This is a genomic window from Pseudomonas sp. CVAP#3, from assembly GCF_018986375.1.
GTDB lineage: Bacteria > Pseudomonadota > Gammaproteobacteria > Pseudomonadales > Pseudomonadaceae > Aquipseudomonas > Aquipseudomonas helvetica.
The window spans coordinates 1-46,410 of record NZ_JAHMSC010000029.1; the positions used below are offsets into that span (position 1 = coordinate 1).

A 46,410-nucleotide genomic window follows, 5' to 3' on the forward strand; every position below is an offset into this window, starting at 1 on the left:
CCAGCGGGAGCAAGCTCCCTCGCCACAGATACTTCTCAGGCCTCCAGACTTCCTTAAGTGAACAGCATTGCGCCACGCGTGGGCTTTCTGTTATCTGCCCTTCCCTCGCACGCCATTGTCTCAGCCTTGAGGATATTTGGCGTGCACCGCCGAACTCGACTTTACTTTTATTGATGCACCCAAGAGTTTCTTCACGACACTCACATTCGGGAGCCCAGTCATGAACACCCGTCTATTCGCACTGGTCGTCGTGCTGCCCGCGGTGGCTGGATGCAGCTCCGAGACATCGGTCTATCGAGAGCAACCGCTGGTCGCAAAGGTAGAAATGGGCATGAGCAAGGATCAAGTCCAGCAAATCGGCGGCAAGCCTTTATCAATCAGTGATCGCACCGTCGAGCCCGGCACCTGTTTTGACTACATGCTCACGCAAGCCGGCCAAAAGCACACGTTCAATGTCAGTTTTGATGGTCGAGGCAAAGTCGACCATAAGAGCTTTATGACGTGCGCGGAATGGAGTCATGTACAACAAAAAGCCAGAGAGCCGTCCGGCAGCATGGGAGGCGGTGGCGGGTACTAAAGTTGATGCAATGCAGCAACACCGGCACCAACAAAAGTAGCGCATGGTATTCGGCCGGACGCTTGATCGGCTCCGGCCTTTTACATTCTGGTCCTACCTGATCCTGTGCAATCCCTGCCGTTCATGGGTGGCCTTGAGGTCGTGCCGTATATCGCCGATGAGCTTGGTGATCGCTAGATTGCCACTCAGGCTGGATACAGGAATTCCTGTCACCAGCAACTCCACTCGGCCGGTGACCGGTTCGAAAATCTGAGCGTGCAGCGATCCGCCCGGATCAACTCGACACTGGCAGGAAAGGGGCAGGAAAGCTGATTCGATGAGGTGACGTAACTCAAGCGTAGATAACATGATGACGCCTTTCAGAACAGGAGCCAGCCGAGGTGCTCTTGTTTGATGTTGTGGCAGGGGCCAGAAGCATTAATGCCTGAACACAGACCTCAAACCACCTGGCGCAGTGACGGTGTTTCCAGTCTACGCCTTGAGTAGCCGACTGTTAGACCGTTTCGGAGTGGTGGGTAACCTTAACGTCTACGCTTATCGCTGGTGGACGGCATTCATCTTCGACGGCGCCCCTTAATCCACACTCCGCCCGTCGCAGCACTATCGAGGTGTATCAATGGAAGTCGAGAGCACTCAGCGCGCGAATGTCTTTCGGGTTCTATGGGGACGCCTGAAAGAACATCCTCTGGCGAAGCTGGGGCCTGGACTCATTACCGGCGTGGCCGATGACGACCCCAGCGGCATCGCCACCTACTCACAGGCGGGCGCTCAATTCGGCCTGAACATGCTCTGGACGATGCCATTGGCCTTTCCGTTGATGGCCGCCGTTCAATCGATGTGCGCAAACCTCGGCCGAGTGACCGGAAAGGGACTCGCCGCCAACATCAAAACGGCGTTTTCGCCAACCGTACTACAAAGCGTGGTACTGCTACTGCTCATCGCCAATACGCTGAACATTGCCGCCGACGTGGCCGCCATGGGGGAAGTTGCGGAGCTGGTCAGCGGCGTCAATCGACACCTGATGACCGCGGTCTTCGTGTTCGGGACGCTGGCGCTACAGATGTTCGTCCCTTACCACCGCTACGTCTTTTTCCTGAAGTGGCTGACGCTTTCGCTGTTGGCTTACGCAGCCGTGCTGTTTACGGTGCATATCCCGTGGGAGCAGGTCGCCTTGCGCACGGTCTGGCCCAGATTCACCCCGGACGCTACCGCCGCCGCGGTCGTCGTGGCGCTTTTCGGCACGACCATCAGCCCTTATCTGTTTTTCTGGCAGACCTCTGAAGAGGTCGAGGACATGCAGAGAACCCCTCACAGTGCACCGCTCAATCAAGACCCGCGCAGCGCGCGCAAGGAACTGCGACGCATCCGTTGGGACACCTGGAGCGGCATGCTCTACTCCAACATCACCGCCTACTTCATCATTCTGGCGACGGCCGTGACCCTTAATGTGGCGGGCGTGACCGACATCAACACTGCGGCACAAGCAGCCAGCGCATTGCGGCCACTCGCCGGCGACTTTGCCTACCTGCTCTTCGCCCTTGGCATACTGGGCGTGGGCATGATCGGCGTGCCGGTGCTGGCGGGTTCTGGCGCCTACGCCCTTTGCGAAGCGATGGGCTGGAACGAAGGCCTCGAACGCAAAGTGCGCAACGCCCGAGGCTTCTACAGCATCATCGCCATCAGCGTACTCGCTGCACTCGCCATCCAGTATTCGCCCATCAGCCCCATGAAAGCATTGTTCTGGAGTGCCGTGATCAACGGGATCGTTGCGGTACCGCTGATGGTCGTCATCATTCTGGTTTCGAAGAAGTCGGTGATGGGTGATTTCACGGTGAGCCGGCCGTTGACCGTTCTGGGCTGGGTTGCGACTGCTGTCATGGGTGCGGCGGCGGCGGCGATGTTTATACCGGGGTGAGTCTGGCGGGGATATGGCGAAGGGGTTGGTTGCGCTGCCATCAACGGCGACATAACCCGCCAGCATTAAGGGACGTGGATCAATAGGGCCTGATAGCGTTTAGAGAAGCTTGATCAACACCGCAGTGACTGCCGCCACCGTGCCGATCAGGCCCGTCGCAACAGCTACCGGATACCAAAAAGTTTCACGGGTCATCTTGCCGGCCTCGGCGTTCAGCTTGCGCTGCTCAGCCATCAGCTTGACGATTTCCACGTGAATCTTTTCCAGTTCGGCCTGTTGCATGGTCAACTCCTGCATAACGTTCGTCCCTTCGGGTGGCGGATTGCGTCGGGTGCGCTGCGCTTTGATTCATTTTCTACCCTAAAGGTGTGAAATGAATACCCCCTCCCCGACTCGCTTCGTGTGAAGCGCTGAAACCCATGGAAGCGCACAAGCACCTGGCTTTGCAGCGTTGCTTCCTACACCGCCATCATTTGCCCTACAGCAATTTCGGAAGCACCTTCGCCTATACCGTGAACGTATTTACCAAGAAATATATCCGTTCCCATTGTTTGAGTGCGGATAGCAGGGAGACCGGGTTTGACGACCCGATCCACGCATGAATCAATCCATGGCACTCCATCGCGCAATCCAAACGAATCTGCCCTGCGCGTCTTGTGCCACGCCAACCCCACCTGCTTCGGGATCGGCGTGGCACTGTTGCCATATACGCAGAGAATCAGGCTATCGATTGAACCGCTCGACCAGTGAGTACTGGGTGGCCGCCGTTTTCGTCAGCTCGTTGCTGAGCTCTGCCGAGTGATGGGCTTGCTCTGACGTCTGATCTGCCAGGTGTGCAATGGTGCTGATATTGCGGCTGATTTCCTCGGCAACGGCGGTTTGCTCTTCAGTCGCAGCCGCAATCTGAGTGGTCATGTCGGTGATATTGGCTACCGCTTCACTGATACCCACCAACGCCTTGTCTGCCTCAAGTACCCACGCCACGCCCTCTTCGGCCTGACGTTGACCACTTTCCATGGTCTGCACAGCGTTATTGGAGGACGCCTGGAGCTTGGTGATCAGGCCATGGATCTGTGTCGTCGATTCAGACGTGCGCTGCGCCAGCTGACGAACCTCGTCAGCCACCACGGCGAAGCCTCGACCCATATCGCCGGCACGTGCCGCTTCGATCGCGGCATTCAGGGCCAGCAGGTTCGTTTGATCGGCAATGCCCTTGATCACGTCGACGACTGTTCCGATTTCATTGCTGTCCTTGGCCAACTGCGCCACCGTTTGCCCGGTTTCACCGACCACGGCAGAAAGACGCTCGATGGCTTCTCGGGTGTCTCTGGCCACATCGCGTCCGCGCCCGGTCAGCTGGTTAGCCTCCTGGGTGGCGTCAGCGGTGCGCTGGACATGGCTAGCAACTTCCTGCGTGGTCGCCGCCATTTGATTGACCGCAGCGGACACTTGCTCGGTTTCGACACGCTGGCGATCAAGACCTTGTGAGCTATCGGACGCCAGAACGTTGGATCTTCCGGCAAGCCCGCTGAGTTGCTCTGCGGTGTCTTGAAGGCGCGTAAGGCAGGTCTTCAGGCGCGCGTCCTGACTGACAAAAGCCGTTTCCAATCGTGCTTGAGGCCCCCGCTCATCGCTGTACATCTGTGCGATGAGTTGATCGGACGTGGAAGGTTCAGCCATCTGCAACAGACGCAGAGTGCCTCGCCGTTGCCAGCGGGACGTCATCAGGCCGAATGGAACCGAGACGCCTGCCGCGACAACAAAAGCCAACGTGGAATCGAGGAACACCCCCCCCAAAGTGCCCACCAGCCCCATAACCAGATACGGCAGGCAATCCTGGAGGACAGGTTGCCACTTGTCTCGGGTGGGAATGGCCGGTTTCCCCTGACTGATGCGCTTGTAGAGGGCTTCGGCGCGGCGGATCTGTTCGGCGGTAGGTTTGACCCGGACCGACTCAAAACCAACCACTTGGCTGCCTTCAAAAATCGGTGTGACGTATGCGTTGACCCAATAGTGATCGCCATTCCTGGAGCGGTTCTTGACGATCCCCATCCAGGGATTGCCTTGCTTGAGAGCACCCCACATATGGGCAAAAACGGCGGGTGGCACATCAGGATGGCGAACGATGTTTTGAGGGGCGCCAATCAGATCGGCTCGGTCGAAACCACTGATCTCGACGAAGGCGTCATTGCAGTAAGTAATGACGCCTCGGGCATCTGTTGTCGAGATCAGTTTTTGTTGAGGTGCAAGCGCGATTTCACGTTGTGTAACGGGTTGGTTGTTTCTCATTCCTGCTGCTCCCTGTGTCCTGTAAAAGTGCCATCGGCAGGCACCAGGAAAAGGTTAGCCGTATTTTTTAAAAAACTCCTTTAATAACAATTAGTTGTATTACTAAAACTCCATTATATTGGATCCAAAAGCATGCCGCTATATCATTGAATATCCTGGATAAATAGCGTTTCGAACAGGCTGGAGACTTTCATGGGCGACCTGAAAGCTCGCATTATCTCTAAAAACGCGGAATGAGATGTCAGCCCTGCCCACCGAATATTTGCGAGCGCGTGCCGCGTGGGGTGACGCATTGGAGTGGCAGTGGTCAGAGTAGGATAAGATGCCTGTAAATCAGGCTCGCCATGAGTAGCCCCGCATGACAGATAACAGTCGGAACACCACCCGTCTGATCAAGAAGTACCCGAATCGCCGTCTATATGACACGCACACCAGCAGTCATTTGACCCTTGCGGATATACGCCAATTGGTCGTCGATAAAATCCCCTTCGAGGTGGTCGACGCCAAGACCGGCGAGGATCTGACCCGAAGTATTTTGCTGCAGGTCATTCTGGAAGCCGAAAGTGGCGGTGAGCCGATATTCTCCAGTGAGATGCTTATGGGGATTATCCAGTTCTACGGTCCCTACCAGAGTGTCCTCGGCAGCTACCTGGATAAAAGCATCCAGACGGTCATCGACATCCAGTCCCAGACCGGAGCTCAGTCCTCTGAAGCCTGGAGTGAGTTCATGCACCAGCAAGCACCGGTCATGCAGGATTTGATGCGCCAGTATGTCGACCAGTCGAAAGCCCTCTACCTGAACACTCAGAACCTCTTCGGCCTGTTCGGTGGCATGCCACCAGGCAAGCCGGGTGCCGGTGGCAGGACGAAAAAAAATGGCGATGGGGAGTAAACCCATCGCCATCAGTTCAACCGCTCTAATGTGACTTACTTGTTGCCGCTTGTGGCCTTGGCACCTGGAGCGGTTTTGCCGGCTGCTGCGGTCGCTGCCTCAAAACCGCTCTGGGCAACGTCAGCAGCCTGTTTAACGGCTTTCTGTGCGCTTTCAAAAACGGTACCGGCATTCGCCAGCGACGACTTGAATGCGGCCACAACAGGCTCGGAGCCAGCCGGTGCATTCTTGCTGATCACGTCAACGAACTCTTGCACCTGCTGGGTGCCCGCCTCGACCTGACACGAGGCCAGTTTGGTGATTTCCGAGTGAGTGCCGACAATCAACGCTTGCACTTGGCGATTGAACTCAGCCAGGCGTTCGGCTTGTACATTTGGCTGGGTGAAAGAAGCCTGGAGCTCAGCGAACCCTTGTGGATCACGGACTGCCAGCAGCTTGCGAAAGACCTCGAACTGCTCCTCGGTGGAGGCCTGCAGTGTCTTGAACTGCAATTGGCTGAGCTGTTCAACACTGGAGAAGATTTTGCCGCTGATTTGCTGCAGGAGGTCTAGGTTGGCTTTCTGAGCGTCTTGCAATTTTTCCGAGTTGAAAAAAGACATGCTTGAATCTCCTGATTCTGAAAGGCCGGCATAGGCCTGAGGACGCGATAGCGATCCTGCCGGTCATCGCGCTAGATTTAATATTGCAGCGCACAATTTTTTTTGGCAATGACTTTTTTTGTGCAGCGCACAAAGATTTTTCCTCCACTGCCGATTTTCGCTATAGACTCCTGACATCAAGCGGATAGCCAAGGTCTTATTCATCAATGAGCCGCAGGCCGCTGCTTCGCATGCATAACTCCAGGAGATCACCATGGGCCAGGAAGATAATATTGCATCGCAATATGAAAAACCCTCCTCTCAACGCGGCCTGTTCGAACACCTGAGTCATCTGCAGCGCCTCAATACGCTGAACATCCTTGATGCTTTGCGCCAGCGCCAGGAAAAAACCCTCGCGCCGCTGAAGCAGGGTCAACTCAGACAACCTACGCCTGCTGAATGGCAGGCATATGTCACCGACCTTGGCCAACGCTGCCTGCTGTTCTGGGACACCCTGCGCCAGCGCGGCGACAATACGCTGGCCCATGAACGCGCCGGGTATCCGCTGCTGCTCAAGTTCGATCATGAAACCCTGATCGCAGGCGCCGACCTCCCGCGCCCGGTCAACTATTCACTGCTGCGAATCCTCCTGGGGCCCGAGCAGAAAATCGACAGCAATGGCCAGCCGGTGATCATCATTGACCCACGCGGCGGCCATGGCTCGGGAATCGGTGGCTTCAAACAGGATTCGGTATTAGGCGAAAGCCTCAGAGCCGGCCACCCCACTTATTTCATCTCTTTCAGCCACTCACCACAGCCTGGGCAAACCCTGGCCGATATCGTCGAAGCCCAGGCCCGGTTCATCGAGGTCGTCAGCGCCCTTCACCCAGCCAACAGCAAGCCGATCATTATCGGCAACTGCCAGGCCGGCTGGGCCTTAATGGGATTGGCGGCAACACGGCCGGAACTGCCGGGATTGATCATTATCAATGGTGCCCCCTTGTCGTACTGGGCCGGTGTCAATGGACGCAATCCAATGCGTTACACCGGTGGCCTGCTGGGTGGCGGCTGGATGGCTCGCCTGGGCAGCGACTTGGGCAATAACCGTTTCGACGGCACCTGGCTGGTCAGCAATTTCGAAAACCTGGACCCGGCCAACACCTATTGGGGCAAGTACTACCAGTTGCTCAGCCAGATCGACAGTGAGGCTGCGCGCTTTCTCGACTTCGAACGCTGGTGGGGCAGCCCGACCCTGCTCAATGGCGAAGAGATCGAGATGATTGTCGATGACCTATTCATCGGCAACCGGTTGTCCGGCGGACTTGGCCGCAAGAGCTCCGGAATTGACCTGAAACGGATCGAAGTACCGGTGGTGGTGTTCTGCTCCTACGGCGACAACATCACCCCTCCCCAGCAAGCGTTGAACTGGATCGCCGATGTCTATCCCAGCGATCTCGCTTTGCATGATGCAGGACGTACCATCGTCTACCTGCGACACGCCAGCATCGGCCATTTGGGCATCTTTGTTTCCGGCAAGGTGGCGCGGCGTGAACACCGTGGATTGCTCGGTGCAGTCGAAGCCATCAATGCGCTGCCGGCAGGGCTATACGAAATGCTGATCGACGATCTGCCGGCCCCCTCAGGCAGCGGTGACGTGCATTACAGCGTGAGTTTCGAATCAAGGCGAATCGCTGATATCCATGATGATGTCGAGCCAGCCCGTGATGACGATCGCGAATTCTCTCTGGTGGAGCATGCCTCTGAAATCAACAGCGAGTTTTACGACGGGCTCATACGCCCGTGGCTGCGTCAGGTCGTCAACGAGCCCATTGCCGAACTGATGCGCAGGACGCACCCCTTCCATCAGCAGCAAGTGCTATGGAGCAGCCTGAATCCGGCGCTGTGGTGGTTAGCCGGGGCCGCCTGCCAAGTGAGCAGTGATCGTCGTCCCGCACGCGAGGACAACCCGTTGCTGGCGTGGCAAGAGCTGATCTCCAACCAGATACAAGACGCCCTGAATACTTATCGCGATGTGCGTGACGCCACTCAGGAGCTGTTTTTTTACGGTATCTACGGCTCACTGGGTGCCCTCACCAGCAACAAGCCGGTGCGAAATCTCCAGGCACATTCCGACCAGCAGGACCAGGCCCTGATCGAACGCCTGCAGGATGCGCTGCCCCATGGCGGCACTCTGGAAGCGTTGGTGCGGATTCTGTTTTTACTGGGCCGCGACAGCGACAAGGCAGGCAAGGAAAGCATAGAGAAACTGATCCAGCAGGTGCACTTGCTGGTCCAGGACTACAGCACTGAGCCCACAGCCCTGCGCGAAGCCATCCGATTGCAGAACCTGCTGGTTTTTGCCCACCCGCAAGAAAGCTTGCGCAGCCTGCCGTTGTTGCTACCCGAAGCCAAGGAACGCCAACAGGTGCTGACAGCCGTTGGGCAATTAATGCCTGAACTGCTCTCGACTGCTGGAACCGAAGGCGAATTCTGGCGTGAACTGCACACGCTGCTCGAAGTCCCCCTGCCCGCTCCCGCCATCGTCGTTAAAGCCCCAAAGCGCAAAGCAAAAAGAGGTCCAAAGCCTCAATGAACCTCCACAGGGGATTAGCGGTGTATCCGTTCGGCGTAGGCGCTGGCGAAGCCTGCAATCTTATGGTCTCTGCGCAGACCGACGGAGTTCATGGCTCGGACCGGCACCGGCACGGACACGACTTCCTCGAGCGCAAACAACGACTCATCGGTTCGATACTGACCGGGGGGCATGCCGAACCAACGGGTGCATGCCTTATGGAAGCTGCTGTGATCATGAAAGCCGAGCAGATACGTCACATGCTTCATGTTGAAACGAGAATGGCGCAAATAGAAGTCGGCCAACTGCCGGCGCACATCGTTGAGGACATCCTTGAATTGCGTGCCATCCTTCTCAAGGCCTCGCTGAAGCGTTCGCTTGCTGATGTTCAGTGCCGCCGCAATCGATTCCATATCACATTGCCCTGGGCCCTGCCCCTGGCTCAAGCGCTCGATAATCAGCGCGCGAATCCTGCCAACATTAGAGCAGCCGGACAACTGGTCCAGTTGAGCCTCGGCAAAACTGTCATGGAGTATGGCGAGCGCCTCGTTGGCCATACTCAAAGGACTCAGAAGTTCCTCGCCATCGAACAGGATACTGTCATAAGCCGCCCCGAAACGCAGCGGACAGCCAAAAAGCCGCTGATGCTCCGACGTGTCTTCAGGCTCGGGATAAGTGAACTCTACACTCAACGGTTGCGGTGACTTGCCACCCGCCAGCCAGCGGCAGAAACCCAGCAGCGAAGCCAGGCCCGCATCCGAATATTGCCGGGGTTTGACCGAGCCACGTTGCTGATGATCGAGGCTGGCCAGACGGAAATGTTGCTGCTCCTGGACAAAGAAAAGGCTGAATCCGGTGCTTATCAACGGGCTGAAACGAACCAGGCGTTCGAGCGCCCTTTTCAGATTCGAACTGGACATCATCGTGTAGCCCACGATCTGAAAAACGCCGGGGTGGAAACTCCCGTAGGCTTTCAAACCGATGTTCGGATCATCCGAGGCCTGAGCAGCCAGATCCCAAAGACGATAGATAACGCTTCGCTCGCAGTATGCTCCAGGTTTATTCACGAACTCGACGTCCAGTCCCGCCTCCTGGCACAGACCGGTAACGTCCAGTCCTTGAGCCAAAAGCGTATTCGCCAGCATGCCTGCATAACCTGAACTCATTCTATACATAGCGCCCTCAATAACCTGTGGAACCGAACATCCTGTCCGGAGCCGATATTGACCTACGCTGAACATATTTCAGCCATGTTTCACGAATATTAATTATCCATTCCATTTCAAGTATTGATCCCAGTATAGGTACTCCTCATTTTTTGCAAGCTGTCTAAAACGCCTGTGTGGCACCGATGGACACGAATACGTCACCTACCAACACTTCCGCACGAACCGTTGATATCGAACAATCTTCTCTCCTGCAGCGCAAAAAGAAGGGAAGTAGAAATATGGAGTCGCGTAGTCGTATTGCGGTAGTAACAGGTGGTATGGGCGGCATTGGTACAGCCATCAGCCAACGTCTGTACAAGGAAGGCTTCAAGGTTATTGTCGGCTGCAGTGCCAATTCCGGCCGCAAGGATGACTGGATGGCAACACAGCTTGCAGCAGGCTATCAATTCGAATGCGTCGAAACCGATATCACCGATTGGGAATCGACCCGCAAGGCCTTTGAGATGGTGCGCGAACACTTCGGGCCGATCGACGTACTGGTCAACAATGCAGGCATCACTCGTGACGCGTCCTTCCGCAAGCTCACCCCGGAAGACTGGAACGCGGTGATCGGGACCAACCTGAACAGTTTGTTCAACACCTCCAAGCAAGTCATCGAAGGCATGCTCTCCAAGGGTTGGGGGCGGATCATCAACATCTCGTCGATCAACGGCCAGCGTGGCCAGTTCGGTCAGACCAACTACTCGGCCGCCAAGGCTGGCATCCACGGTTTCACCATGGCACTGGCCCGGGAAGTTTCCGGCAAGGGCGTGACCGTCAACACCGTATCCCCGGGCTACATCCAGACCGACATGACTGCGGCAATCCGCAAGGACATTCTGGACGGCATGATTGCCGGCATTCCGGTGGGTCGCCTTGGTCAACCCGAAGAGATCGCCTCGATCGTGGCCTGGCTGGCCTCCGATGAGTCCGCCTACAGCACCGGTGCCGACTTCTCGGTAAACGGCGGCATGAACATGCAGTAAGCCCAACCAGGGCATGAATGCCCTGGTGTGCTCGACGAATTTTGTCTTTTCAATGAGGTCACGCATGAACGAAGTCGTAATCGTTGCCGCTACTCGTACCGCCATCGGCAGTTTCCAGGGTGCTTTGTCTGCAATTCCCGCGACCGAACTGGGTGCCGCAGTGATTCGTCGCTTGCTGGAGCAGACGGGTATCGATGCTGCTCAAATTGATGAAGTGATCCTCGGCCAGGTACTCACTGCCGGCGCTGGGCAAAACCCGGCCCGCCAGACAGCGATCAAGGCCGGCTTGCCACACACCACGCCTGCCCTGACCTTGAACAAGGTCTGCGGCTCGGGCCTCAAGGCAGTCCATCTCGCCGTCCAGGCAATCCGTTGCGGCGATGCGGAACTGGTGATTGCTGGTGGTCAGGAAAATATGAGTCTGGCTCCCTACGTTCTGCCCAAGGCACGTACGGGTCTGCGCATGGGCCATGCGCAACTGCAAGACAGCATGATCCAGGATGGCCTGTGGGACGCGTTCAACGACTACCACATGGGTATCACCGCTGAGAATCTGGCGCAAAAGTACGAGATCTCTCGTGAAGCGCAGGATGCCTTCGCCGCCGCCTCGCAACAGAAGGCCGCCGCTGCCATTGAGGGCGGGCGATTCCAGAGCGAAATCACCCCGATCCTGATTCCTCAACGTAAGGGCGAACCACTGGTCTTCGACACCGACGAACAGCCGCGTATCGACAGTACTGCGCAAGCCTTGGCCAAACTCAAACCGGCATTCCAGAAAGACGGCAGCGTGACCGCCGGCAATGCTTCGACCCTCAACGATGGCGCCGCCGTACTGTTGCTGGCCAGCGCCGCTAAAGCACAAGCCCTGGGCCTTCCGGTACTGGCACGGATCAAAGCCTATGCCAGCGCCGGTGTGGACCCGTCGATCATGGGCATCGGCCCGGTCCCGGCTACGCGCCTGACCCTGCAAAAGGCTGGCTGGAACGTCGAGGACCTGGACCTGATCGAAGCCAATGAAGCCTTCGCCGCCCAGGCGCTGGCCGTTGGCAAAGAGTTGGGTTGGGACACCAGCAAGGTCAACGTCAACGGCGGCGCGATCGCCCTTGGCCATCCGATCGGCGCGTCGGGGGCACGGATTCTGGTGTCGCTGGTGCACGAACTGATCCGTCGCGACGGCAAGAAGGGGCTGGCCACTTTGTGCATCGGTGGCGGACAAGGCGTCGGCCTGGCTATCGAGCGCTAACCAACGGCACCTGAGTAGCCAATGCGCGGACTTGGGCCCCTTGTTCCGCGCATCAGGTTGGCGTCAGACAACGCTGCCCGCATTCCTGCCTGCGCTACGCCGGAGTCCGGCAAAGCGCGGCTTTTTTCTGCCCGGCTCATCTGTATGGGCAAGGAACTTTAATGGACAACAACGCGCATACATTCAAGACCTATTGGTCAGGCCAGGTTCCGTTCATCGCATCCTTGGCAGTGCAACAATTGCGCCTATGGGTCAGCACTAATCCCTGGTTTTCCGGACATGAGCACGGCACCTGGTTCGAGCTGCCTCGCGAAACCCTGGACAGCCTTCAAGCGGACTACCAGGTTCAATGGGGCCAACTCGGCCAAAAACTGCTGACCGGCCAATCCTTCAGCTTCGATGATCGACGTTTCGCCAGCGGCAACTGGAGCGAGCCACTGTTCGGCTCCCTCGCTGCGTTTTACCTGCTCAACTCCAGCTTTCTCCTGAAACTGCTCGACAAGCTGCTGATCGACGATAAGAAACCGCGCCAACGCCTGCGCTATCTGGTGGAGCAAGCCATTGCCGCCAGTGCACCAAGCAATTTTCTGGTCAGTAACCCTGATGCGCTCCAGCGTGCGGTTGAGACTAAAGGTGCCAGCCTGCTCACCGGTCTGCAGCATCTGGCCAGCGACATGAACGAAGGCAAAATGCGCCAGTGTGATAGCGGTGACTTCACGGTTGGCGTCGATCTGGCCAACACCCCGGGCGAAATCGTCTTCGAGAATCACCTCTTCCAGCTCATTCAGTACTACCCGCAAAGCGAGACCCAGTACCGACATCCGGTATTCGTCGTACCGCCGTCGATCAACAAGTACTACATCCTTGATCTGCGCCCGGACAACTCGATGGTCCGCCATCTGCTGGAAAAGGGCCATCCCGTATTCCTGATGTCCTGGCGCAACTTTGATGAGGAATACGCGGGCACCACCTGGGATGACCTGATTGAGCACGGGGTCATCGACGCCCTGCAAGTGACCCGTGAGATCAGTGGCGAGCAGCGACTCAATTGCGTAGGTTTCTGCATCGGCGGCACCCTGTTGAGCACGGCGCTGGCAGTACTTGCGGCACGCGGAGACCGGGAGATCGCGAGCGTGAGCCTGCTCACTACGTTCCTTGACTACCTGGATACCGGTCCCATCGACATTTTCGTCGACGAAGAACTGGTGGCCTATCGAGAGCGCACCATCGGCGGCATGAATGGTCCCATCGGCCTGTTTCGTGGCGAGGACATGGGCAATACCTTCTCCCTGCTGCGCCCCAACGACTTGTGGTGGAACTACAACGTCGACAAATACCTCAAGGGTCAGAAGCCGATTCCACTTGATTTACTGTTCTGGAATAACGACAGCACCAACCTTCCGGGCCCGATGTACTGCTGGTACCTGCGCCACACCTATTTGCAGAACGATTTGAAATCAGGTGAGCTTGAGTGCTGTGGGGCCAAGCTGGATTTGCGTGCAATCGACGCTCCCGCTTACATCCTCGCCACCCATGACGATCACATCGTGCCCTGGAAAAGCGCCTATGCCAGTACCAACCTGCTCTCCGGGACCAAGCGCTTTGTACTGGGCGCTTCCGGGCATATCGCCGGTGTCATCAATCCACCCGCCAAGCAGAAGCGCCATTACTGGACCAACAATCGGGTCACTAAAAACCCGGAGACCTGGTTCAAGAATGCCGAGCAGCAACCCGGTAGCTGGTGGAATGATTGGTTCAACTGGCTGGCGGGACACTCCGGCGAGCGCCAACCAGCGGTTGCGCACACCGGGAATGACAAATACCCGCCTCTGGAGCCGGCGCCAGGCAGTTATGTAAAGCAATGAAAGACTGCGGTGGGCCAGAGCGCGACACATCATTTATTTGGGTACTAAGGAGAGACGACCCGTGATCACCCCGTTCCGCATCAACGAAGCACTTTTGATTGCCAGCCACGCATTCAAACCTTTTCAATGTGTCGCCTGGGCTCCGCAAGACGGTAATGGCGAACTGAGCCTGAGTGTCATCGACCGGGCCAACACGCGTATTTGTCGCAAGCTGGTTCCAAGCAGTGCCTATTCCGACCCGGCGCAGCTGGAACGCCTGCTGGAAGAGGTGCGCGCCGAGTTGAGCCAGGAGGGTTACACGCTGCAATCCTGGACAATGCCAGCGTAAGCATTCTCGCGGATCGCCAACGGCGAGCCACCTGATACCAGAGCAGTAATCCTGGACCGCTGAAAGCTTCGCCTGCGCTGTGTGCTTTCCCATGAAACACCCCATCGGTTATGTCTAACCTTTGGGGTGCAGTCCAAAATCAGGTGGATACCATCGCCTTTGGCGTCGGGGTCAGGAAGGCGTGAAGAATGCGGCGTGACATCTGGTTTTTGCATCAGCATTAAAACAACGAGCTGATAAACCCAATCGCGACGATCGAATAGAAGGCTGCGCAGATCATCCCGAACGATTTTCGCGTTCGAGTGAAAAACGGTTCAGCCGAATGGGCTGAAAACGCCAACGCGTAAGTACTGAAGATCAGGAACCCAAGTACGGCACAACCGGCCACCAGGACAAAACTGGCCCAGGCGGGTGCATTCGCGCTAAGCCCGACCGTGGTCACGGTGAACCAGGTCAAGGCAGCTTTTGGGTTGGTGAGGTGAATACCCAGTCCTTGCAAATAATACCCAATGTTCCTGGTCTGTTTGGTGCGAGCTCGAGCAACCGTGGTGGCATTGTGTGCCAGTGCACCGCGAATCGACTTGTAGGCCAGAAAGAACAAATAGCAGGCGCCAAGGACTTTCAGCCAGACCAGAATCTGCGTGTAGGAAAGCAGCAACGCCGATACCCCAGCCGCAGTCATTGCCCCCCAGCACAGCGAACCGGAAATGACCCCCGCCGCCAACGCCAGCCCAGGCGTACGCCCAAAGTTCAGGGAGGTATTGGCAATCGCCAGGTTACCCGGACCGGGGCTGGCGGTGCCGATGACATAGACCGCCAGCGCGGCTCCGAAGCTCGAAAGATCAAACATATGACGGTCTCTTATCAGTCGCACCAACGCGCGCAATGCACACCCTTCAAGCCGCTATCGGCCTGAAGCCCCCCAAAAAAGCTCTTATTTGAAGCAACGATGATCGGGCTCCTGGGCGCGAATTTTTTCCATCCAGGGTTTCAGCTCGGATTGCTTGTACAGCCGCTCGCCCCAGCGCTCCGGTGAAACCGGCAACGACCGCCCTTGCAGGATGTAATCGGTGAGCAGATGAATAAACTGCTGCAAGCAATACGCGCCCACATGCAAACGGAGCGAAGACGCCGTCTCGGCCGGAGCAACGTTAAAGCGCGCGACATGGATGATCTGCCCGCTGTCGACCGAAGGCGCCAGGTGATGGCAAGTCGAACCGTAGGTTTCATCGTTGTGGTAAATCGCATAGTGCTGGCTGCCCAGCCCACGGTATTTAGGCGGGGCTGGGTGCAGGTTGATCGCGCCCTTGCGGGCGTTCTTATAAATACTTTCCGGGAAGATAAAGTCGCCGCGATAGGAAATGATCCAATCGCCTTCCCAGTCATCCAGGTGATAGGGATAAGGATCGCCGGGGTCCCAGCAGAACACTTCAAGGTTGGAAAACACGGTTTTGGCGAACTCGACTCCGTGATCGCACCAGTCCATGGTGCACACCGAAAGGAGGACTTTGTCCTTGCATGGCTCAATCATCTGCATCTTCTATTCCCCATCAACGAGTAATAACGGTGAAACCGGCAAGCGCTGAACGACTGTCGCGAACGTGCTCGCGCCTGCGCAAAAAGGGCGAACTGTCATTGACCGACGGCCCTTACAACTGCACTGAAACGTTCGACCATCTCGGCGACTTCGGCCTCGCTGGAAATAAATGGCGGCGCAAACAGCACATGATTGCCGTGAGTGCCATCGACGGTTCCACTGCCGGGATAGATCAGCAGACCGCGCTTCAAGGCTTCCTGCTTGAGGGCGGCTGCATACGCCCCGCCACCACGAAACGGCTCTTTACCCGTGCGGGTTTCGACGAATTCGAGGCCGACAAACAAACCACGGCCCCGCACATCGCCAACGGTATCAACGTCAGCCAGGCTTTCTCTGAGCCAACTGCGCAATTGCTCGCCACGGGTGCGAACCGTTGCCAACAGGTTTTCTTCAGCGATGACCTTCTGTACTTCCAAAGCAATGGCGCACGCCAGCGGATGGTTGACATGGGTTTGGCCGTTGCCCAGCACACCGGAACCCTGGGCCATGACCGAATGCACCCGGTCGCTAATCAGCAACGCTGAAATGGGCATGTAACCGGCCGCAAGCCCTTTGCCCACGGCCACCATGTCCGGCACGATCCCGTCGTCGGCATAGGCGTACATCTGGCCGGTGCGGCCCATGCCCGCCATCACTTCATCGAGGATCAGCAGAACGTCGTGACGCTCGCAGACCTCCTTGATTTTGCGAAAGTAGCCGGGGACGGGAGGAACCGCCGCGTTGGTCGAGCCGACAACGGTTTCAGCGAAGAACGCGGCGACATTTTCGCTGCCCAGCGCGTTGATTTTGTCGTCCAGCTCCTGGGCCAGACGCGTGGCGTACTGCTCTTCGCTCTCGCCTACGCGCAGTTCGCGATAGGCATAACACGGCGAAACAAATTCAGCGGGCGGCAACAGTGGCCCGAACACCGACTGACGTTGGGCATTCCCGGAAATACTCAGGGTGCCCAAGGTGCTGCCGTGATAGCTCTGGCGCCGCGAAATGAACGTCGACTTGGTGGGCAAGCCACGCTCACATTGATATTGGTAGGCGATTTTCATCGCCAACTCCATGACCTCCGAACCGCCCGACAGAAACTGCGCCCGCGCCAAGCCACCGGAAGCGCCGACCAGCTGTTCAGCCAGCTCTTCGGCGGCTGCCGTGGTGAAACTGCCGGCATGGGCCCAGGCGAGCTTTTTCGCTTCGCGCTCGAAAGCCGCCACGATACGCGGATGCGCATGCCCAAGACTCGACACCGCTACGCCACCACAGGTATCGAGGTAACGCTTGCCTGAAGCATCCTCAAGCCAGACACCGGCCCCGTTGACGGCGAGGATCGGTGAGGTGTTCAGGTTTTTGTAAATGACCTTTGACATGGGCGTGAGTCCTTGGGCTGTTGGGGCTATTTTCCCTTTGCCGGATGATCCCATGCCGTCGGGGCCTGGTGAAAATTCCGGCCAAAACGGGATGAATGAAAGACCGACCGGGTCAGTCCAATGGGCAGCAGTACAACGATGAACATAAGAAACGCGAGGAACCTGAGCACAAAAAAATCTCCTTATTGTTAAAGGTGAACATCAATCCAGCGGGATTTCGCTGCGCCAGTCGACTTCTTCAACGAACGCTGGCTGACCAGGACGCTCAAGCACGAAACGACCGAGCACCAGTACGTCCATTTCCGTACGCATGAAGCAGGCATAAGCTTCTTGCGGCTTGCACACGATGGGTTCACCACGCACGTTGAACGAAGTGTTAACCAACACCGAGCAACCGGTACGCGCTTTGAAACTGCGCAGCAGATAAGTGAACGGTGCGTTATTTTCTTCGGTCACGGTTTGCACCCGAGCCGATAAGTCGACGTGAGTCACCGCCGGCAACTGTGAGCGAATATCGTTGATGCTGCCCAACCCACGCGCGGGACCACCCTCTTTGAGCGAAGGCGCGGATTTGATCGAGTCGGTCACCGGCGCGACCATCAACATGTACGGGCTATTTTCACAGATATCGAAATAAGCCCCGGCGTCTTCAGCCAAGACCGCTGGCGCAAATGGCCGGAACGATTCGCGGTACTTGATCTTCAGGTTCATGGTGCGCTGCATCTCGGGGTTGCGTGCATCGCCGAGAATCGAACGTGCGCCCAAGGCCCGCGGGCCAAATTCCATACGCCCCTGGAACCAGCCGACTACCGCACCGTCAGCCAGACGGCTGGCGACCTGGTCATACAACTGGGCATCGTCGTAGCGGGTGTAGGGGTAGTTGTTTTCGCGCAGGAACGCTTCGATCTCTTCGTCGCCAAATCCTGGTCCCAGCAGGCTACCGCTCATGGCGTCAGCTTTTCTCCCGGTCAGGTGTGGACGCCCGGTACGCTTGACCGAATAGTCCATCGCCGCACCCAGCGCGCAACCGGCATCGCCGGCCGCCGGCTGGATCCAGATCGAGTCGAAACGCCCGGAACGGCTGAGCACGCCGTTGGCCACGCAATTTAACGCCACGCCTCCGGCCAGGCACAGATTACGCTGACCGGTCTGCTTGACCGCAGCGGTCGCCAACCCCAGCACCACCTCTTCCGTGACTTTTTGGACCGAAGCCGCGAGGTCGCACTCACGCTGGGAAATCGGGCTTTCCGGTTTACGGATCGGCCCACCGAACAGCTCCTCAAAGGCCTCGCCCACCATGCGCTCGCCGCGCAGGTATTCGAAGTACTTCATGTTCAGGGTGAACGAGCCGTCAGGACGGATATTAATCAGCTCATCGCGAATCTTGTCGGCGTAGATCGGCTGACCGTAAGGCGCCAGGCCCATCAGTTTGTATTCGCCGGAATCGACCTTGAAGCCGCAGTAATAGGTCATCGCCGAATAGAACAGGCCCACCGAATGCGGGTACGAAATCGAGTTCTTCAGCTCAAGCCTGGAGCCCTCGCCCTGCCAGATAGTGGTCGAGTGCCATTCGCCGATCCCGTCGATGCACAGTACCGCGGCGTTCTCGAACGGCGACGGGTAGAACGCCGCAGCGGCGTGGGAGCGATGGTGCTGGGACGCCTGGGTGCGCGGGGCTTTGCCCCGCTCCAGCTCTTCGAGTTTTTCATCAACGAACTTGAGTACGTTCCACTTCCAACGAATCCATTCTGGCATCGCGTTGATGAACGTTCGCGCGCCACCGATGCCGCCACTGGCAAAGGAGGAAATGACCCGGGAGAACTTCTCCTGGGGGTCTTCGTAATAGACCACGGCCTCCAGGTCATCCAGGGTAATACCCTCGACATCCAGGCAATACTGAATCGCCTGGGCCGGAAATGCCGCGTCGTGCCGCACGCGGGTGAAACGTTCTTCCTGGGCAGCTGCAACCGGGACGCCATCTTTCACCAAGGCGGCAGCACTGTCGTGATAGAAGGCAGAGATCCCTAATACATAAATAGCCATTTAAACGTGCATCCTCTTAGCATCATGCCAATACATGGAATCCCTTTCGCCAGACGCATCTACTGGCTTCTCGGTAACTCTTGCTTTTATAAATACCTTCAAGACCACCACTCGCCGAACGGCAAGCTTTTCAATACCGGTATCAATGACGCCACCAGCACCAGGCTCATGGTGATATTGAACGCCTTCAAACGCTGCGGGTGAGTCAAGAAGCGCCGCAGGTATTGCCCAAAAAACACCCAGACCATCGAACACGGCGAGCCGAACAAAAAGAACAGCAGCGCGATCAGCAAAATCTGAAAACCGTAGGCATCGACCGGCGAGGTATACGTCAGCACCGCCCCCACCGCCATCACCCAGGCCTTGGGGTTGATCCACTGAAACAATGCCGCATGGGTGAAGCCCAAGGGCTTTCCAGACTTGTCGTTAAGGTCCACGGTCGGCGCGCTGGCGATCTGGTAGGCCAGATACAACAGGTACAGCGCACCCACCACCTGCAACACATCGTGAAGCCTGGGGTACTGTTGGAAAATCGCCCCGGCCCCCACCCCGACGGCAATCAGCATCAGTGGAAAACCGATGTTGATCCCCGCCACGTGGCGCATCGTGCGTCCGATGCCAAAGTTCGCTCCCGACGACATCAACATGACGTTGTTAGGCCCCGGCGTGACGCAGGTGGCGATGACAAACAAAATGATCGAGTAGTAATCCAGGGTTTGCATCGTCACCCCCTTATCAACGGTAATCTTCCAGCGTCCCGCGCCGACGGATGTCGACCGACACACAATGGAAACCGCCACTCAAACTGCGGGCATGGCGCATCTTCAATGGCGCCACGTCGACGCCATGTTTTTCCAACGCGCGGATCAACGGAACCTGCTGGTCGTTGATCACCGCCAGTGACGGGTTGACCATGATGAAGTTCATGCCTTGCCAGATCGACGCGCGCGGGTAGGACCAGCAATAACCGGTATCGACCATTTCCGGCGACCAGATGATGTCCCAGTTCTTGAAAATCTCCGGGACCTGGTCTTCGCGAATTCGCTCGGGGTTCAACACCACCAGCCCTGGACGTACCAGGGTGATGGTCGTGTCCAGGTGCGTGCCGTCATAAATCCCACTGACCGCGTGCACCCGATACTGATCGCCGAGCACACGCTTGAGCCATTCGTAACCCTGCTGATTGCCGCTGCGTGACACTAAGTAAAGAATGTCGCGCCCGATCCGCAGCACATTGGCGGCATCGAAAATGGGCTCGTCGTTGGCGATGATCGACCCCTCGGAGGGGTTGACCCGATAAGTGGAATCGGCCAATTGCGGCTTGGGTGCCGAGATCCAGTTGGCGCCGCTGGCGAAATAGTCCTGCACATGCTTGCGATAGGCGAAGGGTTCGAAATACCGGCTACGCAAGGCCATCGGCGCTTCGATGATGGTCTGGCCGATCGGCAGCAATACATCGCGCGGACAGTAATTGTATTCACCATCGGTTTGCCATTGGGAGGTCCCGAATACCGCTGCGTGATCGGAAGTCTCCGGCCGGCGCACGGTCACGCCGTGGGAGACCAGGAACGCGGCGAAGGCATCGAGGTCCTCAGTGGCTTCCTCGATCACTTGCTCTGGGTACGGGCCGGAAGGAATGTCCTCTTGATCGGTGTGGTGCTCGCTATAGTCGAGGGCGAATAAGCCCTTATCAGGCAGTGGCACCCGCGCGCCATGGGCGACGCCGACAATCATCTCTTCGAGGGGATCCCACTCGTTGTGCACATTGACCAGAGACATGTGTAGCTCCTTGTAGTTTTTATTAGCCGTTTATTAGTCGACCACTTCTACCAATGTTTCGCGGGTAATCAGCAAATGGTGGAAGAGCTGTTGCGAAGAGGCCCGGCGTCCGGCCCGTGGCAATACGCCCCCAGCGGACCCGACCCCCAGCCGGCGCAACACCGAAGTCCACTTGCCCGGCATTGGTGCCAGGGACTCATAGCCCACCCGCACCCGCTGCCAGTGCTCGGCCAACGACTGCGCGCCACCTGCGGCAATCTTGCGCATGTAGGCGTCAATCGCATCGGCGGCCCAGGCCGAGTGCCCGGTGGAAACGTTGTCGATGGTGTTGTGCAAGTCCACGAAGGCCGTGCTGAAACCGTAATGGCGCAGGAAACGCCGCGCCAAACGGTAACTGCCGCCCACGCCGGATAATTCCATCGCCAGGTTCATGCCGAGCGTCTCCGGCATAAACGTCACCGGCAATTTGCCCAGGCACAGCCAATACACCGGCAAGCGGAACGAGTCCTCGTCCAGACGCGGGTCCTGGGCAAACTCACGACTGCCGGTCGGCGCCAACTCGTGCCCCATCTGACGCAAACCGTCGCGATAAATCTTTGGATGATTCAACGCGTAAACGCCGTTGCCCAGTTCATCCCAATAGGTTTGAAACAGCGCATAGCCAATATGCGAGGACGCCAGGTCAAGGTCGGTGAAACCCTGCAACCAAGCGCCGTCGATTAACGTCAGGGGCGCCAACTGTAGGGTCGACTCGACAATTTCTTCGCGGGTCGGCATTTGTTCCGGATCGCTTTCATCGAACTGCTCGCCGTTCTGGTCATGTTTGTCCAGCAACCAAGAGCGCAACACGTTCGCGCCCCAGTACTCTGGTAGCCGACGCCCGGAAGTCTCCAGCGAACGGCTTGAGCGCTCCAGCCAACGCGTCACGTAGGCGTGGGCAAAGGCTTGGGTGGTTGGCCCGAGCGCGCGCCCCTGCAAGACAAAATAGGCCTCGCGCAGGCTTTTCGGCCAGTGACCGAAAGACGTGTGGCGGGTCTCGGCCAGGGTGCGGATAGCGCTTGCATCGGTAGGGTTGATGATTGACTGTCGAGGTAACGGTTCGCTATGTGCTGCTTGGGGCAGCCAGTCGATCCATTGACGAATCACGCTCAGGTCGGCGTCGCTGAAGATCCGGAACATGCGCCCGGTCGGCGCAACCAGGCTGGTGACCAAGATACTTTTTTGCGCATTGCCGGGCACGATCAAGCGGCTGCGCGACAGGACGTCCAACAGCGGCAGCGGATCGGTTTGCGCATCCTTGAGCCACTCGGAAAGGCTACGTCCTTCCACCAGGTAATTCTGGTGATAAACCGCACCAACCCGAGCCAGCCGCTGGATCAGTTGCGCCATCGCATGCTGCGGTGACGAGGCTACCAGTGCCGCGTTGTAGAGCTGGGCATTCCAGCGCCGCAGCGCCGAGAACAACCAGGTGGCACCCCGGATCAGCTCGGTATGCCGGGCTTCGCCTTGAGCGGCGACCTGATTGCTGATCCACTGCGCGATCGCCAGCGGCGAGGTCTCGTCCAGCCCCCCGAACGGCTCGTTCAAATCCAGCCGCCGGATGTCCAACGGCAGGCTTTCAATCTGCCCCAAGACGGCCCAGCCAGGGCAAAGGCCAACCGTACGCAGCGCCCAATCAATGCCGCAAAGCACATCGCCAAACTCATCGCTGCGACGGCTGAGGGCCAGCAACAGCGCGGGTAACTCAAAGGCCTCATCGCTTAAGTCGGGTAACATCGAAAGTTCGAAAGGCGCTACCGCATAGGACTTCAGCTCCAGCTGACCAAGCAGCGCCTTGAAGTGGTCGGCGCGTGAGGCCTGGGGGCGGCCCACGCCGACGTCATGAGCAAACAGCTGCATGATTTTCAGCTGTGCATTGTCTTCGAAGACCCCGGGCGCACTCATGCCTTGCAGCCAGCAACCCAGAATCGACGCCATCGGCGCCGAGTAAATAGCCAGAGCTTGGGCAAATGCCTTGGCATTCCCGTGTTGCGCAGCGGCAGCGGCCACGGCGCGATAGGCCGTGCCCTGCTCGACCCGCCAGCGGTCGATCTGTTGCGCCAGTTCCGACAAGCCAGGACTGGCTTCACCGGTAGTCGGCGCACACGCCTGCATCAGGCTTTTGAGACGCACGTCATCCAAGAAGCTTTCGGGACTGATCGCCGAGCGATACAGCTGGCGCCACACATCCCCTGCCCTTGCGTGAATTGAAACCGAGCCATCCATTGCCAACATCCTGTTCAGTGCAAGTGACGTTATCAAGCGAACGTCAGAACATCGGATAAATGGAGGAATCCGGCTTTTTCTTCTTTTTACCGAAGAGGCGTTGGATAAGTTTTTTGATCGATTTCATCACAGTTTCCCTTTAGTGAGTGGCATCAAGAATGAGCTTTGAAACGAGGTCATTGCCTTTGTCGGTGAAGTGAATCCGGTCGACGAACTGCCAGTCATCCTGGCCTAGCGCTTCGGCCAGCAGCGGCGTGATATCGACAAAGCCCACACCCATTTTGTGCGCCCCTTCGCGCAACTGCGCGGCATAGGCTTCACGCACTCGGGTCTGCAAAATATCGCCATACATCTCAGTGAAATTTCCGGCCTGATCCAGTTCGGCAAACAGTTGCTCCTCTTCACTGCAACCTTTTGCCCGAATCCAGCCGGCCAGCGGTTGCAAAATGAAGGTCAGCTTCGCGCCCATATCCTTGGCCAGGGCACGCCAGATATCCAATTGTTGCAGCGTCAGGTTGGCCGCGTAGTCGATCTGCTCTCCCATCGACGGCGGAGCCGGTGGCTCTGGCTCCTGGGTCTTGCCGAACAGGTTGGTCAGGCTCCACGAGCTGTGCGTTGGCTGCTCGGGCGCGAATGCATTGAAGAACTGATGGCAGTTGAAAAAGGCCCCGTGCTCGCCGCGGTACTCCTTTGGCTGGCGTGCCAAGCCGAGGTTGTTGAACCCGGAAAACAGCACGATCTCATCCACCTTTGGCAGCAGGTGGCGGTTGAGCGTGAAGAGCATCAGTTCCTGGGTTGAGTTGAAACTACGACCGCCGAAGTTCAGCCAGCGCTGACCGCGCGGATCGTTCGCCGACAGGCGCGAAGACAAGGTACAACTGTCGGAACTGGCACCGATACCGAATACCGTAGAACTGCCAGCCAACAGGCGAACACTGCCGCTTTTGTCGCAATCAGCCGCCGAATACTCGACGCCCAGAGATTCAGAGTAGCGGAAGCCCAAACTGTCGGTGTTGACCACCGGCGAGCGGTGGTTGGCCGGATGGAAATACATCAAATACGGTAACCAGCGGACTTCGCCGCCGTCAGTAAACTTTTGCTCGTATTCAGCCATCTGCGGAGTGAGTGTCATCCTTGCCGTCATACCGCCTTCATCCTCATCAGTAATCGCTGATCATGTGCCGGAAGCGTTCTAAGCCGCTGCCAGACGTCTGAATTTGTAGGATTTTTCCCAAAACACGGGATGCCGCCTTGGAATGTTGCGACTAACGTCTTTACTGGACATTCCTGCACCCCAGGAGAACTATCATCCCAAGGTGTCTGTGTGTATTGCAGATACAGCGCCGGCTATTTTTTTTAATACAGTTGGCTATTTTTGGCGAAAAATATTTCAAAACAAGTCCAATCTGTAGCTTCTTAAGCTACAGATGACACGCTACAGTCAAATCCATGACTCTCTATCTGAACCTCGCCGAATTCATCAGCAGCCGCATCGAGCAGGGCCTTTATGGGCCAGGCGAGCGCCTGCCCTCTGTGCGTACGCTAAGCCAGGAACACGGCGTCAGCCTGACCACCGTGCAACAGGCCTATCGCGTACTTGAATCTTCGGGGCTGGCGATACCGCGCCCCAAGTCCGGCTACTTCGTGCCGACCGACCGACGCATGCCAGAACTGCCGAAGATGGGCCGCCCAACCTTGCGGCCGGTGGACATTTCCCAGTGGGACATGGTGCAGGAGCTGATGCGCTTCGAACAAAGCGCCAGCGTCGTGCAGCTGGGTTGCGGCATGCCGGATGTCACCGCCCCTACCCTCAAGCCGCTGCTCACCGCCATGGCGCGCATCAACCGGCGCAGCGACAGCCAAAGCCTGCAATACAACCACCTCCAAGGGGTGCCGGTCTTGCGCGAACAAATCGCCCGGCTGGCCATCGACTCCGGCTGCCGCCTGATCCCGGCCGAGATCATCGTCACCAGCGGTTGCCAGGAAGCCCTGTCAATCGCCATCCGGGCGATTTGCGTGCCGGGCGACATCGTTGCCATCGCCTCGCCGAGCTACCACGGGATGATGCAAATCCTCAATGCCACCGGTTTGAAGGCCTTGGAGATTCCCACCGATCCAGTGACCGGCATCAACCTGGAAGCCCTGGAAATGGCCCTCGAACAGTGGCCGATCAAAGCCATCCAGGTGACCGCCAACTGCAACAATCCGCTGGGCTACATCATGCCCGACGACCGCAAGCGCACCCTGATCCGTCTGGCCCAACGCTTCGATGTGCCGATCATTGAAGACGACATTTATGGCGACCTGTCCCATCGTTATCCACGGCCGCGCACGCTGAAGTCCTTTGATGAAGACAACCGCGTGCTGCTCTGCAGTTCATTTTCCAAGACCCTGGCGCCTGGCCTGCGCGTCGGCTGGATTGCACCGGGGCGCTACCTGCAACAAGTGCTGTACATGAAATACATCGGCTCCGGCACCACCGCGACTCAGCCACAACTAGCCGTCGCCGAATTCATCGCCAAGGGTAACTACCTGCTGCATCTACGACGCATGCGCAAGCAATACAAACGCAACGGCGACCTGATGACCGAATGGGTCAGTCGTTACTTCCCGGCGGGCACCCGCGTCAGCCAGCCGCAGGGCGGCTTTACCTTGTGGGTCGAACTGCCGGAAGATTTCGACACCTATTCCCTCAACCGCCTGCTTGAAGCCCAAGACGTACAAGTCGCCAACGGCAACATCTTTTCGGCGGCCGGCAAATACCGCAACTGCATTCGGCTCAACTTCGCCAACGCACCTAATCGAAAAATCGAAATGGCCGTGAGCAAGGTCGGCCAGACCATCAGCCAACTGATCCACCTGGATTCAGGTTTCGGGCCTCCGGCACCCAACGCTTAGCGTTAAACAGACCGCATAGCATCGAAGACGAGGCGGAATCTCCGACAAAACGGCTTTCGCAGCGCAGAGCGCGGGTCGTTGGGCACCGAGTTTTTTTTGGTGGCGATGGAGAGATTCGAAGCATCAGCCCAGGTCAGTGAAATTTCGGTATTTGGGGCAGCTTCCAGATCAGCAGCAACACCCACGTTTTGCCAAGCATCACACCTTCTACCAAGGTGCCTCTCAAGCTCATTAGGGCCTGTACGAAAACTCGCCGAGCGGCGATCAAGCAAGTTTCCTACAGAGCCTATGGGGAGTGGTACGACCTGCGGGACGAGGGCTGCGCGCCTTTGATGGCAACGACCGGGACACGTAGTTCGGGTTGTGTGATGTCATAGACCTGCAGTTCACACCCTTCCCCCCGATCTACGAAGACAAACTCCGCCAGATAGACCTTTTGCTTCTCGGGAATAAAGGTACTTGTGATCGGCCCACAGGTGTAATACGACGAGACGGTCGGATTGGCGGTTACCTTTTTCTCAAACTTGTTCTTCGACGGGTTGAATACATAGTCTTCGTTGTAAAGCGTCCGATAACCCGGTGCCGGAATCTGACTACTGATCGTCGATGACCCGCCCACCTGCAAAATCTGGCCGGGATCGGCCTGTATTTCCAGCTGGGGGAAATGCTTGGAGACCGCGCTGCTGAGACGACTGAACCATCCGCCGACTTTACTGCGAAACGGTTTGACTACTGTCCCCAGTTGATCGGGACGTGTATCCGGGTCGTTACCTCGGACCACTTCAAAATCTACTGGGTTGGCCGTATCGCCTGATGCCTGCATGATCACTTTGGCGTGTTGATCATCTACGGCGACCTTCTTCTGCTCCAGCATGATGCCATCTGTCCAGAGCGTCGGCGCAGAGCTACGAAAGTCGGAACCGCAGCCGCACAACCCCAAGAATAGAACCATCGTGACAACTGTCTTCACTGCGCTTCCCTGCGTTGAACTGCCGATGAGCTTCCAGGTAAGTAGCTCTTCCTGAAAGCAATAACAAAACGCCACTATTGCGCAGAACCATAACCAAAGGGAACCGCTGAAGCGCGGGAATTTCACCCTCGTTTATTGGAAACTCCAAAGCCTTCTCGTCAGAGCCTGCTTTTTACGCACCGAAATAGAGCGCCATTCCCATATTGTTCCCATATGGCCATTTTTCAGATACAAAAAACCACAAACCCCCGACTTTCTCTTGGAAAATCAGGGGTTTGTGTTTACTTAATGTGGCGGTGAAGGAGAGATTCGAACTCTCGATACAATTTCTTGTATACACACTTTCCAGGCGTGCTCCTTAAGCCACTCGGACACTTCACCGTATCTCTTCAAACATGTTCTGTCTGTCGAGGCGCGCTAATGTAGTCGAAAGCTTTTCCGATGGCAAATATTTTTTTCAGAATTTTCATGCGGTTAAGCGATTTGTGCGTTCGGACGGATTTCGAGGCAGGGCAAACCTGCCAATCTTCGGCCGGGTGAATACTTCTATATAGAGGGCAATGCGCGGTACGTATGGCCGGCTACGCTGGGCGGGCGCGAATTGGCTGACTGGCCGGTCAGTCATGGCGCTTTACCTGGACTACGACGGTGGGTAACGTCTGCCCCACTTCAATACAAGGAATAGCGTCATGAGTGAGTTGATTTCTTACCACCTCGAAGACGGTATCGCGACCCTGACCTTGAGCAATGGCAAGGTCAATGCCATCTCGCCGGACGTGATTGCCGCGTTTAATGCTGCGCTGGATCAGGCGGTGACGGATCGTGCGGTGGTGATCATCACCGGTCAGCCGGGCATTCTGTCGGGCGGTTATGACTTGAAGGTGATGACGGCCGGTCCTAAAGAAGCCGTGAGCCTGGTGACTGCCGGTTCGACCCTCGCCCGTCGTCTGTTGTCGCACCCTTTCCCGGTGATCGTCGCGTGCCCAGGGCATGCGGTGGCCAAGGGCGCGTTCATTCTGTTGTCGGCCGATTACCGGATTGGTGTCGACGGCCCGTTCAGCATTGGCCTGAACGAAGTGCAGATTGGCATGACCATGCACCACGCCGGCATCGAGCTGGCCCGTGATCGTCTGCGCAAGTCGGCGTTCCACCGCTCGGTGATCAACGCCGAGATGTTCGATCCGCAGGGCGCTGTGGATGCTGGCTTCCTCGACAAGGTTGTATCGGCGCAAGAACTGCAAGGAGCCGCACTGGCTATGGCGCGTCAGTTGAAGAAGATCAACATGACCGCGCACAAAAACACCAAGCTCAAAGTACGCAAGGCCCTGCTGGAGACACTGGACAACGCGATCATCCAGGATCAGGAACACTTGGTTTAACCCCGAAAGCGCAGCAACGAAAAGCCCGACCGCCGAGTCGGGCTTTTTCTTGGCTGATCTGTTTACAGTCCTTCAGCCGCTCTACTCCGCATCTGACGCTATCAGTCTGAAACATGCGCTTAAACATCGCCTATCTCCTACCTCTATAGCAGCAATTGCCGAAAACAGTGCACATCCGTACACTGCGCCACCTTTTGTCCCGGCGGGCCTGTAGATGCTGTATCTGTTTCGCATGTTATTGATGGGTCTGCATTTTGCTGTAGCGGGTGTGCTCGGTGTGGTGCTTGGCCTGTGCCGACCGTTCAATCCGGATAACAGCCGTTTGTGCGCGCGTCTTTATGCCTGGCCAGCGATGTGCATTTTGCGTTTGCGGGTAAAGGCCGACGTCGATGGGCTGAAGAACAAGACGCAAAGCTGCGTGGTGATCGCCAACCATCAGTCCAATTACGATCTGTTTGTGCTGGGTAATGTGGTGCCGCACCGCACCGTTTGCATCGGCAAGAAAAGCCTGAAGTGGGTGCCGTTGTTCGGGCAGTTGTTCTGGTTGGCCGGTAATGTGCTGATCGACCGTGGCAATGCGCACAAGGCTCGGCAGTCGATGCTCACGACCACCAACACCTTGCAGCACAAGGACACCTCGATCTGGGTGTTCCCGGAAGGCACGCGCAACCTGGGTGAAGAATTGCTGCCATTCAAGAAAGGCGCGTTCCAGATGGCGATCGCCGCCGGGGTGCCGATCGTGCCCGTGTGCGTCAGCAGCTACATCAACCATATGCGTCTGAACCGCTGGCGCAGTGGCAAGATCCTGATCCGCTCGTTGCCGGCGATTCCTACCGCCGGCTTGAGCATGGACGACATGCCGATGCTGATAGCCCAGTGCCGCGAACAGATGCGCGAGTGCATTGAATCGATGGATCGACAACTGCAAGCAGCCTGAATGAAGCCCGCCTCGTGCGGGCTTCTTTTTGCCGGCGAACTTCGCTGATTTTGCTGACTCTCAAGCTTAAGAGCAGGATAAGCTGGACATTGCCTGTCATTGCCATTTGCCAAGAAGAAGTGAATAAGAATTATGGGTAGAGTCGTTGCGGCTGCGGTCTACAGTGCCGGTAAGAGAGTCACCAATATCACCCTTGATGAGGGCGCCGCCTGGGCGGCAAAACCAGGCCACTTTGTATGGATCGGTCTCGAAGAGCCGAACGCCCAGGAGCTGGCCAACCTGCAACGCCAGTTCGGCCTGCACGAACTGGCGATTGAAGACGCCCTGGATAAACACAGCCGACCGAAGCTGGAAACCTTTGGCGATGCGCTGTTTATCGTCACGTACTCGCCGGTGCGCCATGAGGGCAAACTGGAGTTCATCGAAACCCACATCTTTGCCGGCAAGGGTTACATCATCACCTGCCGTAACGGTCACTCCGCGTCCTACGCGCATGTGCGCCAACGCTGTGAGGCGCGTCCGCTGCTGCTTGAGCACGGCGAAGATTTCGTGCTCTACGCCCTGCTCGAATTCGTCATCGAAAACTATCAGCCAGTGGGCGAAGCGATCCATAACGAGATCGATGAACTGGAGCGCAACGTGCTGTGTAGCACACTCAACGAAAAGGACATTCAGAACCTTCATGGTTTGCGTCGCGACGTATTGCGCCTGCGCCGTTATGCGGCGCCGATGGTGGAAATCAGCGAAGAGCTGCAGAAGCTGAGCTTCCCGTTTATCGACAAGAACATGCGCCCGTACTTTCGTGATGTGCAGATCCACGTCACGCGGCAGATGGAAGACCTGACGACGTTACGCGACATCGCCAGCCAGACCATCGAGATCGGTGTGTTGCTGGAAGCTGCCCGACAAAGTGTGGTGCAACGCAAGTTTGCGGCCTGGGCGGCGATTCTGGCGTTCCCGACGGCGGTGGCCGGGATCTACGGGATGAACTTTCAGAACATGCCGGAGCTGAGCTGGCACTACGGCTATTTTGTGGTGATGGGGTTTATGACCGTGGGATGTTTCGCGTTGTGGGCGAGCTTCAAGCGGTCGGGGTGGTTATAACGGCAGGATACATGGCGAGCGCTTCGCGCTCGATCGCGGGCAAGCCACGCTCCCACAGGGTTTAGGTGTACCTGTGGGAGCGTGGCTTGCCCGCGATGCTTTCAGGATTTAAACCGATTTGGTTTCGGGTTTATGGGCTACAAACCGCATCATCCATTCGGCAACGGTGGTGCCGTGGTGCTCATTTGCCAGGCTTTCAATGCCTTTTTGATAGACCTGTTCGCCAAGGTGTTGCTGGCGAATTTCCAGCAACGCCCGCGAGTAATCGTGAATGAACTCCGGGTGGCCCTGGAAGCACAGCACCTGGTCGTTGATGTGATACGCGGCGTACGGGCAAAAATCGCTGGAAGCGATCACCGTGGCATTTTCCGGTAGTGCGGTGACCTGATCCTGGTGGCTGATCAGCAGTGTCAGTTCTTCCCGCACCGGGCTCATCCACGGCGCTTTGGCGGCAAGCTTGTATTTGTGGGTGCCGACACCCCAGCCCTGGGTCGCGCGCTCGCTTTTGCCACCCAGCAGCAGCGCCAGCAATTGATGGCCGAAACACACGCCCAGCAGCTTGTCGCCGCGCTCATAGCGCGCCAACAGGTAAGTCTTGAGGGTTTGAATCCACGGGTCGGTGCCGAACGAATCAGCCTTGCTGCCGGTCACCAGATAGGCATCGAAACTCAGGTCATCGCTTGGGTATTCGCCCTGCATGACGTTGTAGACAGTGAATTCGGCAGCGATGGGTTGCTGCGAAAACAGACGCTGGAACATCTGCCCGTAACCCTGATATTGATCGACCAACTCTGGACGCAGGATGTCGGTTTCCAGAATGCAGATGCGTAACGACATAAAAAATACCTGACACGATAGAGGCGATAGTGCACACCCAGAGCCTGCCTTGAAACGCTGGGTCAGGCAAGCCCGGTGCGCACCGCCAATCCGTCAGAGCGACTCCCTCAGAACAACGCGCCCTTCGCGGCTTTTTCCAGCAACAAAGCCGGCGGTGTGAAGCGTTCGCCGTACTGCTCGGCCAGGTATTGGGCACGGGCGACAAAATCCTTTACGCCGTATTGGTTGATGAACTGCAACGCCCCGCCCGTCCAGGCGGCGAAACCAATGCCGAAAATCGAACCGATGTTGGCATCGGCCGTCGACAGCAGCACGCCCTCCTCCACACAGCGCACGGTTTCGATGGCTTGCACAAACAGCAAGCGATCGCGTACATCCTGTGGTGATATCTGCCCGTCAGCTTTCTCGAAACGCGTTTTCAGCTCTGGCCACAAATGTTTCTGTCCACCGGCCGGGTATTCATAGAAACCGCCACCCGCAGCTTTGCCGGGACGCTGGCACTCGTTGAGCAGCAGGTCGATCACCGCAAACGCCGGGTGCGCGGGCAGCGGTTTGCCTTCGGCTTGCAGATCCTTGGCGGCTTGCAGACGGATATGGCTCATCAGGCTCAGGGAAACTTCGTCGGAGATCGCCAGCGGACCTATCGGCATTCCAGCCTTGCGCGCCTCGGTCTCGATCATCGGCGCCGAGATACCCTCACCGAGCATGGCGATACCTTCATTGGTAAAAGTGCCGAAGACTCGCGAGGTGAAGAAGCCACGGCTGTCGTTGACCACAATCGGGGTTTTCTTTATTTGTAGGACGAAATCGAAACCACGGGCCAGGGTTTCATCGCTGGTATTGGCACCTTTGATGATTTCCACCAGCGGCATTTTGTCGACCGGGCTGAAAAAGTGCAGGCCGATGAATTTCGACTGATCGGAAACGGCGGTCGCCAGACCACTGATTGGCAAGGTCGAGGTGTTGGAAGCGATGACCGCATCGGCACCGACGACTTTTTGTGCGGCCGACGAGACCCTGGCTTTCAGCTCGCGGTCTTCGAACACGGCTTCGATGATCAGATCACAGCCCGCCAGATCGGCGTCCTGCTCGCTGGTCTTGATCCGCGCCAGGGTGGCGTCACGCTGCGCTGCGCTTAGCTGGCCACGGGCGACTTTTTTGCCCAGCAGTGTCGCCGAATGAGCCTTGCCCTTCTCGGCTGCCGCCAGGTTGATGTCCTTGAGCACCACGTCGATACCGGCCACGGCACTGACGTAGGCAATCCCGGCGCCCATCATGCCCGCGCCGAGTACTCCGAGTTTTTTCGTCACGTGCGGCGCAAAACCCGCAGGACGCGAGCCGCCAGCGTTGATCTCGTTGAGCTGGAACCAGAAGGTGCCGATCATGTTCTTCGCCACCTGGCCGGTGGTCAGCTCGGTGAAGTAGCGGGTTTCGATCAACTGCGCCGTGTCGAAATCGACCTGAGCGCCCTCAACCGCGGCGCAGAGGATCTTCTCCGGCGCCGGCAGGCAACCCTGGGTTTTGCTGCGCAAAATCGACGGCGCGATGGCCAGCATCTGCGCGACTTTCGGGTTCGACGGTGTGCCGCCGGGAATCTGGTAACCGCTCATATCCCAAGGCTGCTTGACCGTCGGGTTGGCAACAATCCACGCGCGTGCCTTGGCCAGCAGTTCATCTCGATCCGCCGCCAGCTCATCGACCAAACCGGCTTGAAGAGCTTGCTGCGGCCGGACTTTCTTGCCTTCGAGCAGATACGGCAGCGCCTTCTCCAGACCCAGCATGCGCACCATGCGCACCACTCCACCGCCGCCCGGCAACAGCCCCAACGTGACTTCCGGCAAACCGATCTGCACCGACGAATTGTCCAGCGCAACGCGGTGATGGCAGGCCAGGCAGATTTCCCATCCGCCTCCCAGCGCCGCGCCATTGATCGCAGCGACTACCGGCTTGCCGAGCGTTTCCAGCGTCCGCAGCTGAGCCTTAAGCAGCAACACCATGTCGTAGAAGGCTTTGGCTTGAGACTTGCCGACCTTGATCAGCTCGTTGAGATCGCCGCCGGCAAAGAAGGTTTTTTTCGCGGAGGTGATGATCACTCCGGCAATCGAATCCTTGTCGGCCACCAGCCGCGCAACGCAATCAGCCATGGCCTCGCGGTACACCGCGTTCATGGTATTGGCGCTCTGGCCCGGCATGTCGATGGTCAGTACGACAATCTGGTCCTGTCCTTTTTCGTAACGAATGGCATCGGTCATGGCAATTTTCCTTGAAGTCGGAGGCTCAGAGGCGTTCGATGATGGTGGCAATGCCCATGCCGCCGCCGACACAGAGGGTCGCCAGGCCGTAGCGTAACTGCCGCACTTCCAGTTCATCGAGCAAGGTGCCGAGAATTGCGCAACCGGTGGCGCCCAGCGGGTGGCCCATGGCGATAGAGCCGCCGTTGACGTTGACCTTGGCCGGATCGATGGCCATGTCCTTGATGAACCTGAGCACCACTGAGGCGAACGCTTCGTTGACCTCGAACAGATCGATGTCTTCGACCCGCAGCCCGGCCCTGGCCAAGGCCTTGCGAGTGGCCGGCGCCGGACCGGTGAGCATGATGGTCGGATCGGTGCTGGTGACCGCCGTGGCGACGATTCGCGCCCGTGGCTGCAAGCCCAGTGCCCGACCTTTGGCCTCAGAGCCGATCAACATCAGCGCCGCGCCGTCGACGATCCCCGAGCTGTTGCCGGGCGTGTGAACGTGATTGATTCGCTCCACATGGCTGTAGACCCGCAACGCGGTAGCGTCGAAGCCCATTTGCCCGAGCATCTCGAAGCTCGGCTTGAGCTTGCCCAAACCTTCCAGCGTCGACTCGCCGCGAATGAACTCATCATGATCCAGCAGGACGATGCCGTTCTGGTCTTGCACTGGGACCAGAGACTTTTTGAACGAGCCATCCGTCCGTGCCCGCGCAGCCTTCTGTTGAGAGTGCAGCGCGTACGTATCGACATCTTGACGGCTGAAGCCCTCAATCGTGGCGATCAGGTCGGCGCCCACGCCTTGCGGAGTGAAATGGCTGTGCAGGTTGGTCTGCGGATCCAGCGCCCAGGCACCTCCGTCGCTGCCCATCGGCACCCGCGACATGGACTCGACGCCGCCGACCACGACCAGGTCCTCAAAGCCGGAACGCACTTTCATCGCCCCAAGATTCACCGCTTCCAGCCCGGATGCGCAGAAGCGGTTGATTTGCACACCCGCGACGCTAACGTCCCAGTCGGCCACCAGCGCCGCGGTTTTGGCGATATCGGCGCCCTGATCGCCAATCGGCGTGACACAGCCAATCACGATGTCATCAACCTCGCGGGTGTCGAGTTGCGTCCGCTGTTGCAGAGCACCGAGCAAGCCTGCCAGCAGGTTCACCGGTTTGACGCTGTGCAAGGCGCCGTCAGCCTTGCCACGGCCACGGGGCGTACGTAACGCGTCGAAAATCAAAGCTTGGGTCATGACGTCCTCGTACCGCTGGGCAGGTGAATAATTAGCGAGTTCTCACCTTAGGCTCAGCAGCGGCGGATTCAATGACCGAAGCGCTCAACGGCCTTGACGGTCACGCTCAGACGAACGGTAGTCAGCTATCGGATTAATCGATGCAGGTCACGGAACGGTCTAGCAAAAGGCCGGTAAAGCAGCTGGCAGTATGCCTCATAGCTTTTTAGAAGCAGTTTGCTATTAGTTGATACTAAATGGATCTAAAGCACAGCCTGCGGGGCCCCTAAGGTAAACCTTACGAAGTTGTCGTCGGGTTTTGCCGAGGCGCTCGTGAGAAAGGAATTACAGCGCTTTGCCGTCATGGAGAAATGCAGGCAAGCATTCGACGCTCAGGAAATAACAAAAAAAGGCAAACAGCCATGTTCAAACATTCGAAAGTGCGTCAAGCCGGGCTCATTTTATTCGCCACTACGCTGTTACTGATTTTGCCGAACCTTACCAAAGTGATCGGATAATCAAGTGTGGTTGTTGACGACGCCTCACTAAAAAACTGACTCGCTCGCTTTCCGGGTCGGCGTGTGTGTGCCAACCTTTACGGCATACCTTCGACAGGATGGCGATCACTTGAAAGCTCTACTTTTGCTTGGGGCCTTGCTGCTCAGCACGCCCTCGTATGCCGCACAGCTGGTGCTCGACCTGGGTACCGGCAGCCGAACCTGGAAAACCGAGGAGCTGCTCAAGCATCCTCAGGTTCAGACGATTCAGATCACCGACGATGTTTCCTACAAAAGGAACATGAGTTATCGCGCGGTGCCGCTGGCGGCATTGTTGACCGGCATCAAGGCTGACGACCACTTGCAAGCCGTGGCCCTGGACGGTTTCGCTGCCGAACTGGCTGCCGCACCGTTGCTCAACACGGTGGGTGCGCAGGCGTGGCTGGCCATTGAAGACCCGGCCAACCCTTGGCCAGCGCTGGCGGAAGGCAAACCCAGTGCCGGACCGTTTTATCTGGTGTGGACCAACCCTCAGGCCGGCCATATCAGCCCCGAGCAATGGCCATTCCAGGTTGCCAGCATCAAACGCCTGGCGGCGGTCGGCGTACGCTTCCCTGCCCTGCTTCCAGACCCGGCACTCGCCGCCAATGACCCGGTGAATCTGGGCTATGCGTTGTTCCAGAAAAACTGCCTGGCGTGCCACCGCCTGAACGGCGCGGGCGATGCGCAGTTTGGTCCGGACCTGAACATTCCCTTCAGCCCTACCGAGTACTTTGGTGCTGAATTTCTCAAGCGTTATATCCGCGACCCGCAAAGCTTGCGCCAATGGCCACAGGCAAAAATGCCGGGGTTCTCGACACAGGTATTGTCGGATGAGGAGCTGACGTTGCTGGTGGGGTATTTGAAGCATATGGCGGGGCGTAAACAGCAGCCCTGAGCCTACGATCGGTTCCCACGCGTGGGAACGATCAATTCGGTTGGGGTTTGAAGCCTTGGGACAATAGCCACCCGCGCACCACCCGTCCCTGCTCCACCGTCAAACCTTCCAACGCCTGGTCAGCCGGCTCGGTTTGCAATCGCCGCAGCAAAGGTGCCAACTCAACCCCTTGCACATGCCAGATCCCCAACGGCTGATCCGCCGTGATCACCACCTCGGCCTCATCGACAAACCCATCGCGCAGCACCGGCGCCCGCTCAATGCTCAGAGACGCAAAATCTGCTGGTGCATGAGCAGGCGTAGTGTCCGGCCACTGTCGACGTGCACGCCAAAACGGTTGCTCCGACCAGCGCAGTTCGTCGGCATAAAAGTCCCGACCAATGCGCGCAAAGCGCAAGAACAGTTGCTCGACCCGTTGTTGATGGAAGCGCTGGGCCAAGGCCGCCCGCTCAGGTTTAGCCAGCAAGGTGTTGATCACCACCGGCGCCTGCAAGGCTGAGGAGAGGGATTGAAAGATGCCGTTGCCTGACAGTGGATCGACCGCCATGGCCGCATCGCCAACCCGAATCCAGTTATCGCCGCACACCTGCGGATTGAGAATCGCCGTGCTGCTGCGGGCGTGCAGTTGCAGGTCGATTTCAGGCTGCGAGCCGAAAAAATCGATGGCCAACGGCGAGTCCTGGCGGCGCTGGCGACAGTAGTCGAGCAACTGCGCTTTGCCCGGCAATTCGGCGCTGGGCACATCCACGGTCAACTGCCAATAACATTGACCATCGGCCCGCCGTGCCATCCAGGCCCAACCGTCCGGCAAACTTTCCACCGCGCTGGCGGTGCTGCCTGGTGCGGCCTGCCAACGGTTGAGCAGGCTGACCGTCTCCGGTCCACGTTGCCCTTTGCCAAGCGCTGGCGCCTGACGACCGCGAGCCTCCACCAGAAACCCGCTGTTCAGCTCAGCATGACCTTCGACCTCAGCCCGATGGCCTGACGCCTGGGAGTGAACCGCCAACACCCGACCTTCGATCACCTCGACACCGGCCAGGCGCAAGTCCTCACGCAGGCCGCGATCAAAGCTCGGCCGATCCAGCAGAAACTCGATGTTTTGCGCATGCTGCTGGCCGTTCCACGACACCTGCCGCTGCGACGGCAACGCAGCCTCCGCCAACGCCTGATTCAATCCTGCACCGCGCAGGGCTTCGAGCACCCGTTGCGAAACACCTTCAAACGCCGCAAATCGTCGCCAGTCGCTGACCAGCGTCACCGCATAACCCAGCCGGCGCAGCCCTAACGCCACCGTCGCACCCGCGGGCCCGGCGCCGAGAATCAGGATGGCGCTCATTGCCAGACTCGCCGCTCAGGTCCGCGATAACGGGCGTTGTCTCGTAGCCATTCAAGGACCTGCGCATTGCTCGCGTCGAGGTGCCCGGCAAGGAAATTGGCGATATGCCCGGTCAACGCCGCGCAACCGAGACTGGCACCGGATTGCCCTGGGTACATGCCCTGAACACAGGCGGCAAAGTCGGCCTGCTGGCTGTTGAGCCACGACCATTCGTGTTCGCCGCAACGGGCATCGCCAGTCACCCGCAACACCTGCGGGTAACTCGCCGGGTACACGTCTTCGCCTTGCGCCGGGCTCGAGGCACACAGCAAAACACCACGGGCCAATGCCGCCGAACAGGCTTCACGCAGCAAGCTGCGGTCCTGACGCAAGCCCAGGCTGAGGTTGATCACTCGCACATCCTGCGCCACCAGCCAATCGATCGCCGTAGCAATCTGCAAGGCGCTGGTGACCCCGCGCTGGTCGAACACTTGCGCTACGCAAAACCGTGCCGAGGCTGCGCGCCGGCTGATTGCCTCGACAACCGCGCTGCCATGGCCGAGCGGATCGTCACGCAGTTCGTCTTCGGCGAGTCTGTCCTCGACCAGGTAAAACCGTCGCCCGGCGCTCACCTGCCCGCGTTGTGCCACGGAATGTCCGCTGTCGACCACGCCAATCCTTAGCTCAAGCTTCATGCAGCACCTTAACTTGCGTCAGCACGCCGTCGAACAACTCAAAGCGCAGATCCGCATCGGCCAGGGTCGAGGGGCGATGGCTGATCAGGATTCGCGTGCGTCCGGCAAACAGTCGATCGATGGCCTCGATAACGTCCCGCTCAGTGGCCTCATCGACAGCCGAGGTGGCTTCATCGAGCACCAGAATCAGCGGATCCTGCAACAGCGCACGGGCGATGGCAATCCGCTGTTTCTGGCCGCCGGACAACTGCTGACCGCGCTCGCCCAACGGACTGTCGAGGCCTTCGGGCAGGGACGCAATCAGACTGTCGAGCTGCGCCAGTCGCGCCACTTCGGCCACTGCCTCACGACTGGCGTCCGGCACCGCATAGGCGAGGTTATCCGCCAGGCTGCCGCGAAACAGCACAATGTCCTGGCTGACCACGGCGATCCGCCGACGCAACTCGAACAATGCAAGCTCACACAGGTCGATCCCGTCCAGCAGCACCCGACCGGATTGCGGGTCGTGATGCCGTTGCAACAGGTCGATCAGCGTCGACTTGCCAACCCCGGAGCCGCCGCTCAGGGCAACTTTCAAACCGTAGGGAATCCGCGCTTCGATCCCGCATAACGTCACCGGGCGCCCGGGATGGCTGAAGTGCACCGCCTCAAAACACAGCTCGCCAGAGCTCGGCATTGGCTGCGGTGCGACCGGTGTGACGACGCTCGGCTGTTCACCGCGCAGCTCCATCACCCGACCGAGGCTGACGGTCATCCGTTGAATCGCCACATACAACCCGAGCAAGCTCTGCACCGGTCCGACCGCCATCCCCAGATAGGTCGAAAACGCGATCAACGCGCCGAGCTGCCAAGTACCCTGCACCACCCAGTAACCACCAATCAAAAACGCACAGGCCCGCGACAAAGAGGTCAGTGTGCCGGGCACCGCTTGGGTGAAAAACTCGGTGACTTGCAGGCGCAGTAACTGGCTCATGTAGCCCTGCCCCAATGTTTCGAGGCGCCGCGCTTCGCGCTGTTGCTGGCCGGCAGACTGGATGAATTTCATCACCGGCAGGGTTTCGACCATGAATGAGGACATGTCCGCCGAACGCTCACGCAACTGCCGCACATCACGTTCGACCTTGCGCCGTATCCAGCGCAGCCAGAGTACATCCAGTGGGATCAACACCAATGCCAGCAACGAGAGTTTCCACGACAGGGTCAGCAACATCGCCACCGCGCAGACCAGACCGATGACGCTGGAAACCGCCGAGAACAGCGAGTCGACGGCAAAGCGCTGGATCTCCGCAACATCACCGTCGAGGCGCGACATCAGGTCGCCGATCCGCCGTTGCCCGTAGAAGCCCGGCGACAAGGTCTGCAAATGCCGATAGAGGTCGTCGCGCAGGGCAAACAGAATGCGCCCCGATAACCGTGTGTGCAGGTAGCGATTGATCCCCGACAACGCGGTGCCGAGCAATCCGGCAACAATCATCAAACCGGCGATCAGCACCAGCATGGAAAAGTTGTGCGCCAACAGCCCGTCGTCGATCAGCAACTTGGTCAGCCAGGGCTGCACCAGCACCAGCAACGAGGCGCACACCGACAATCCGAGCAGCCCGGCAATCGCTAGCCGATGCGGGCGCACGAAGCCGTACAGCCACTGTAAGGCGGCGTCCAGTGCCTGTGGGTTGTGGCTGTCGACCAGCCTGACGATCAAGCGCCGCATCAGTTGCGCAACTGTTTGAGCTTGCGATACAGCGTCGCTCGACTGATGCCCAGCGCATCGGCCGTCGCCGAAACGTTGCCGTGATGATTGTCGAGGGACTGGCGGATCAGCTCCAGTTCGTTCTCGCGGATACTGCCGCAGGTTGAACGCTCGCAGGCATTCAACTCGTCGAGCATGCTGTCGGGCAAATGCTCCAGGCTCAGCACGGTTTCACCGGGCTCGCGCATCGCCAGCGCGGTACGCAGCACCATCTCCAGCTGACGGATGTTGCCTGGCCAGTGGTAACCGGCAAGCAGGTTGCTCAGGTCGCCCTTGAGTTTGACCGTCGGGGCATCGAGTTTGCTAAGCAGACGGTTCACCAACTCACTGAAGTCATCGCGTTCGCGCAGGGCCGGCAGCATCACGCTGATTCCGTTGACCCGGTAGAACAGGTCTTCGCGAAAGTGTTTGTCCTCGACCAGACGCTTGAGGTCGCGGTGAGTCGCGCAGATCAGCGCGACGTCGATGTCTTGCTCTTCACCGGCGCCCAGCGGTGCGACCTTGCGGTCCTGCAACACCCGCAACAGGCGTGCTTGCAGTGCCAGCGGCATGTCGCCGATTTCATCGAGAAACAACGTGCCACCATGGGCCTGTTGCAAACGGCCGATCATCCCACCGCGCCGCGAGCCGGTGAACGCGCCTTCGCGGTAGCCGAACAGTTCCGACTCGATCAGGCCTTCGGGAATTGCCGCACAATTGACCGCAACAAAGGGTTTGTCGCAACGACTGCCGGCCATGTGCAGCGCCCGGGCGATGACTTCCTTACCAGTACCGGTTTCCCCCAGCAGCAACACCGGCAACTCATTGGCCAGGCCTTGCCGGGCCATCCGTAACGCACGCGCATACCGCGTATTGCTGCCGGCCAGGGATTCGAGATCGGGTTGAGGTTTTGGATTTTTGACGACACTGCGCGGTGTGCTGGTGACATTGATCGAGCGTTGCGGCGCACGCAGGGTTTTGTAGAAAAATTCGCCTTTGGCGGTTTGCAGACTACCGATCCCGCCTTGCTGCAGACGCGCCAGCAGTTGCAGGCCATCGACCCCGAGAAACTCTTCGCAGCGGTGGCCAACCAGAGCTGAACGTTCGGCATTGAGCAACTGACAGGCCTGGGCACTGACCGCCAGAATCTGCCCGCCGAGGCTCACCGCCAACAACCCTTGCCAGGGCGATTCGAGGTACTGTCGACGGCTATGAAAGGCCAGCACGATCTGCTCGGGAAAGCTTGCGTTGAACACCCGGCTTTCAATCTGACTGACCGCCATCGCCAACAACGCGGTGCTGTCATGCGCCCGGCCCAACGGGCCTTCGCGGGTCAGGTCGAGTACACCAAGGATGTCGCCTTGAGGGCAGTGAATCGGCACCGAACTGCAGGAAAAATCGCTGAGACGATCGAGGTAATGTTCGCCGCAGTCGATCAGCGTCGGCCGGGCTTCCACCAGCGCAGTTCCGAGGGCGTTGGTGCCGCGTGCAGCTTCACTCCAGCAGGCGCCCAGGGTGATGTCTTGCAGACCACTGCCCTTGAGGCGGTCGGCGCGGCCTTCGACCGCGAGAATGGTCGCCTCGGAATTGGCGAGGATGATCAGCCCTTCCTTGCCCTGACGCTCGGCCAGGTAATCGATGGCCGGCATCGCGGCGTCGATCAGCAAGCGATTGCTCGCCAGTAACACCTCAAGACTCGCGCTCGATTCCAGCGCCAACTCATGCTTGCCATTGAAGTGCACGCCATGGCTCAAGCTGCGCCGCCATGAGGCGTCGATTTCAGCACGCAACACCCCGTTCGGGACTTCGCCTTCAAGGTGAAGTTTCTCCCGGGCCAGCCGGGCTTCATGTTGCGGTTGTGGCGTTATTGTTTTTATAAGAGTCATCAAGCGCTCCGGATCGGTCCGCCCAGTCTCTGGCCAGGTCACTTCCCGACATGCGACGAAGCACGCATGCCATGGGGAAATATCTACCCGGTTCAGGTGGCAGTAAAGGGAAGTTTGCCCGATACCTCGGACAGCCCTTCCCTCACGCAAAACCTGCGCCATGGGAAATCGGCGCCAGCGCTTATCTTTACGTTAACGTCAAGAGACTGGCAAGTGCCGTAGAGCGCCTGACTCGGTGTTCATGAGCAATAGGACTCGCGTTGCGATTCGATCAGGGTCAATGCCGCCGACCAGGCCAGCTCGATGATGTTTTCGGCATCGTCCTGTTCGAACTGTTCAGCCGTGTGGACACAGACCTCCGGCGACGGAAAATTCAGCTCACACCCGCCCGCCAACGCCTGTACCTGCGCCTGGCAGGCACGCTCCAGAAAGTAAATTTCCTGGAACGCGTGAGCCACACTGCCGCCGCCCACCAACAGTCCGTGATTGCGCAGGATCATCGCCTTGTGCGGTCCCAGATCGGCAATCAACCGCTCGCGCTCGTCCAGCGATAAAGCGATGCCTTCGTAGGTGTGATAAGCCAGCTTGCCGTAGAACTTCAGCGCGTGCTGAGTGATCGGTAGCAGGCCTCGTTTCTGTGCAGCCACCGCCATGCCCGCCGCCGTGTGGGTGTGGATCACGCAGTTCAGATCGGGGCGTGCCATGTGGATCGCAGAATGAATCACGAAACCCGCGGCGTTGACCCGATGATCCGCATACTCCGGATCGACAATTCGACCCTGCTGATCGATACGCACCAGATCCGAGGCGCGCATGCGATCAAAGATCACCCCGTAGCGATTGATCAGGAAGTGATGTTCGGGTCCTGGAATCCGTAATGTGATGTGGGTGTCGATCAGGTCGGTCATGCGAAAGTGCGCAACCAACCGATACAGGGCCGCCAACTCGCAGCGGGCCTGCCATTCAATGGTGTTCATGTGCTCGGGCTTATTCACCAAATCACCTCTTTTTGTGTGTGATGGCGAGCGGGTTGCCCTTGGACGGGCAAAGCGCAGACGCCGGGTATCAACAGCACGGTGTGCTTGTGAGCTTTATCGCGGCCGGGCTAGGATTAGTCAATTTTCAAATGCTTAAACTAACTATTAGCCTGACTAATAGCAGGATTCCTTATGCCCTCACCCCTCTCCCAATCCAGCCGACGCTTTCTCAATGACCGGCTCGACTGGAACCTGTTGCGCACCTATCTGGTGATCGCCCAGGAAGGCAGCATGAGCCGCGCTGCTGCGCGCCTGCACATCACGCAATCGGCGGTGAGCCAGGCGCTCAAGCGTCTTGAAGAGCAACTCGACTGCGTGCTGATTGTCCGTAGCGGCCGGCGTTTCGACCTCACCGAAACCGGTGAAGAAGTGCTGCGTATCGCGGCCGATGTCTATGGTGATATTTCGCGCCTGGGGCCGGTGATCGAGAGTTCTCACGATGACGTGGTGGGCAAGGTGCGGATCCTGACCATCAGCGGTATCCAGTCCCCGCATTATGATGAGTTCCTCGCGGACTTCCATGAGAGCCATCCGCATGTCGAACTGGAAGTCGAGGTGATGGGCAGTTCCAACATTATCAGTGCCCTGCTGCAAAAGACTGCGACGGTCGGCGTCGGCTTATCCCGGCTGCCGCAACCACGGTTGGAGCAACGGGTGCTGTTTCGCGAGCGATATGGGTACTTCTGCGGTCAACGCCACCGTTTGTTCGGGCAGACGAATCTGAGGCTGGAACAACTTGCCACCGAGCACTTCGTCAGCTTCACCAGCGACCAGTTGGGAGGCAATCTTTCGCCGCTGACACTGTTTCGCGACCAGCAAGGCTTTACCGGCAAGATCGTCGCATCATCGACCAGCTTCGAAGAGATTCACCGATTGATCTGTGCAGGGTTTGGGATCGGCTGTTTACCCGTTCACCTGGTGCAGAGAGATGTCGAGCAGGGGTTGCTGTGGCGTTTGCCGCCTGAGGAGGGCGTGGTGGATCTGGATATTCAGCTGCTCTGGAATCGCGAGCAGAAAATGACTCCGGCTGAAACAGTGTTCCTGGAAAGCTTCCAGCACCTGCTCAGCAGGCATGAGCAGGTGCTGTAGCTTTCAGCGCGTCAAACGTGAGGATCGCTGGGTGGTTTGCTCGGGCTCGCGTATTGCGGCTTCAGGTGACCGTCCTTGTCCAGCAGCCATGCATCCATGATCTGCCGCACCACAGGGCCGGCAACACGACCGCCGGCCTCACCGTTCTCGATCATCACCGAGATCACGATCTGCGGATGCTCGGCCGGGGCGAAACCAACGAACAAGGCGTTGTCGCGGTTACGCTCGCGGGTCTTCAAGCGGTCGTAGCGCTCGCCCTGTTTGATTGCCACCACTTGCGCGGTGCCGCTCTTGCCTGCAATCCGGTATTGCGCACCTACAGCCGCCGCACGGGCGATACCGCGCGGATCGTGCATAACCATCTGCATGCCGTGGTTGACCTGCTCCCAGTCGTGCGGATTCTTCAGCAGGATGTTCGGCATCGGATGCTCATCCATCGGTGCCACGCCATCGATCGTCTTGGCCAAATGCGGTCGGTTCCACACGCCTTTGTTGGCGATCAGTGCGGTCGCCTGAGCCAGTTGTAGCGGTGTCACTTGCATATAACCCTGGCCAATCCCGAGGATCACCGTTTCACCGGGGAACCACGGCTGACGGCGAGTAGCGCGCTTCCATGCCTGGGACGGCATCAGCCCGGGGGACTCTTCGAACATGTCCAGCGAGACTTTTTCGCCAAGGCCGAACATCGCCATGTAATCGTGCAGACGATCAATGCCGAGTTTGTGCGCCAGGTCGTAAAAATAGGTGTCGTTGGAGCGCATGATCGCTGCGTCCATGTCGACCCAGCCGTCGCCGCTGTGATTCCAGTTACGGTATTTATGGTCGAAGTCCGGCAGTTGGTAGTAACCCGGATCGAAGACCCTGGTGGACGCCGTCACCACGCCGGTGTCGAGCCCGGCAATCGCCACTTCCGGCTTGATCGTCGAGCCTGGTGCATACAACCCGCGCAAGACCCGGTTGAACAGTGGGCGGTCAATGGAGTCATGCAGCGCCGCGTATTCCTTGAAGCTGATGCCGGTGACGAACAGGTTCGGGTCAAAACTCGGTTTGCTGACCATTGCCAGCACTTCACCGGTGGCCGGATCGAGAGCAACCACTGAACCACGGCGGTCGCCCAGCGCGTCTTCTGCCGCCTCCTGAAGCTTTACATCGAGGCTGAGCACGATGTTTTTCCCAGGGATCGGATCAGTGTGCTTGAGCACTCGCAGCACCCGGCCCTGGGCGTTGGTTTCGACCTCTTCATAGCCGACATGGCCATGCAGCTCGGACTCGTAGAATTTTTCGATGCCGGTCTTGCCGATCGACTGCGTACCGCGGTACTCGACGGTATCCAGTGCCTTGGACTCTTTCTCGTTGATACGCCCGACGTATCCGATCGAGTGGGCGAAATGCGCACCCAGCGGGTAGTTGCGCACGAACTGCGGCTCAACGTCGATTCCCGGCAGCCGGAACTCGTTCACCGCCAGTGTCGCAATCTGCTCTTCGGTCAGTTCGTAAAACAAGGTAACCGGAACAAAGGGATGGCGCGCCTGCTTCATCGCCTTGTCAAACAGCGCACGGTCTTCAGCAGGCAAGTGCAACAGATTGACCACGGAGTCCAGCTCGCCTTTCACATCGGTTGCACGTTCGCGGGTGATGATCAGGTTGTAGCTTGGCCGATTATCGGCCAGCAGTACGCCGTTGCGGTCATAGATCAGGCCGCGAGTCGGGGTAATGGGCAGGACATGCACTCGGTTGTTTTCGGAGATCGTCGAGTGATAGTCAAACTCGACCACTTGCAGGACGTACATGCGCACAACCAGCGCGCAGGTAATTGCAACCACGAACAACGCGCAGGCGAACAGCCGTTTGTTGACCAGGCGCGTTTCTTTTTCGTGGTCCTTGATCGGGATCGGTTCGGGCATTTCTGCAGCAACTCTTTGACCGGGTTAAACGCCATTCCCTGCGCGTGACATCAGTCCATTAAAAAACGAGCTGCACCATACCAAAAACTGCACGACCACTTTAGGCGGAATTTCCCAAGTGGTTGTCCTTGACGGCCAAAACGACGGTCGGACGTTGGTGCAGCCGATGAGCACTTTCTCGCAGGCAAAACAAAACCCCAACTGCTTTCGCAATTGGGGTTTCGGAATTTAATCTTGACGATGAC

The 46,410-nt window shown here is 58.2% G+C and carries 38 protein-coding genes and 1 tRNA gene; 14 read left to right on the forward strand and 25 right to left on the reverse strand.

The annotated features are described in order from the left end of the window. The first annotated feature begins 220 nt into the window (after window positions 1–220). The gene (gene osmE / locus KRR23_RS28000; protein WP_216745083.1) at window positions 221–577 is read left to right on the forward strand and encodes an osmotically-inducible lipoprotein OsmE; all 357 of its coding nucleotides are present in this window, start codon (window positions 221–223) and stop codon (window positions 575–577) included. A 93-nt stretch (window positions 578–670) separates the two neighbouring features. On the opposite strand, the gene KRR23_RS28005 is transcribed toward osmE, so the two are convergent. Continuing rightward, window positions 671–925, reverse strand: a complete 255-nt coding sequence (locus tag KRR23_RS28005) for a DUF1652 domain-containing protein (protein ID WP_216745084.1) — start codon at window positions 923–925, stop codon at window positions 671–673. A gap of 268 nt (window positions 926–1,193) precedes the next feature. On the opposite strand from KRR23_RS28005, the gene KRR23_RS28010 reads away from it, so the two are divergent. Next, complete coding sequence (locus tag KRR23_RS28010; protein WP_253912295.1) at window positions 1,194–2,492, forward strand: NRAMP family divalent metal transporter; 1,299 nt, start codon at window positions 1,194–1,196, stop codon at window positions 2,490–2,492. A 99-nt stretch (window positions 2,493–2,591) separates the two neighbouring features. On the opposite strand, the gene KRR23_RS28015 is transcribed toward KRR23_RS28010, so the two are convergent. Beyond that, window positions 2,592–2,774 carry a hypothetical protein gene (locus tag KRR23_RS28015; RefSeq protein ID WP_216745085.1) on the reverse strand — a complete coding sequence of 61 codons (183 nt, stop codon included), beginning with the start codon at window positions 2,772–2,774 and terminating at the stop codon, window positions 2,592–2,594. A gap of 441 nt (window positions 2,775–3,215) precedes the next feature. Beyond that, entirely contained in the window at window positions 3,216–4,781 is a 1,566-nt protein-coding gene (locus tag KRR23_RS28020) for a PAS domain-containing methyl-accepting chemotaxis protein (protein WP_216745086.1), read from the reverse strand. A 358-nt stretch (window positions 4,782–5,139) separates the two neighbouring features. Here KRR23_RS28020 and phaR point away from each other — a divergent pair, with 358 nt between their 5' ends. Next, window positions 5,140–5,673, forward strand: coding sequence for a polyhydroxyalkanoate synthesis repressor PhaR (phaR, locus tag KRR23_RS28025; RefSeq protein ID WP_103315393.1), 534 nt, complete (start codon window positions 5,140–5,142; stop codon window positions 5,671–5,673). 35 nt (window positions 5,674–5,708) lie between these two features. On the opposite strand, the gene phaP is transcribed toward phaR, so the two are convergent. Beyond that, complete coding sequence (phaP, locus tag KRR23_RS28030; protein WP_216745087.1) at window positions 5,709–6,272, reverse strand: TIGR01841 family phasin; 564 nt, start codon at window positions 6,270–6,272, stop codon at window positions 5,709–5,711. A gap of 253 nt (window positions 6,273–6,525) precedes the next feature. Between phaP and KRR23_RS28035 the strand changes: the two genes are divergently transcribed. Continuing rightward, a complete protein-coding gene (locus KRR23_RS28035) occupies window positions 6,526–8,844 on the forward strand; it encodes a DUF3141 domain-containing protein (RefSeq protein ID WP_216745088.1) in 2,319 nt (772 codons plus the stop codon). Between the two features lie 14 nt (window positions 8,845–8,858). On the opposite strand, the gene KRR23_RS28040 is transcribed toward KRR23_RS28035, so the two are convergent. Next, window positions 8,859–9,998, reverse strand: coding sequence for an AraC family transcriptional regulator (locus tag KRR23_RS28040; protein ID WP_216745089.1), 1,140 nt, complete (start codon window positions 9,996–9,998; stop codon window positions 8,859–8,861). Between the two features lie 272 nt (window positions 9,999–10,270). Here KRR23_RS28040 and phbB point away from each other — a divergent pair, with 272 nt between their 5' ends. The 4 genes from phbB to KRR23_RS28060 all read left to right on the forward strand — a co-directional run bounded on the left by phbB (window position 10,271) and on the right by KRR23_RS28060 (window position 14,453). After that, the gene (gene phbB, locus KRR23_RS28045; RefSeq protein WP_081013685.1) at window positions 10,271–11,017 is read left to right on the forward strand and encodes an acetoacetyl-CoA reductase; all 747 of its coding nucleotides are present in this window, start codon (window positions 10,271–10,273) and stop codon (window positions 11,015–11,017) included. A 64-nt stretch (window positions 11,018–11,081) separates the two neighbouring features. Further along, window positions 11,082–12,260, forward strand: a complete 1,179-nt coding sequence (locus KRR23_RS28050) for an acetyl-CoA C-acetyltransferase (protein WP_103315398.1) — start codon at window positions 11,082–11,084, stop codon at window positions 12,258–12,260. A 161-nt stretch (window positions 12,261–12,421) separates the two neighbouring features. Further along, the gene (phaC, locus tag KRR23_RS28055) at window positions 12,422–14,125 is read left to right on the forward strand and encodes a class I poly(R)-hydroxyalkanoic acid synthase (RefSeq protein WP_216745090.1); all 1,704 of its coding nucleotides are present in this window, start codon (window positions 12,422–12,424) and stop codon (window positions 14,123–14,125) included. A gap of 61 nt (window positions 14,126–14,186) precedes the next feature. Then, a complete protein-coding gene (locus tag KRR23_RS28060) occupies window positions 14,187–14,453 on the forward strand; it encodes a hypothetical protein (RefSeq protein WP_216745091.1) in 267 nt (88 codons plus the stop codon). A 220-nt stretch (window positions 14,454–14,673) separates the two neighbouring features. Here the strand turns inward: KRR23_RS28060 and KRR23_RS28065 are convergent, their stop codons facing one another. The 8 genes from KRR23_RS28065 to KRR23_RS28100 all read right to left on the reverse strand — a co-directional run bounded on the left by KRR23_RS28065 (window position 14,674) and on the right by KRR23_RS28100 (window position 24,636). Continuing rightward, the gene (locus KRR23_RS28065; RefSeq protein ID WP_054593296.1) at window positions 14,674–15,303 is read right to left on the reverse strand and encodes a LysE family translocator; all 630 of its coding nucleotides are present in this window, start codon (window positions 15,301–15,303) and stop codon (window positions 14,674–14,676) included. Between the two features lie 84 nt (window positions 15,304–15,387). Then, window positions 15,388–15,990 carry a formyltransferase family protein gene (locus tag KRR23_RS28070; protein ID WP_216745092.1) on the reverse strand — a complete coding sequence of 201 codons (603 nt, stop codon included), beginning with the start codon at window positions 15,988–15,990 and terminating at the stop codon, window positions 15,388–15,390. Window positions 15,991–16,085: 95 nt separating this feature from the next. Continuing rightward, window positions 16,086–17,405 carry an aspartate aminotransferase family protein gene (locus KRR23_RS28075; protein WP_216745093.1) on the reverse strand — a complete coding sequence of 440 codons (1,320 nt, stop codon included), beginning with the start codon at window positions 17,403–17,405 and terminating at the stop codon, window positions 16,086–16,088. A 201-nt stretch (window positions 17,406–17,606) separates the two neighbouring features. After that, window positions 17,607–19,448 carry a carbamoyltransferase gene (locus KRR23_RS28080; RefSeq protein WP_216745094.1) on the reverse strand — a complete coding sequence of 614 codons (1,842 nt, stop codon included), beginning with the start codon at window positions 19,446–19,448 and terminating at the stop codon, window positions 17,607–17,609. A gap of 98 nt (window positions 19,449–19,546) precedes the next feature. Beyond that, window positions 19,547–20,170, reverse strand: coding sequence for a LysE family translocator (locus KRR23_RS28085; protein ID WP_216745095.1), 624 nt, complete (start codon window positions 20,168–20,170; stop codon window positions 19,547–19,549). Window positions 20,171–20,183: 13 nt separating this feature from the next. Beyond that, the gene (locus KRR23_RS28090) at window positions 20,184–21,227 is read right to left on the reverse strand and encodes an inosamine-phosphate amidinotransferase 1 (RefSeq protein WP_216745096.1); all 1,044 of its coding nucleotides are present in this window, start codon (window positions 21,225–21,227) and stop codon (window positions 20,184–20,186) included. A 33-nt stretch (window positions 21,228–21,260) separates the two neighbouring features. Further along, entirely contained in the window at window positions 21,261–23,453 is a 2,193-nt protein-coding gene (locus tag KRR23_RS28095; protein ID WP_216745097.1) for an iron-containing redox enzyme family protein, read from the reverse strand. Between the two features lie 178 nt (window positions 23,454–23,631). Next, window positions 23,632–24,636: an SGNH/GDSL hydrolase family protein gene (locus tag KRR23_RS28100; protein ID WP_216745098.1), complete on the reverse strand. Its 1,005-nt coding sequence runs from the start codon at window positions 24,634–24,636 to the stop codon at window positions 23,632–23,634. 305 nt (window positions 24,637–24,941) lie between these two features. Between KRR23_RS28100 and KRR23_RS28105 the strand changes: the two genes are divergently transcribed. Next, window positions 24,942–26,390, forward strand: a complete 1,449-nt coding sequence (locus tag KRR23_RS28105; protein ID WP_216745099.1) for a PLP-dependent aminotransferase family protein — start codon at window positions 24,942–24,944, stop codon at window positions 26,388–26,390. 286 nt (window positions 26,391–26,676) lie between these two features. Here KRR23_RS28105 and KRR23_RS28110 read toward each other — a convergent pair whose 3' ends face one another. Together KRR23_RS28110 and KRR23_RS28115 are read right to left on the reverse strand one after the other, a co-directional pair. Beyond that, window positions 26,677–27,360, reverse strand: a complete 684-nt coding sequence (locus tag KRR23_RS28110; protein WP_367880669.1) for a hypothetical protein — start codon at window positions 27,358–27,360, stop codon at window positions 26,677–26,679. Window positions 27,361–27,651: 291 nt separating this feature from the next. Beyond that, window positions 27,652–27,741, reverse strand: a tRNA-Ser gene (locus tag KRR23_RS28115). 308 nt (window positions 27,742–28,049) lie between these two features. Here KRR23_RS28115 and KRR23_RS28120 point away from each other — a divergent pair. The 3 genes from KRR23_RS28120 (at window position 28,050) to KRR23_RS28130 (ending at window position 30,780) form a co-directional block, all read left to right on the forward strand. Then, window positions 28,050–28,739 carry a crotonase/enoyl-CoA hydratase family protein gene (locus KRR23_RS28120; protein ID WP_216745100.1) on the forward strand — a complete coding sequence of 230 codons (690 nt, stop codon included), beginning with the start codon at window positions 28,050–28,052 and terminating at the stop codon, window positions 28,737–28,739. A 214-nt stretch (window positions 28,740–28,953) separates the two neighbouring features. Beyond that, window positions 28,954–29,676, forward strand: coding sequence for a 1-acylglycerol-3-phosphate O-acyltransferase (locus KRR23_RS28125; protein ID WP_054593307.1), 723 nt, complete (start codon window positions 28,954–28,956; stop codon window positions 29,674–29,676). Between the two features lie 132 nt (window positions 29,677–29,808). Beyond that, window positions 29,809–30,780, forward strand: coding sequence for a magnesium and cobalt transport protein CorA (locus tag KRR23_RS28130; protein WP_216745101.1), 972 nt, complete (start codon window positions 29,809–29,811; stop codon window positions 30,778–30,780). A 108-nt stretch (window positions 30,781–30,888) separates the two neighbouring features. Here the strand turns inward: KRR23_RS28130 and KRR23_RS28135 are convergent, their stop codons facing one another. From KRR23_RS28135 to KRR23_RS28145, 3 genes are all read right to left on the reverse strand, one after another. Then, window positions 30,889–31,617, reverse strand: a complete 729-nt coding sequence (locus KRR23_RS28135; protein ID WP_216745102.1) for an amidotransferase — start codon at window positions 31,615–31,617, stop codon at window positions 30,889–30,891. 107 nt (window positions 31,618–31,724) lie between these two features. Continuing rightward, window positions 31,725–33,869: a 3-hydroxyacyl-CoA dehydrogenase NAD-binding domain-containing protein gene (locus tag KRR23_RS28140; protein ID WP_216745103.1), complete on the reverse strand. Its 2,145-nt coding sequence runs from the start codon at window positions 33,867–33,869 to the stop codon at window positions 31,725–31,727. Window positions 33,870–33,894: 25 nt separating this feature from the next. Then, on the reverse strand, window positions 33,895–35,100 hold the full coding sequence (locus KRR23_RS28145) for an acetyl-CoA C-acetyltransferase (protein ID WP_216745104.1): 1,206 nt from the start codon (window positions 35,098–35,100) through the stop codon (window positions 33,895–33,897). Between the two features lie 606 nt (window positions 35,101–35,706). Between KRR23_RS28145 and KRR23_RS28150 the strand changes: the two genes are divergently transcribed. Next, window positions 35,707–36,513, forward strand: a complete 807-nt coding sequence (locus tag KRR23_RS28150; protein ID WP_253912299.1) for a cytochrome c — start codon at window positions 35,707–35,709, stop codon at window positions 36,511–36,513. Between the two features lie 31 nt (window positions 36,514–36,544). On the opposite strand, the gene KRR23_RS28155 is transcribed toward KRR23_RS28150, so the two are convergent. The 5 genes from KRR23_RS28155 to KRR23_RS28175 form a co-directional block, all read right to left on the reverse strand. After that, window positions 36,545–37,849 carry an NAD(P)/FAD-dependent oxidoreductase gene (locus KRR23_RS28155; RefSeq protein ID WP_216745106.1) on the reverse strand — a complete coding sequence of 435 codons (1,305 nt, stop codon included), beginning with the start codon at window positions 37,847–37,849 and terminating at the stop codon, window positions 36,545–36,547. Further along, window positions 37,846–38,523, reverse strand: a complete 678-nt coding sequence (locus KRR23_RS28160) for a S8/S53 family peptidase (RefSeq protein ID WP_216745107.1) — start codon at window positions 38,521–38,523, stop codon at window positions 37,846–37,848. The genes KRR23_RS28155 and KRR23_RS28160 overlap by 4 nt, the downstream gene beginning before the upstream one ends. Further along, window positions 38,513–40,231, reverse strand: coding sequence for an ABC transporter ATP-binding protein (locus KRR23_RS28165; protein WP_216745108.1), 1,719 nt, complete (start codon window positions 40,229–40,231; stop codon window positions 38,513–38,515). Before KRR23_RS28165 ends, KRR23_RS28160 begins: the two co-directional genes overlap by 11 nt. Then, window positions 40,231–42,135, reverse strand: coding sequence for a sigma-54-dependent Fis family transcriptional regulator (locus KRR23_RS28170; protein WP_216745109.1), 1,905 nt, complete (start codon window positions 42,133–42,135; stop codon window positions 40,231–40,233). Before KRR23_RS28170 ends, KRR23_RS28165 begins: the two co-directional genes overlap by 1 nt. 239 nt (window positions 42,136–42,374) lie before the next feature. Then, the gene (locus tag KRR23_RS28175) at window positions 42,375–43,130 is read right to left on the reverse strand and encodes a class II aldolase/adducin family protein (RefSeq protein WP_216745110.1); all 756 of its coding nucleotides are present in this window, start codon (window positions 43,128–43,130) and stop codon (window positions 42,375–42,377) included. A 174-nt stretch (window positions 43,131–43,304) separates the two neighbouring features. Here KRR23_RS28175 and KRR23_RS28180 point away from each other — a divergent pair, with 174 nt between their 5' ends. After that, complete coding sequence (locus tag KRR23_RS28180) at window positions 43,305–44,261, forward strand: LysR family transcriptional regulator (RefSeq protein ID WP_216745111.1); 957 nt, start codon at window positions 43,305–43,307, stop codon at window positions 44,259–44,261. Window positions 44,262–44,272: 11 nt separating this feature from the next. Here the strand turns inward: KRR23_RS28180 and mrdA are convergent, their stop codons facing one another. Both mrdA and KRR23_RS28190 read right to left on the reverse strand, forming a co-directional pair. Then, a complete protein-coding gene (gene mrdA / locus KRR23_RS28185) occupies window positions 44,273–46,165 on the reverse strand; it encodes a penicillin-binding protein 2 (RefSeq protein ID WP_216745112.1) in 1,893 nt (630 codons plus the stop codon). Between the two features lie 50 nt (window positions 46,166–46,215). Next, on the reverse strand, window positions 46,216–46,410 hold a 195-nt coding region (locus KRR23_RS28190; protein ID WP_216745113.1), incomplete at its 5' end, for a hypothetical protein.

What these genes read in the sequence shown, in the direction of transcription:
- osmE (WP_216745083.1), top strand. Translation starts at nt 221, where the DNA reads ATGAACACCCGTCTATTCGCACTGGTCGTCGTGCTGCCCGCGGTGGCT.
- KRR23_RS28005 (WP_216745084.1), bottom strand. Translation starts at nt 925, where the DNA reads ATGTTATCTACGCTTGAGTTACGTCACCTCATCGAATCAGCTTTCCTG.
- KRR23_RS28010 (WP_253912295.1), top strand. Translation starts at nt 1,194, where the DNA reads ATGGAAGTCGAGAGCACTCAGCGCGCGAATGTCTTTCGGGTTCTATGG.
- KRR23_RS28015 (WP_216745085.1), bottom strand. Translation starts at nt 2,774, where the DNA reads ATGCAACAGGCCGAACTGGAAAAGATTCACGTGGAAATCGTCAAGCTG.
- KRR23_RS28020 (WP_216745086.1), bottom strand. Translation starts at nt 4,781, where the DNA reads ATGAGAAACAACCAACCCGTTACACAACGTGAAATCGCGCTTGCACCT.
- phaR (WP_103315393.1), top strand. Translation starts at nt 5,140, where the DNA reads ATGACAGATAACAGTCGGAACACCACCCGTCTGATCAAGAAGTACCCG.
- phaP (WP_216745087.1), bottom strand. Translation starts at nt 6,272, where the DNA reads ATGTCTTTTTTCAACTCGGAAAAATTGCAAGACGCTCAGAAAGCCAAC.
- KRR23_RS28035 (WP_216745088.1), top strand. Translation starts at nt 6,526, where the DNA reads ATGGGCCAGGAAGATAATATTGCATCGCAATATGAAAAACCCTCCTCT.
- KRR23_RS28040 (WP_216745089.1), bottom strand. Translation starts at nt 9,998, where the DNA reads ATGTATAGAATGAGTTCAGGTTATGCAGGCATGCTGGCGAATACGCTT.
- phbB (WP_081013685.1), top strand. Translation starts at nt 10,271, where the DNA reads ATGGAGTCGCGTAGTCGTATTGCGGTAGTAACAGGTGGTATGGGCGGC.
- KRR23_RS28050 (WP_103315398.1), top strand. Translation starts at nt 11,082, where the DNA reads ATGAACGAAGTCGTAATCGTTGCCGCTACTCGTACCGCCATCGGCAGT.
- phaC (WP_216745090.1), top strand. Translation starts at nt 12,422, where the DNA reads ATGGACAACAACGCGCATACATTCAAGACCTATTGGTCAGGCCAGGTT.
- KRR23_RS28065 (WP_054593296.1), bottom strand. Translation starts at nt 15,303, where the DNA reads ATGTTTGATCTTTCGAGCTTCGGAGCCGCGCTGGCGGTCTATGTCATC.
- KRR23_RS28070 (WP_216745092.1), bottom strand. Translation starts at nt 15,990, where the DNA reads ATGCAGATGATTGAGCCATGCAAGGACAAAGTCCTCCTTTCGGTGTGC.
- KRR23_RS28075 (WP_216745093.1), bottom strand. Translation starts at nt 17,405, where the DNA reads ATGTCAAAGGTCATTTACAAAAACCTGAACACCTCACCGATCCTCGCC.
- KRR23_RS28080 (WP_216745094.1), bottom strand. Translation starts at nt 19,448, where the DNA reads ATGGCTATTTATGTATTAGGGATCTCTGCCTTCTATCACGACAGTGCT.
- KRR23_RS28085 (WP_216745095.1), bottom strand. Translation starts at nt 20,170, where the DNA reads ATGCAAACCCTGGATTACTACTCGATCATTTTGTTTGTCATCGCCACC.
- KRR23_RS28090 (WP_216745096.1), bottom strand. Translation starts at nt 21,227, where the DNA reads ATGTCTCTGGTCAATGTGCACAACGAGTGGGATCCCCTCGAAGAGATG.
- KRR23_RS28100 (WP_216745098.1), bottom strand. Translation starts at nt 24,636, where the DNA reads ATGACGGCAAGGATGACACTCACTCCGCAGATGGCTGAATACGAGCAA.
- KRR23_RS28105 (WP_216745099.1), top strand. Translation starts at nt 24,942, where the DNA reads ATGACTCTCTATCTGAACCTCGCCGAATTCATCAGCAGCCGCATCGAG.
- KRR23_RS28120 (WP_216745100.1), top strand. Translation starts at nt 28,050, where the DNA reads ATGAGTGAGTTGATTTCTTACCACCTCGAAGACGGTATCGCGACCCTG.
- KRR23_RS28125 (WP_054593307.1), top strand. Translation starts at nt 28,954, where the DNA reads ATGCTGTATCTGTTTCGCATGTTATTGATGGGTCTGCATTTTGCTGTA.
- KRR23_RS28130 (WP_216745101.1), top strand. Translation starts at nt 29,809, where the DNA reads ATGGGTAGAGTCGTTGCGGCTGCGGTCTACAGTGCCGGTAAGAGAGTC.
- KRR23_RS28135 (WP_216745102.1), bottom strand. Translation starts at nt 31,617, where the DNA reads ATGTCGTTACGCATCTGCATTCTGGAAACCGACATCCTGCGTCCAGAG.
- KRR23_RS28140 (WP_216745103.1), bottom strand. Translation starts at nt 33,869, where the DNA reads ATGACCGATGCCATTCGTTACGAAAAAGGACAGGACCAGATTGTCGTA.
- KRR23_RS28145 (WP_216745104.1), bottom strand. Translation starts at nt 35,100, where the DNA reads ATGACCCAAGCTTTGATTTTCGACGCGTTACGTACGCCCCGTGGCCGT.
- KRR23_RS28155 (WP_216745106.1), bottom strand. Translation starts at nt 37,849, where the DNA reads ATGAGCGCCATCCTGATTCTCGGCGCCGGGCCCGCGGGTGCGACGGTG.
- KRR23_RS28160 (WP_216745107.1), bottom strand. Translation starts at nt 38,523, where the DNA reads ATGAAGCTTGAGCTAAGGATTGGCGTGGTCGACAGCGGACATTCCGTG.
- KRR23_RS28165 (WP_216745108.1), bottom strand. Translation starts at nt 40,231, where the DNA reads ATGCGGCGCTTGATCGTCAGGCTGGTCGACAGCCACAACCCACAGGCA.
- KRR23_RS28170 (WP_216745109.1), bottom strand. Translation starts at nt 42,135, where the DNA reads ATGACTCTTATAAAAACAATAACGCCACAACCGCAACATGAAGCCCGG.
- KRR23_RS28180 (WP_216745111.1), top strand. Translation starts at nt 43,305, where the DNA reads ATGCCCTCACCCCTCTCCCAATCCAGCCGACGCTTTCTCAATGACCGG.
- mrdA (WP_216745112.1), bottom strand. Translation starts at nt 46,165, where the DNA reads ATGCCCGAACCGATCCCGATCAAGGACCACGAAAAAGAAACGCGCCTG.